Source organism: Streptomyces sp. NPDC085900, from assembly GCF_044540925.1.
GTDB classification, from domain to species: Bacteria; Actinomycetota; Actinomycetes; order Streptomycetales; family Streptomycetaceae; genus Streptomyces; species Streptomyces gilvifuscus.
In genome coordinates this window covers 280,984-336,807 of sequence record NZ_JBITSP010000011.1, presented here as the reverse complement: position 1 = coordinate 336,807, position 55,824 = coordinate 280,984, and the positions used below count along the sequence as shown (strand labels likewise).

Here is a 55,824-nt window from a genome sequence, read left to right as displayed (position 1 = left end):
GGCGCATCTTCCGCCGGGCCCGCTGCAGCCCCAACCGCATGACGGTCATCGCCGCAGCCGTCCTCACCCTGGAGAGGCAACGCTGAAAACGCTCAGTGGTCCGGCCTGCCGCCCCGAGGCGGCGGGCGGCGGTTCGTGAGTGACGGCTCCGGCCACGGTCTCCATCCCCCTTCGCTGCTTCTCTCGCGCGGCCCCTGTGGCCCCGCGATTCCCAAACGCGTGAAGAAACCGGCAACCGGCCTCCTTATGCACGGCCGGCAGAAACCGGCCGTAGCCGCCCGACAAAGCGGAACCGGTCATGAACTCGGTCCGAGCGGGACGCGCTGGAATCACGGTGCAGCGATGCGGGAAATCGTGTGGATCTTGGTCGATAACTGTGGACAACTCAGCGGTTGTGAATATCGCCATCCCCCATACCCGTGAGTCCCGTACCGACTCCCGCGCGATTTCCGCAGAGGAGCCCTGCGGCTACACAGGGTGACGGATCATGGACATGCAAAAGAGGCGGTCGCAACCGCCTCGACGCGGCGGTACAACCACCTCAATAAAGGAAAAACCCACCCGGACATGCGACGACCCCCGCCGGGGGGGAGAGCGGGGGTCGTCTCCACGGCCGACTCGGGGGGGGAGGAGCCGGACCGGGTTAGCACGGTCGCGAACGATCCGTGACTTCCATGGTGTACCCGAGAGCCCTCTCAGGCAAACCCACGCGCCCACCTTACGCCGAATGGGCTCCCCCTATGCTCAGGGTTGTGGAAAACCAGTCGTTGCCCCGCACAGCGGCCTTCTTTGACCTGGACAAGACGGTCATTGCGAAGTCGAGCACGCTCACGTTCGGCAAGTCCTTCTACCAAGGCGGCCTGATCAACCGCCGCGCCGCCCTGCGCACCGCATATGCCCAGTTCGTCTTCCTCCTGGGCGGCGCCGACCACGACCAGATGGAGCGCATGCGGGAGTACCTCTCCGCCATGTGCCGCGGCTGGAACGTCCAGCAGGTCAAGGAGATCGTCGCCGAGACCCTGCACGACCTGATCGACCCGATCATCTACGACGAGGCCGCCTCCCTCATCGAGGAGCACCACACCGCCGGCCGCGACGTCGTCATCGTGTCGACCTCGGGCGCCGAAGTCGTCGAGCCCATCGGCGAGTTGCTCGGCGCGGACCGCGTGGTCGCGACCCGCATGGTCGTGGGGGACGACGGTTGCTACACGGGCGAGGTGGAGTACTACGCGTACGGCCCCACCAAGGCGGAGGCGGTCAGGGAACTGGCCGTGTCCGACGGGTACGACCTGGAGCGCTGCTACGCCTACAGCGACTCCGCGACCGACCTGCCGATGCTGCAGTCGGTCGGCCACCCGCACGCCGTGAACCCGGACCGCGCGCTGCGCCGCGAGGCCCTCGCGCGCGGGTGGCCGATTCTCGACTTCCACCGCCCGGTGCGGCTGAAGCAGCGGATCCCCACGTTCTCCGTGCCGCCCCGTCCGGCCCTCGTCGCGGCCGCCGCGATAGGTGCGGCGGCCGCGACCGCCGGCCTCGTCTGGTACGCGAGCAGACGCCGAACGGCCGCCATGTGACCCATTTGGCCCTGTTTGAGGGTAAAAGTAAAGAAGCGTAGGCAGGGGTTTCGCTTCCTCCGGTCCTGGAGTACAAAGGGGTTAACGGCCCGCGAGACCAAGGACATCCGAGAGGATCACCTTAATAACGCATTTGGCCCCACGGACCGAGCATGAACACCGAGCACCCACGCGACGTCGACCCGTCGATTACGGGCCAGCCGCACCAGGGACGGGCAAAGTTCCCGACCTGATGGGCAACATATCGAGGACGCTTGGTAACCCGGTGGACATGCCAGCGGCGGTACGAATTACTCGTACCGCCGCAACCCTTTTCCGGATGTTCCGGCGCCTTTTCTACGCCGCCCCGCGCTGCAGCGCCTCGCACACGGCCGTCGACTCCCGGGCGCCCAGTCCGACCGCCTTGCCGCAGTGCGCGATCCAGGCGGCCATGCCGTCCGGGGTGCCGGAGACGTACCCGTCGAGTGCCGCCAGGTAGGCCGCACGGCCCAGTTCGGCGTGGCCGACCTCGGCGGGGCAGACGGACTTCGGGTCCAGACCGCTGCCCACCAGGACGATGCGCTCGGCCGTGCGCGCGACGAGGCCGTTGTGCGAGGCGAAGGGGCGCAGCGCGAGGAGTTCGCCATGGACGACGGCGGCCGTCACCAGGGCGGGGGCGGAACTGCCCGCGATGACGAGTTCGGCGAGGCCCTCCAGTCGGCCGTGCACCTCGTCCGCGCCCGGCAGCGGCAACTCGATCAGCGGCTCGTCGACGGGCTCGCCCGCCTGCCGCGGGCGTCCCACCTGGTCGCCGTCGGTCGCCGCGGCCACCATGTGCAGCCGGGCCAGCACCCGCAGGGGTGACTGCCGCCAGATGGACAGCAGCTGCCCCGCCTCGGCGGTGAGCCTGAGCGCCGCGCCCATCACGCGCGCGTCGTCGTCACCGCTGAAGTCGGTCCGCCGGCGCACCTCCTCCAGCGCCCAGTCGGCGCCGGACAGCGCCGCCGAGCCGCGGGCGCCGCGCAGGGCCGCCTCGGAGGTGATCTCGTTGCTGCGGCGCCGCATGACCCGGTGCCCGTAGACCCGGTCCACGGCTTTGCGCACGGACTCCACTGACTCGGCCACGCCGGGCAGCGAGCCCAGGGCGGCGAGCGGATCGGCGGTAGCGCCTGTCGTACTCATGAGTACGACACTAGCCATTCCGGGGGCGAACCCCACGAACGAGTGGTCTTCTTCACGCACGCATGCCACTTACAGCTATCAGCCGACTACTCTTCGTGAACATGAAAATTGCTTTCGTCGGGAAGGGCGGCAGCGGCAAGACGACGCTGTCCTCCCTGTTCATCCGCCACCTCGCGGCCGCCGGCGCGCCGGTCCTCGCGGTCGACGCCGACATCAACCAGCACCTGGGCGCCGCGCTCGGCCTCGACGAGGCGGAGGCCGCCGCACTGCCCTCGATGGGCGACCGGCTGCCGCTGATCAAGGAGTATCTGCGCGGCTCCAACCCGCGTATCGCCTCCGCCGAGACGATGATCAAGACCACCCCGCCCGGCGAGGGCTCACGGCTGCTGCGGGTCTGCGAGGACAACCCGGTCTACGACGCCTGCGCCCGGCCGGTGGAACTCGACGGCGGCGCCGTCCGTTTGATGGTCACCGGCCCCTTCACCGACGCCGACCTGGGGGTCGCCTGCTACCACTCCAAGACGGGAGCGGTGGAGCTGTGCCTGAACCACCTCGTGGACGGGCGCGGCGAGTACGTCGTGGTGGACATGACGGCGGGCTCGGACTCCTTCGCCTCCGGCATGTTCACCCGTTTCGACATCACGTTCCTCGTCGCCGAACCGACCCGGAAGGGAATCTCCGTCTATCGCCAGTACAAGGAGTACGCCCGGGACTACGGCGTCGTCCTGAAAGTCGTCGGCAACAAGGTGCAGGGCCAGGACGACCTCGACTTCCTGCGTGCCGAGGTGGGGGACGACCTGCTGGGGACCTTCGGACACTCCGACTGGGTGCGCGCCATGGAGAAGGGCCGCCCGCCCCGGTTCGAGCTCCTGGAGGACGTCAACCGCCGCGCCCTGCGCGTCCTGCGGGTCGCCGCGGACGCGACGTACGAGCTGCGCGACGGGGAGCGCTACACGCGCCAGATGGTGCACTTCCATCTGAAGAACGCCGACGCGTGGGGCAACGCCCGCACGGGGGCCGACCTGGCGGCGCAGGTCGACCCCGCCTTCGTGCTGGGCGAGGGCGTCGTCGCCCCCGCCTGACGGGGGCTACCGCTTGGCGGCCGGCGCCCCCGGCACGCCCTTCGGTGCCGGGGCGGGGTGGCCCGCCAGGAAGGACTCCCAGCCCTGCTTCGGGGCCTCGCCGACGTTCAGGGTGCGCAGCTTGGCCAGGACCTGGGGGTCCTGCGCGTCCAGCCAGTCGGCCAGTTGGTGGAAGGACACACAGCGCACCTCGGGCTTGTTGCACACCTGCTCGACGACCTCGTCGACGGCCCGCATGTAGGTGCCGCCGTTCCAGGACTCGAAGTGGTTGCCGATGACCAGGGGCGCGCGATTGCCGTCGTAGGCCCGGCGGAAGCCGGAGAGCAGGCCGTCGCGCATCTGGTCGCCCCAGTAGTCGAACTTGGCGGGGTCGCCCTGGGTCCGGGTGCCGGACTGGTTGACCATGAAGTTGTAGTCCATGGTGAGCTGCTCGTAGCGGTGCCCGGGGAACGGCACGAGCTGCATGGACAGGTCCCACAGGCCGTAGCGCTTCTTCGGCCAGATCTGCTCGTTCACCCCGCTGGTGTCGTAGCGGAAGCCGAGCTCGCTCGCGGCCTTCATGAAGTTCTGCTGGCCCTCGAGGCAGGGTGTGCGCGCCCCGATGAGTTCCTTGTCGTAGTCGAAGGGCAGCGAAGCCGCCTTCTTCATCCCCGAGTTGGTCTTCCAGGACTTCACGAACTGCTTCGCCTGGGCGATCTCGTCCTTCCACTCGTCGACCGACCACTCGCCGACGCCGCCGTTCTTGCCGCAGAAGTGGCCGTTGAAGTGGGTGCCGATCTCGTTGCCCTCCAGCCACGCCAGGCGCAGCTGCTTCACGGTGTCGGCGATGCCCTTCTCGTCGTTGAAGCCGATGTCGGAGCGGCCCGGCGAGTGCTGCGGCGGCCGGTAGAGGTCCCGCTTGTCCTCCGGCAGCATGTACACGCCGCTGAGGAAGTACGTCATCGTCGCGTGGTTGGCCTTGGACACCTTGCGGAAGTGGGAGAACAGTTTCTGGCTGTCCTCGCCCGCGCCGTCCCAGGAGAAGACGACGAACTGCGGCGGCTTCTGGCCCGGCTTGAGACGCTCGGGCCTGGGCAGGTGCGGCTGGGCGCCGGTGTAAGAGGTGGAGCCGTCGCCGATCAGGCGGAGGGCGTGCTTGGGGGCCTGGCCCGGCTTGGCCTTCAGCGGGCCGGCGGCACCTGTCTTGGAACCGTTGGAGCCGATCGCGCAACCGGCGAGTGAAGCGGCGCACGCCGCGGCGATCACGGCGCCCGCGGCGATCCTCTGGGTGGCGGCCATGTTCCGCCCACCTTCTTCCTTCTCTCAGGCCAACGCCGATAAGGGCGTTCTCTGGTGATGTGCCGGGCAGGCCCGACAGCGCCGCCAAGGTCGCACGGGCCCGAGAAGGAATTAGTACGACAAGCCGATGAAATAACCGCTTCACCCATTCAAGTGATTGAATGCTCCATTTGCCAGAAAAGTCTATGCCCGACCTTTACTCTGAATTACGATTCGTTTACCGAGCGTTGAATCATCCCGCCGCTGTACGCCGTGACCCACGGCCGCGACCCGAGCCCCGCCATCGACGGGGACCACCTGATCCGCGACCGCTGCCCCGGAGGAGACGGGAAACATGTCAGCCTGCGCACCCACCCGCGCCACCGACCCCACTCGGCCCGAGCGCACCAACCAGTCCCACAGCCCACCGACGCCCCCGCACCGCCGCTTCCACATCGACGGTGCCGATGTGTCCGCGTCCGTCGCGGTCTTTCTGATCGCTCTCCCCCTGTCCCTCGGCATCGCCCTCGCCACCGGCGCGCCGCTCCAGGCCGGCCTGGTCGCCGCCGCGGTCGGCGGACTCGTCGCCGGCCGGCTGGGCGGCTCCCCACTCCAGGTCAGCGGCCCCGCCGCCGGACTCACGGTGGTCACCGCCGACCTCATCCACCGCTACGGCTGGCGGACGACCTGTGCCATCACGGTCCTGGCGGGTCTCGCCCAACTGGGCCTCGGCTGCCTGCGCGTGGCCCGCGGCGCCCTCGCCGTCAGCCCGGCCATCGTGCACGGCATGCTCGCCGGCATCGGCGTCACCATCGCCGTCGCCCAGCTGCACATCGTCCTCGGCGGCACCCCGCAGAGCTCCGTCCTCGCCAACGTCCGCGCGCTGCCCGCCCAGCTGGCGAACGTGCACCCGGCCGCGGTGACGGTCAGCGTGCTCACCCTCGCCCTGCTGCTGCTCTGGCCCCGGATCCCCGGCCGGGCGGGACGGCATCTGCGCCGCGTCCCGGCCGCGCTGATCGCCGTCACCGGCGCCACCACGGCCGCCTCCCTCACCGACCTGCGCCTGCCCAGGGTCGATCTGCCGTCCTGGAGCAGCCATGCGCTGGCCGGACTCCCCCAGGGCCCGGCGCTCGGCCTGGCGACCGCCGTCCTCACCACCACCCTCGTCTGCAGCGTGCAGTCACTGCTCGGCGCCGTCGCCGTCGACAAACTCGCCGCCGCCCGGCCGGGACCCACGCCCCGGACCGGACGCTCCGACCTCGACCGCGAGCTGCTGGGGCAGGGTGCCGCCAACATCGTCTCCGGCGCGCTCGGCGGACTGCCGGTCGCCGGAGTGGCTGTGCGGAGTACGGCGAACGTGAACGCGGGCGCCGTGAGCCGGAACTCCACGATGCTGCACGGCGTTCTCGTAATGATCGCCGCGCTGCTGCTGGTCCCGCTCCTGCAGCTCATCCCGCTGGCCTCGCTCGCCGCCCTGGTGATGGCCGTCGGCATCCAGATGGTGTCCCTGCACCACATCCGCACGGTGACCCGCCACCGAGAGGTGCTGGTGTACGCCGTCACCACACTCGGCGTGGTGGTCTTCGGCGTCCTCCAGGGCGTGCTGCTCGGCATCGCCGTGGCCGTCGCCGTCTCCATGCAGCGCCTCGCCCATACCCGCATCACCCACGACGAGCAGGAGGGAGTCCACCACGTACGCGTGCGGGGCCAGTTGACGTTCCTCGCGGTGCCCCGGCTCAGCCGGGCCCTGCACCTCGTACCCCGAGGCGCCCACGCCGTCGTGGAGTTGGACGGGTCCTTCATGGACCACGCGGCGTACGAGTCCTTGCAGGACTGGCGGAACACCCACACGGGCCAGGGCGGCACGGTGGAACTGACCGGCCGCCGGGCAGGGCTGAGCACCGGCGGCCCCGACGCCGGGGCCGACCGCGCCGCCGAGCCAGGGACCACGCCGGGCGTCGGCGATGCGACCGCCTCCGTCGGCTGCCGCTGCCACCCCTGGACTCCCTGGCGCAACCACCAGTGCGAGCACCCCCGGCCCGCCCCGGCCGGCACTCACCCGGCCCCGGCGGCCGGCCGCAGCCGGCACCAACTGGCGCGCGGCATCAGCGCGTTCCAGCACAACACCGCACCCCTGGTGCGCGGCGAGCTGGCGAGGCTCGCCCGGGAGGGACAGCGCCCCTCCCAGCTCTTCCTCACCTGCGCGGACTCCCGGCTGGTCACGTCGATGATCACCTCCAGCGGTCCGGGTGACCTGTTCGTGGTGCGCAACGTCGGCAACCTCGTGCCGCCGCCGGGCGAGGAGAGCGGCGACGACTCGGTGGCGGCGGCCATCGAGTACGCGGTGGACGTACTGAAGGTGCGGTCCGTCACCGTATGCGGGCACTCCGGGTGCGGGGCGATGCAGGCGCTGCTCGACGCCGAGCCCGGGCGTGCGCGGACGCCGCTGGAGCGATGGCTGCGCAACGGACTGCCGAGCCTGGAGCGCATGGCCGACGCCGACCGGCCCTGGGCCCGGCTGGCGGGCCGGGCGCCCGCCGACGCGGTGGAGCAACTGTGCCTGACCAACGTGGTCCAGCAACTGGAGCACCTGAGCGCACACGAGTCGGTGGCGCGAGCCCTGCGGGAGGGGACGCTGGAGCTGCACGGGATGTACTTCCACGTGGGCGAGGCACAGGCCTATCTGCTGACGGGGGCGCGGGAGGAGCAGGTGTTCGGCCATGTGGGGGTGGCCGATGTGACCTCGTGACCGCCGCGACGGCGACGACCGGGCCGGTGTGAAGGGCGTTACACCGCTGAACCCCGCCCGGTCGGCCTCCGTGGGTACGAATGACCCCAGGCCACGGCAACCGAGCCGACCCGACCGGCACCCCATGACAGGTCTAAACCAATTATCGGACGACCCTTGTCATCGGCCCCTCGGGTCTGATGAGCTGTGGCCTGGGACACAACGGACACCCTGGGAAAGGCAGATGCCGTGAGCAACGAGAGCCTGGCCAACCTGCTCAAGGAAGAGCGCAGGTTCGAGCCCCCCGCCGACCTGGCAGCCAACGCCAATGTCACGGCGGAGGCGTACGAACAGGCCAAGGCTGACAGGCTCGGCTTCTGGGCCGAGCAGGCCCGCCGGCTGGCCTGGGCCAAGGAGCCGACCGAGACGCTGGACTGGTCGAACCCGCCGTTCGCCAAGTGGTTCAAGGACGGCGCGCTCAACGTCGCCTACAACTGCGTCGACCGCCATGTCGAGGCCGGCAACGGCGACCGGGTCGCCATCCACTTCGAGGGCGAGCCGGGCGACGGCCGCGCCGTCACCTACGCCGAGCTCAAGGACGAGGTGAGCAAGGCCGCCAACGCCCTGCTGGAGCTGGGAGTCCAGGCCGGCGACCGGGTCGCGATCTACATGCCGATGATCCCCGAGACGGCGGTCGCGATGCTGGCGTGCGCCCGGATCGGCGCCGCGCACTCGGTGGTCTTCGGCGGCTTCTCCGCCGACGCCCTCGCCACCCGCATCCAGGACGCCGACGCGCGCGTCGTCATCACCTCCGACGGCGGCTACCGGCGCGGCAAGCCGTCGGCGCTGAAGCCGGCCGTGGACGAGGCGGTCGGCAAGGCCGGCAACGTCGAGCACGTGCTCGTGGTCCGCCGTACCGGGCAGGAGGTCGCCTGGAGCGAGGGCCGGGACGTGTGGTGGCACGAGATCGTCGACCGCCAGTCGGCCGAGCACACGCCGGAGCCCTTCGACGCCGAGCACCCGCTGTTCATCCTGTACACGTCCGGTACGACGGGTAAGCCGAAGGGCATCCTGCACACCTCCGGCGGCTACCTGACCCAGACGGCCTACACCCACCACGCCGTCTTCGACCTCAAGCCGGAGACGGACGTGTACTGGTGCACGGCCGACGTCGGCTGGGTCACCGGGCACTCCTACATCGTCTACGGGCCGCTCGCCAACGGCGCCACGCAGGTCATGTACGAGGGCACCCCGGACACCCCGCACCAGGGCCGCTTCTGGGAGATCGTGCAGAAGTACGGCGTGACGATCCTGTACACGGCGCCGACCGCGATCCGCACGTTCATGAAGTGGGGCGACGACATCCCCGCGAAGTTCGACCTGTCCAGCCTGCGGGTCCTGGGGTCCGTCGGTGAGCCGATCAACCCAGAGGCCTGGATCTGGTACCGGAAGAACATCGGCGCCGACCGGACGCCGGTCGTGGACACCTGGTGGCAGACCGAGACCGGCGCGATGATGATCTCGCCGCTGCCGGGCGTCACGGCCGCCAAGCCCGGCTCCGCGCAGACCCCGCTGCCCGGCATCTCCGCCACCGTCGTCGACGACGAGGCGAACGAGGTGCCGAACGGCGGCGGTGGCTACCTGGTGCTGACCGAGCCGTGGCCGTCGATGCTGCGCACCATCTGGGGCGACGACCAGCGCTTCATCGACACCTACTGGTCCCGCTTCGAGGGCAAGTACTTCGCCGGCGACGGCGCGAAGAAGGACGACGACGGCGACATCTGGCTGCTGGGCCGGGTCGACGACGTGATGCTCGTGTCCGGGCACAACATCTCCACCACCGAGGTGGAGTCGGCGCTGGTGTCCCACCCGTCGGTCGCCGAGGCGGCCGTCGTCGGCGCGACGGACGAGACCACCGGACAGGCGATCGTGGCCTTCGTCATCCTGCGCGGCACCGCGGCCGAGACCGAGGACCTCATCGCCGAGCTGCGCAACCACGTCGGCTCCACGCTCGGCCCGATCGCCAAGCCCAAGCGGATCCTGCCGGTGGCCGAGCTGCCCAAGACCCGCTCCGGCAAGATCATGCGCCGCCTGCTGCGCGACGTCGCAGAGAACCGCCAGCTCGGTGACGTGACCACGCTGACGGACTCCACCGTCATGGACCTCATCCAGTCGAAGCTGCCGGCGGCGCCCAGCGAGGACTGAGGGCCTTCGTCCCGGTAGGGGCGTCCGGCACAGCGCGCCGGACGCCCCTATTAGGTAAACTAAACAAAGCAAACGTGATCCTCCAGGTGTGCCGGGAAGTCTGGTCGGCAAAGAGCACTGCCCTGCCATCCGACCGGAGGTCTCCCCGTGTCCGCCGCCCGCAGCAGCACCCCCCGCAAGGTCCTCGGACGCCTCTCCCTGCCCGAGCGGACCTACGTCGCGGACGCGCTGCGCACCGAGACCGTCGGTGGCGTACTGCTGCTCGCGGCCGCGGTCACGGCACTGATCTGGGCGAACATCCCCGCGCTGCACGACAGTTACGAGAGCGTCAGCCACTTCCACTTCGGCCCCGGCATCTTCGGGCTGCACCTCTCGGTCGCCCACTGGGCCGCCGACGGCCTCCTCGCGGTCTTCTTCTTCGTGGCCGGCATCGAGCTCAAACGCGAGCTCGTCGCCGGTGACCTGCGCGACCCCAAGGCCGCCGCCCTGCCGGTCGTCGCGGCCCTGTGCGGCATGGCCGTACCGGCGCTCGTCTACACCCTCACCAACATCACCGGCGGCGGCTCCCTCCAGGGCTGGGCCGTGCCGACCGCCACCGACATCGCCTTCGCGCTCGCGGTGCTCGCCGTCATCGGCACATCCCTGCCGAGCGCCCTGCGCGCCTTCCTGCTCACCCTCGCCGTCGTCGACGACCTCTTCGCGATCCTGATCATCGCCGTCTTCTTCACCAGCTCCATCGACTTCGCCGCGCTCGGCGGCGCCCTCGTGGGGCTCGCGGTCTTCTGGCTGCTGCTGAGGAAGGGCGTGCGCGGCTGGTACGTGTACGTCCCCCTGGCGCTCGTCATCTGGGGGCTGATGTACAACAGCGGGGTCCACGCCACCATCGCGGGCGTCGCCATGGGCCTGATGCTGCGCTGCCACCGCCACGAGGGCGAGGCGCAGTCCCCCGGCGAGCGGATCGAACACCTGGTGCGCCCCCTCTCGGCGGGCCTCGCCGTCCCCCTGTTCGCACTGTTCAGCGCGGGTGTCGTCGTCTCGGGCGGGGCGCTGGGCGATGTGTTCACCAAGCCGGAGACGCTGGGCGTGGTGCTCGGGCTCGTGGTCGGCAAGGCGGTCGGGATCTTCGGCGGCACCTGGCTGACGGCACGTTTCACCAGGGCCTCGCTGAGCGAGGATCTCGAATGGGCGGACGTGTTCGCGGTGGCCACGCTGGCCGGCATCGGCTTCACCGTGTCGCTGCTCATCGGGGAGCTGGCCTTCGACGGCAACGCCGTACTGACCGACGAGGTCAAAGCCGCCGTACTGGCCGGGTCCCTCATCGCGGCGACCCTGGCGACCGTGCTGCTGAAGATCCGCAACGCCAAGTACCGCAGGCTGTGCGAGGCCGAGGAGCGGGACGAGGACGCCGACGGCATCCCGGACATCTACGAGGAGGACGACCCGGCGTACCACCTGCGGATGGCGGCGATCTACGACAAGAAGGCCGCCGAGCACCGCCGGATCGCCGAGGAGAAGGCCGCCGAGCGACGCGCGGTTGCCCAAGTGCCGGGCGGGGCAGGCGATGAGGACGGCCGTCCGGCATGATCTGACGGGACGGTACAAAAGTTCCGTGGGAACAGAGACGGTACGCAGAAGAGGGAGATCGCGATGAGCGCACCCGACGGCAGCCCGGTCGGCGCCGAACGCAGCATCGGCCAGCTGTTCGCCTCGGCGACGACCGAATTGTCAGCGCTGGTGCACGACGAGATCGCGCTGGCCAAGGCGCAGCTCAAGCAGGACGTCAAGCGCGGCGCGACGAGCGGCGGCGCGTTCACCGGGGCCGGCGCGGTCCTGGTGTTCTCGCTGCCGATGCTGAACTTCGCGCTGGCATACGGGATCCGCACCTGGAGCGACTGGAATCTCGCCATCTGCTTCCTGCTGTCGTTCGCGGCGAACGTGCTGGTCGCAGCCGTGCTCGCGCTCATCGGCGTGACCTTCGCCAAGAAGGCGAAGAAGAGCCAGGGCCCGCAGAAGGTCGCCGCGTCCATGAAGGAGACCGCGGGCGTGCTGCAGAACGCCAAGCCGCACCCGCGGCCGGAGCACCCGGCGATCGAGGACCGCGCCCCCGCGGCCATCGAGGCTGTGGCACGCTCGTCCTCATGACGGATCCCGCCACACCATCGGCGCAACCCACCTCGGTCGTACGGCCGGACGCCCTCCCCGACGGGACGAAGGTGACGCATCGCGACGTCGCCGCGAACGGCGCCCGCTTCCACATCGCCGAGGCCGGGGACGGCCCGCTGGTGCTGCTGCTGCACGGCTTCCCGCAGTTCTGGTGGACCTGGCGGCACCAGCTGACCGCGCTGGCCGACGCGGGCTTCCGGGCCGTCGCCATGGACCTGCGGGGCGTCGGCGGCAGCGACCGCACCCCGCGCGGGTACGACCCGACGAACCTCGTCCTCGACATCACCGGCGTCGTCCGCTCCCTCGGCGAGCCGGACGCCGCGCTGGTCGGCCACGACCTGGGCGGATACCTGGCGTGGACGGCCGCGGTGATGCGCCCGAAGCTGGTACGGCGCCTCGCCGTCACGTCCATGCCGCATCCGCGGCGCTGGCGCTCGGCGATGCTCACCGACGTCAAGCAGACGCGCGCCGGTTCCTACATCTGGGGGTTCCAGCGCCCCTGGATCCCCGAGCGGCAGCTCACCGCCGACGACGGGGCTCAGGTGGCCGAGCTGATCCGGGAGTGGTCCGGCCCCAACCAGCCGGACGACGAGACCCTGGACACCTACCGGCGCGCCATGTGCATCCCGTCCACGGCCCACTGCTCGGTGGAGCCCTACCGATGGATGGTGCGCTCCCTGGCGCGGCCGGACGGCATCCAGTTCAACCGCCGGATGAAGCGGCCGCTGCGGGTGCCGACCCTGCATCTGCACGGCTCGCTGGACCCGGTGATGCGCACGCGCAGCGCGGCCGGCTCCGGCGAGTACGTCGAAGCGCCCTACCGCTGGCGGCTGTTCGACGGGCTCGGGCACTTCCCGCACGAGGAGGATCCCGGCGCCTTCTCGACCGAGCTGATCAACTGGCTCAAGGATCCCGAGCCCGATCGGTGACCGCTTCGTCGCGCCCGGTATCCGGACCTGAACACCTGTCCTACGAACAGCCAATTGCCCGGCGCATAGGCCAATTGGGGGCCGTGGGGGCGGTTATCGACCTTGGGGCAGGGGCAGACGTCGGGGTATGGGCTGGACGCACGACTACAGTGACGCCGCACGCAATCGCCGCTCGGCCACCGGCTTGAGCCCCCACCAGCGAGGAGGCACCCCGCAGATGCAGGGTACGGACCTCCGCGTGGGCATTCCGCGCATCCTGCGTCGCCGGGCCCGCTGGGTCTCGGTACGCCTGCGTCATCCGCGCGGCTGACGCCCCTTCCTTCACCGGGTTCCCGTACGGCGTCTACAGCGCGCAACTGTCGCTGTCGACCTGCTGGTTCGCGCTGCGCCCCTGGGCGATGTCCTTCTGGATCTCGTCCGCGGTGAGCGCGTAGCCGGTGTCGGCGTCGTCCAGGGACTTCGCGAACACCACGCCGTACACCTCTCCCTGAGGGGTGAGCAGCGGTCCGCCGGAGTTGCCCTGACGGACGGTCGCGTACAGCGAGTACACGTCCCGGCGCACGGTGCCGCGGTGGTAGATGTCCGGGCCGTTGGCCGGGATGCGGCCACGCACGCGTGCGGCGCGGACGTCGTACGAGCCGTTCTCGGGGAAGCCCGCGATGATCGCGCCGTCGCCGCTCCTGGCGTCGGTCGCCGAGAACTTCAGGGCGGGTGCCTTGAGGTCGGGCACGTCGAGTACGGCGATGTCGCGGTGCCAGTCGTAGAGGACGACCGTGGCGTCGTACTTCCTGCCCTCGCCGCCTATCTGGACGGTGGGCTCGTCGACGCCGCCGACCACGTGCGCGTTGGTCATGACGCGGCGGTCGCCGAAGACGAAGCCGGAGCCCTCCAGGACCTTGCCGCAGCTCGTGGCGGTGCCCATGACCTTGACGATGGAGTTCTTCGCGCGCGTGGCCACGGGACTGTTGGCGAGGGCCGGGTCCGGGGGCCGGACGTCGGTGATCGGCTCGTTCGAGAACGGGCTGAAGACCTGCGGGAAGCCGTTCTGCGCGAGGACCGAGGAGAAGTCGGCGAACCAGGTGTCGGCCTGGTTCGGCAGCGCCCGGGAGACCCCGAGGAGCACCTTGGAGCTGCGCACCTCCTTGCCGAGCGTCGGCAGGGTCGTGCCGGCGAGGGCGGAGCCGATCAGCCAGGCCACCAGGAGCATCGCGACGACGTTGACGAGGGCGCCGCCGGTGGCGTCCAGGGCGCGGGCCGGGGACCAGGTGATGTACCGGCGCAGCTTGTTGCCGAGGTGGGTGGTGAGGGCCTGCCCGACGGAGGCGCAGACGATCACGACGACGACCGCGACCACGGCGGCGGTGGTGCTCACCTCGGCGTTGTCGGTCAGCGCGTCCCAGATGACGGGCAGTGTGTAAACGGCGACGAGACCGCCGCCCAGGAAGCCGATCACCGACAGGATGCCGACGACGAAGCCCTGGCGATAGCCGACGATCGCGAACCACACGGCGGCGACCAGCAACAGGATGTCCAGCACATTCACGGTGGACACCCTGTCATGACCGCCAGTCGAGCGGGACCTGCTTCTCCCGGTCCCAGGGGCGCTCCCAGCCGGAGTAGTGCAGCAGACGGTCGATGATCCCGGCCGTGAAGCCCCATACGAGGGCCGATTCGACCAGGAATGCCGGACCTCGGTGCCCGCTGGGGTGGACCGTGGTGGCTCGGTTGGCCGGATCCGTGAGATCCGCCACGGGGACGGTGAAGACCCTCGCCGTCTCGTTCGGATCGACCGCGGCGACCGGGCTCGGCTCGCGCCACCACCCCATCACCGGTGTCACCACGAAGCCGCTGACCGGGATGTAGAGCTTGGGCAGCACGCCGAAGAGCTGCACGCCGGACGGGTCGAGTCCGGTCTCCTCCTCGGCCTCGCGCAGAGCGGCCCGCAGGGGCCCGTCGGTGTGCGGGTCGCCGTCCTCGGGGTCGAGGGCGCCGCCGGGGAAGGACGGCTGTCCGGCGTGCGACCTGAGGGAGCCCGCCCGCTCCATGAGCAGCAGCTCGGGCCCGCGCTCGCCCTCGCCGAACAGGACGAGCACCGCCGACTGCCGGCCGGCGCCGTCCTCGGGCGGCAGGAAGCGGCTGAGCTGCAGCGGCTGCACCGTCTCCACGGCCCGCACCACCGGGCCGAGCCAGTCGGGCAGGCCCTCCTTGCTGAGTGTCACCGGCCCGCCCTGCGTATCGCTCGCTCGTGTCATCGCCACCCCCGTCGTCCTGCCCGTTCCAACGCGCGGCAGGCCCTTGATCGTTCCTCGCGCCGGTGTGTCCGGTCCGTCATCCGGCACCCAGCGGCGGCGCCGCCCTGCCGCCGGCGTCCAGGTAGGCCTGCGGCGGGTTGAGGCGCTGGCCCGGGAAGCCGCCCTTCTCGTACTTCAGGAGCTTCCTGGCCTTCTCGGGGTCCGTCTCGCCCTCGCCGTAGGCCGGGCAGAGCGGGGCGATGGGGCAGGCGCCGCAGGCGGGCTTGCGGGCGTGGCAGATGCGGCGGCCGTGCCAGATGACGTGGTGCGAGAGGTCGGTCCACTCGCTCTTCGGGAAGAGCGCTCCCACGGCGGCCTCGATCTTGTCCGGATCGGTCTCCGCGGTCCACTGCCAGCGCCGCACGAGCCGCTGGAAGTGCGTGTCCACGGTGATGCCGGGGCGTCCGAAGGCGTTGCCGAGCACGACGAAGGCGGTCTTGCGGCCGACGCCGGGCAGCTTGACGAGGTCCTCCAGCCTGCCGGGGACCTCACCGCCGAACTGCTCCACCAACGCCTTCGAAAGCCCTGTCACCGACTTGGTCTTGGCCCGGAAGAAGCCGGTCGGGCGGAGGATCTCCTCGACCTCCTCGGGGTTGGCGGCGGCCAGGTCCTCGGGGGTGGGGTACTTGGCGAAGAGCGCCGGGGTCGTCTGATTGACCCTCAGGTCGGTTGTCTGGGCCGACAGAACGGTGGCGACGACGAGCTGGAAGGGGTTTTCGAAGTCCAACTCCGGGTGGGCGTACGGGTAGACCTCGGCGAGTTCGCGGTTGATGCGGCGGGCGCGGCGCACGAGCGCGGTCTGCGACTCGCCCTTGGGCGGCTTCGCGACGGCCTTGGCGGCGGGGGCGCCCCTGACGGCGGCGGAGGCCTTCTTCGGGGCGACGGTCGCCTTCTTGACGGCTGCGGTCTTCTTCACGGCCGTCTGGTTCCCCGTCGTCTTTTTCACAGCCGTCTTCTTCGCGGTCGCCTTCGCCGCGGTCGCCTTCGCCGCCGTCACCTTCTTCGCAGCCGTCTTCTTCGCGGTCACCTTCGCCGCGGTCGCCTTCTTCGCCACAGCCTTACCGCCCGCCACAGTCCCTGTCTCTTTTGCCGGTTTCCTTCCGCCGCCGGGGTCTTGTTCGCCCACAGCGGAATCACGACGTGCAGCCACCCGTCCAGCCCCCTTGGCCTGTGCTCTCACCGGCGATTTGGACACCCGGCCAGCCTAGAGCCCGCCACTGACATCCGCCCCGGACCCAAAAGATCGGCCCCCAATTGGACCCCTGCCGCTTACCTCGGGACACCAGTGCGGCATCCTTGTGACAGATCACACTGTTTGGACCGTCCGGCAAGATGGGGAACACGGTCCCCTGGTACCAAGGGGGAGCAAGATCCCCTGAGCAGGTCGACAAGGAGAGAACTCGTGGACGACGTTCTGCGGCGGAACCCGCTCTTCGCGGCGCTCGACGACGAGCAGGCCGCGGAGCTCCGCGCCTCCATGAGTGAGGTGACCCTCGCGCGCGGCGACTCGCTCTTCCACGAAGGCGACCCCGGTGACCGGCTCTACGTGGTCACCGAGGGCAAGGTCAAGCTGCACCGCACCTCCCCCGACGGCCGCGAGAACATGCTCGCCGTCGTCGGCCCCGGCGAACTGATCGGCGAGCTGTCGCTGTTCGACCCGGGCCCGCGCACCGCCACGGCCACCGCGCTGACCGAGGTCAAGCTGCTCGGTCTCGGCCACGGCGACCTCCAGCCCTGGCTGAACGTCCGCCCGGAGGTGGCCGGCGCCCTGCTGCGCGCCGTCGCGCGGCGTCTGCGCAAGACCAACGACCAGATGTCCGACCTGGTCTTCTCGGACGTCCCCGGCCGTGTCGCCCGCGCCCTGCTGGACCTCTCGCGGCGCTTCGGCGTGCAGTCCGAGGAGGGCATCCACGTCGTCCACGACCTCACCCAGGAGGAGCTGGCCCAGCTGGTCGGCGCGTCCCGGGAGACGGTCAACAAGGCGCTGGCCGACTTCGCGCAGCGGGGCTGGCTCCGCCTGGAGGCGCGTGCGGTGATCCTGCTGGACGTCGAGCGGCTGGCGAAGCGGTCCCGCTGACGTTCGGTCCCGGCCGGGCCGGCCGGGGGCTCCGCCCACGGACCCCCGTTCGGCCCGAGCGGCCTCGTCCTCGAACGCCTCACGGGCTGCTTCACTGCCTCCATGGCCGAAAAGGTGCTCTCCAAGGGGCTCGACCCGCAGGGCTGCATCGAGCGCGAAGGCTCCCTGGGCCGCGTTCCGCACGCCTTCCTCCCCGTGGTCGCCGCGGCCCGTGACCGGCTGCTGCACGTCCTCGGCGCCCGGCTGCACAGCGCGTACCTCTACGGGTCGATTCCGCGCGGCACCGCGCGCGTGGGGCGCAGCGACCTGGATCTGCTGTTCGCCCTGCGCGAGGAGCCGGCCGACGCGGACCGGGACGCCGTACGGGCTCTGGGTGAAGCGCTCGACGCGGAGTTCCCGCAGATCGACGGGGTGGGCACGCTCCTCTACGGCCGATCGCGCCTGCTGAGCGATGCCGAGACGTACGACCTCGGGTGGTTCGTGGCCTGTCTGTGCACCCCGCTGCTCGGGGACGACCTCGCCGAGTACCTGCCGCGCTACCGGCCCGACTCCCGGCTCGCCCGCGAGACCAACGGCGACCTCGCGCTGCTCCTTCCCCGCTGGCGCGAGCGGGTCGCGGCCGCCGACGGCACCGAGACGGCCCTGCGGCCCCTGGTGCGCTTCATGTCGCGCCATCTCGTGCGCACCGGGTTCACGCTGGTCATGCCCCGCTGGAACGGCTGGACGAGCGATCTGGCGGACATGGCCGAGATCTTCGGCGCGTACTACCCGCAGCGGGCCGGGCAGATGCGTGCGGCCGCCGTACGCGGCCGTGAACCGACCGGCGACCTCGCCGTGCTGCGCTCCTACGTCGACGACCTCGGACCGTGGCTCGCCGACGAGTACACGCGCGTGCACGGCGTGAAATCCCCCCGTACGGACTAGATCAGCCCGTGCTCCTCCAGGTAGTCCATCTGTGCCCGCACCGACAGTTCGGCGGCCGGCCACAGCGACCGGTCCACGTCCGCGTAGACGTGTGCGACGACCTGGGACGGGGTGCGGTAGCCGTCCTCGACGGCCGTCTCGACCTGGGCGAGGCGGTGGGCGCGGTGGGCCAGGTAGAACTCGACGGCGCCCTGGGCGTCCTCCAGGACGGGGCCGTGGCCCGGCAGGACGGTGTGGACCCCGTCGTCGACCGTCAGCGAGCGCAGCCGGCGCAGCGAGTCCAGGTAGTCGCCCAGCCGGCCGTCGGGGTGCGCCACGACCGTCGTACCGCGCCCCAGGACGGTGTCGCCGGTCAGGACGGCCCGGTCGGCCGGCAGATGGAAGCACAGGGAGTCCGAGGTGTGGCCCGGGGTGGGTACGACCCTGAGCTCCAGTCCGCCGACGGCGACCACGTCACCGGCCGCAAGGCCCTCGTCGCCCAGCCGCAGCGCCGGGTCCAGGGCACGCACGCGCGTGGCGGTCAGCTCGGCGAAGCGGGCGGCGCCCTCCGCGTGGTCGGGGTGGCCGTGGGTGAGGAGGGTGAGGCCGATGCGCTTGCCTGCCCCCGCGGCCGTGTCGACGACCGCGCGCAGGTGGCCCTCGTCCAGCGGGCCGGGGTCGACGACGACCGCCAGGTCGGAGTCCGGTTCGGCGAGGATCCAGGTGTTGGTGCCGTCGAGGGTCATCGCCGAGGCGTTGGGGGCCAGGACGTTGACGGCCCGGGGCGTGGCGGGACCGGTCAGGACCCCGCCCCTGGGCCGGCCGGGGAGGGTGCTTGCGTCGGTCATGCGGAGGCTCCACCGGTCGGAAGGTCGGTCGGGATGCGCTTGGTGAACTCGTCGTGTCCGGGCCAGGTCAGCACGATCCGGCCGTCCTCCAGACGGGCCTGTGCCAGTACGGCGGTCATGTCCTGGCCGGGGGCGGCTGCGAGCGCGTCGGCGGCCGAGCCGAACGGGGCGAGACGGCGCAGCGTGGCGATGGTGGGCGGCATCATCAGCAGCTCGCCCTTGTCGTAGCCGTCGGCCGCGTCCTGGGGCCGGATCCACACCGTGCGGTCGGCCTCCGTGGAGGCGTTGCGGGTGCGCTGGCCGTGCGGGAGGGCCGCGACGAAGAAGAAGGTGTCGTAGCGGCGGGACTCGAACTCCGGGGTGATCCAGCGCGCCCAGGCGCCGAGCAGGTCCGAGCGCAGCACCAGGCCGCGGCGGTCGAGGAACTCGGCGAAGGAGAAGTCGCGCGCGACCAGCGCCGCTCGATCCGCCTCCCAGTCCTCGCCCGTGGTGTCGCCGACCACGGAGTCGGCCGTCGGCCCGGCGAGCAGGACGCCCGCCTCCTCGTACGTCTCCCGGACGGCCGCACACACGATGGCCTGGGCCGTCCGCTCGTCGACGCCGAGCCGCTCGGCCCACCACGCGCGCGTGGGGCCCGCCCAGCGGACGTGGTGCTCGTCGTCGCGCGGGTCGACGCCACCGCCCGGATACGCGTACGCGCCTCCGGCGAAGGCCATGGAGGCGCGTCTGCGCAGCATGTGGACGACGGGACCGCCGTCGGTGTCCTTCAGGAGCATGACGGTGGCCGCGCGCTTGGGCACCACCGGAGTGAGCGTGCCCTCCGCGAGCGCGCGGATGCGGTCCGGCCAGTCCTGCGGAAACCACTGCCCATTCGCCATGGCCGGAGGCTATCCCGTGGTGCGCGAATGTTCGAGAGGTCCCCGAGGTCAGAGCGGTGGCTACGGCACCAGCTCGACCTGGACCTCGACCTCCACGGGCGCGTCCAGCGGCAGCACCGCCACGCCGACGGCGCTGCGGGCGTGCACGCCCTTGTCGCCGAGGACCGCGCCGAGCAGCTCGCTGGCCCCGTTGATCACGCCGGGCTGGCCGGTGAAGTCGGCCGCCGAGGCGACGAAGCCGACGACCTTCACCACGCGCGCGATGCGGTCCAGGTCGCCGGCGACCGACTTGACGGCGGCCAGGGCGTTCAGGGCGCAGGTGCGGGCCAGGTCCTTGGCCTCCTCGGCCGTGACCTCGGCACCGACCTTGCCGGTGACCGGAAGCTTGCCCTCGACCATCGGGAGCTGGCCGGAGGTGTAGACGTACACGCCCGACTGAACGGCCGGCTGGTAGGCGGCGAGCGGCGGGACGACCTCCGGCAGCGTGAGGCCGAGTTCGGCCAGCCTGGCCTCGACGGCGCCCATTACGGCTTCTCCCGCTTCAGGTAGGCCACCAGCTGCTCGGGGTTGTTCGGCCCGGGCACGACCTGGACGAGCTCCCAGCCGTCCTCGCCCCAGGTGTCCAGGATCTGCTTCGTGGCATGGACGAGCAGAGGCACGGTTGCGTATTCCCACTTGGTCATGTGGCCGACTCTAGCCGTTGCCCGGCCACCATCCGTCGCCGAGTTGTCCACAGGCTGTCGCGTGATCCGCACGGCGACTGGTTAGGCTCGAATACGTGAGCAGGCTCCAGGTCGTCAGCGGCAAGGGCGGGACCGGAAAGACCACGGTCGCCGCCGCTCTCGCGTTGGCCCTCGCGACCGAGGGGAAGCGGACGCTTCTCGTCGAGGTCGAGGGGCGCCAGGGCATCGCGCAGCTCTTCGAGACCGAAGCGCTGCCCTACGAGGAGCGGAAGATCGCCGTCGCTCCAGGGGGCGGGGAGGTGTATGCCCTCGCCATCGATCCAGAACTGGCCCTTCTGGACTACCTCCAGATGTTCTACAAACTAGGAGGCGCCGGAAGAGCGTTGAAGAAACTCGGCGCGATCGACTTCGCCACCACCATCGCGCCGGGCCTCAGGGACGTGCTCCTGACCGGCAAGGCCTGCGAGGCGGTGCGCAGGCGGGACAAGAGCGGCCGGTTCGCCTACGACTACATCGTCATGGACGCACCGCCCACGGGCCGCATCACCCGTTTCCTGAACGTCAACGACGAGGTGGCGGGCCTGGCGAAGATAGGGCCGATACACAATCAGGCGCAGGCCGTGATGCGGGTGCTGAAGTCGGCGGAGACGGCCGTGCACCTGGTGGCGCTGCTGGAGGAGATGCCCGTCCAGGAGACCGTGGACGGGATCGCCGAACTGCGCGCCGCCAAGCTCCCGGTGGGCCGGATCATCGTCAACATGGTGCGGCCCGAGGTGTTGGACGGGACGGACCTGGAACTCGTACGGAGCGTGCCGCGTTCCTCTGTCGCCAAGGCACTGTCGGCGGCGGGGCTGGGCGGCGCGCGACGGGGCGGGAACGCCGAGAAGCTGGTGGACCCGCTGCTGCGGCAGGCCGATGAGTACGCCGAGCGGTACGCGCTGGAGCACGAGCAGCGCTCGGTGCTCGCCGAGACGGGCCTGCCGCTGCACGAACTGCCGCTGCTCGCCGAGGGCATGGACCTCGCGGGGCTGTACGAGCTGGCCGCCGAGCTGCGCGGGCAGGGCCTGTCATGAGCCGGAGCACGACGCGCAAGCGCAACAGCCGGAGCACGATGCGGAAGCAGGGGATGTCATGAGTCCGGACCCGGCAGGCGCCCAGGAGAGCCCGCGCCAGCACCGCCTCTCCGCCGCGCGCGTCCTCGACGTCGACCCGTTGCTCGACGACCCGAGGACGCGGATCGTGGTGTGCTGCGGCTCGGGCGGTGTGGGCAAGACCACGACGGCCGCCGCGCTGGGCCTCAGGGCCGCCGAACGCGGCCGGAAGGTGGTCGTCCTGACCATCGACCCGGCCCGCCGGCTCGCCCAGTCCATGGGCATCGACTCGCTGGACAACACCCCGCGCCGGGTGAAGGGCGTCGAGGGCGACGGCGAACTGCACGCCATGATGCTGGACATGAAGCGCACCTTCGACGAGATCGTCGAGGCGCACGCGGACGGGGAGCGGGCGGCCGCGATCCTGTCGAACCCCTTCTACCAGTCGCTCTCCGCGGGCTTCGCCGGCACGCAGGAGTACATGGCGATGGAGAAGCTGGGGCAGTTGCGGGCACGCGACGAGTGGGACCTGATCGTCGTCGACACCCCGCCCTCCCGCTCGGCGCTGGACTTCCTGGACGCTCCGAAGCGGCTCGGGTCCTTCCTGGACGGCAAGCTGATCCGCGTCCTGCTCGCGCCGGCCAAGGTCGGCGGCCGGGCGGGGATGAAGTTCCTGAACGTCGGGATGTCGATGATGACCGGCGCGCTGGGCAAGGTGCTCGGCGGTCAGCTGCTGAAGGACGTGCAGACGTTCGTGGCGGCCATGGACTCGATGTTCGGCGGCTTCCGTACGCGCGCGGACGCCACGTACAAGCTGCTGCAGGCGCCGGGCACGGCGTTCCTGGTGGTGGCGGCCCCGGAGCGGGACGCACTGCGCGAGGCCGCTTACTTCGTGGAACGGCTGGCGGCCGAGGACATGCCGCTCGCCGGTCTGGTGCTCAACCGGGTCCATGGCAGCGGCGCCGACCGGTTGTCGGCCGAGCGCGCCCTCGCCGCCGCGGAAAATCTTGTGGAGTCCCGCATTGTCGATCAGGACGGCGGGAAAGCTGGACTTCGTAACTCTCCCGACACGTACGGCAGTTCAGAATCTCCCGCATCCGAGCCCGCCGAGTCCGCGGCGTCCGGGGCCAACTCCCCCGGTCCGGACGACGAGGACCAGGGTGTCGACCGTCTCGCCGCGGGCCTGCTGAAGCTGCACGCGGAACGTATGCAACTGCTCTCCCGCGAGCAGCGCACGCGTGACCGCTTCACGGCGCTCCACCCCGAGGTCGCGGTGGCCGAAGTGGCCGCGCTGCCCGGCGATGTGCACGACCTCGTGGGACTGCGGGACATCGGCGACCGGCTCGCGGCCAACCGGCCGGAGCTGCCCGACTCCGTCGTCGACTGAGCTGAGGGGTGCCCTCAGCTCACCGCCGCGTAGTTCTCGTAGACCTCGTCGTCGTCGAGCGGCAGGATGCCCACCCCCCGCTCGTACTCCACACGCGCCGTCTCCAGGAGCCGGCGCCAGGAGGTCACGGTGGGTCGCCTGCGCAGCAGTGCGCGGCGCTCCCGCTCCGTCATGCCTCCCCACACGCCGAACTCGACGCGATTGTCCAGCGCATCGGCCAGGCATTCAGTGCGTACCGGACATCCGGTGCACACCGCCTTGGCCCTGTTCTGCGCTGCTCCCTGAACGAACAGTTCATCCGGATCGGTAGTGCGGCAGGCGGCCTGCGCACTCCAGTCGGTTACCCAGCCCATACCGGCGCCGTCCTCTCCCGAATCGAGGCTCCCCCACGGCGGCAGCGGCATATTCACCGCCGCCAGTTGAGGACGTTACGGAAGGTGGGCACAGCGCAACACCCCCTTCGGGCCCAATCTTGAATGGCCCGAACGGACTATGCGTAAGCGGCAGATCACCCGGGGGAGTGAGCTGGTAACATGCGTGACCTTCCCGGCAAAGCGGGACAGTTCCACTGAGTCACAACGGACGCCAGGTGACACAGAAGGCGGATTCGGACACGCCCCCAACAGAAACTCGGGGAACTTCCGGAACGATTCGGGGTCGCCGGACGTATTGATACGTGGCCCTGCTGCTGTGACAGTTGAGAGCAGCTTAGGCCAAGGCATATACGCGTGTCCGGCGATTGAGAACGTAGGCTGCCCTCATGCCAAAGAAGCGCTCGGGCGGTGGCCTGTCCCCCACGCAGCAGGCCGCCAAGTTCCTCGGTGTCAGTGTGCTGGCCGGTGCCGTCATGGCCGGTATCGCACTGCCCGCCGTAGGCGCGCTCGGACTCGCGGCCAAGGGATCGGTGGAGAGCTTCGACGAGCTCCCGGCCAACCTCAAGACCCCGCCGCTGAGCCAGCGCACCACGATCCTCGACGCCGACGGCGGCCAGATCGCCACGGTGTACTCGCGCGACCGTACGGTGGTCGCCCTCAAGGACATCTCGCCGTACATGCAGAAGGCGATCGTCGCGATCGAGGACTCGCGCTACTACCAGCACGGCGCGGTCGACCTGAAGGGCATCCTGCGCGCGCTGAACAAGAACGCGCAGAGCGGCGGCGTATCCGAGGGCGCCTCCACGCTCACCCAGCAGTACGTGAAGAACGTGTTCATCGAGGAGGCCGGCGACGACCCGACGAAGGTCGCCGAGGCCACCCAGCAGACTCTGGGCCGCAAGATCAAGGAGCTGAAGTACGCGATCCAGGTCGAGGAGGAGCTCGGCAAGAAGAAGATCCTCGAGAACTACCTGAACATCACGTTCTTCGGTGAGCAGGCCTATGGCGTCGAGGCCGCCTCCCAGCGCTACTTCTCCCGGCACGCCAAGGACCTCAGCCTCCAGCAGGCGGCGCTGCTCGCGGGCATCGTGCAGTCCCCGAGCCGCTACGACCCGGTCAACGACGAGGCGGAGGCCACCAAGCGCCGCAACACCGTGCTGCAGCGCATGGCCGAGCTCGGGGACATCTCGCAGGCGGAGGCCGACAAGGCCAAGAAGTCCTCGCTGGGCCTCGACCCCAGCCAGCCGAAGAACGGCTGCATCACCGCCGTGAAGGGCGCGGGCTTCTTCTGCGACTACGTCCGCGAGGTCTTCCTCAACGACCCGATCTTCGGCCGGACCAAGGAGGCCCGGGCCAAGGTCTGGAACCAGGGCGGTCTGACGATCCGCACCACCCTCGACCCGCAGGCCCAGGAGTCGGTGCAGTCCTCGATCAAGGACCACGTCTACAAGAGCGACGACGTGGCGACCGCCGCCACCCTCGTGGAGCCCGGCACCGGCAAGATCCTGGCGATGGGCCAGTCGCGGCCGTACGGCTTCGGCAAGCACGAGACGCAGATCAACCTGTCGGTGAACCAGTCGATGGGCGGCGGCGCGGGCTACCAGCCCGGCTCGACGTTCAAGCCGATCGTGGCCGCGGCCGCCATAGAGGGCGGCACGCCGGCGACGCAGTCGTACTCCTCGCCGTACGAGATGTACTACCCGAGCCCGGTGTCGATCTGCAACGGCGGGCAGTGGCGGGACGACCCCAACAACCCGACCAAGCTGAGCAACGAGAACGAGTCGGAGCACGGCCCGTACAGCATGAAGCAGGCCACCGCGAAGTCGGTCAACACCTACTACGTGCAGCTGATCAGCGACATCGGCATCTGCCCGGTCGTCGACATGGCCAAGAAGATGGGCGTGCAGCGCGCGGACGGCGCCAAGATGCGGCAGGCCCCCTCGATCGCGCTCGGCACGCAGGAGATGTCGCCGCTGACGATGGCGAACGCGTACGCCACCTTCGCCTCGCGCGGCATGTACTGCACGCCGATCGCCATCGAGTCCATCAGCCAGCGGATCGGCGACAAGACGAAGTCGCTGCAGGTGCCCAAGTCGACCTGCTCGCGGGCGATGTCGGAGAAGACCGCCGACACCGTGACGACGCTGCTGAAGGGCGTGGTCGAGGACGGTACGGGCCAGCAGGCGGGCCTCAGCGACCGCCCGAGCGCCGGTAAGACCGGTACGACGGACAACCGCTACGCGGCCTGGTTCGTCGGCTTCACCCCGAACATGGCGGGCGCGGTCTGGGTCGGCGACCCGACCCACAAGCGCCAGATGAAGCAGATCACCATCGGCGGCATCTACCACAGCCTCGTCTACGGCGCCGACACGCCCGGCCCGATCTGGAAGGACGCCATGACCGGCGCCCTGGAGGGCAAGCCCGTCGAGTCCTTCAACCTCGTCGACATCCCCGACGGCAACAAGGACAAGGGGAACGGCGACGGGAAGAACGGCGGCAACGGCAACGGCGGCAACAACAACGGCGGGAACTCCAACGGCGGCACGGACGGCGGCGGCACCACCTTCCCCACGCCCACCTTCTCCATCCCGGAGAACCTGTTCCAGGGCACGAGCAACGGGAACGGCAATGGGGGCCGGCGCGGCTGACGCGGAAGCCGGAACGACGTAGGGCGGCCCTTGCCCCACCTGTGAGGTGGGGCAAGGGCCGCCCTACGTGCTGTCTCTACGAGATCCTCAGCGTCCTCAGCCGGCCAGCAGCTTCTTCACCACCGCGGCGACGCGGCCGCCCTCGGCCTGGCCGGCGACCTTCGGGTTGACGATCTTCATGACGGCGCCCATGGCACGCGGCCCCTCGGCACCCGCGGCCTTCGCCTCCGCGACGGCCGCGGCGACGATCTCGTGCAGCTCCTCGTCGCCGAGCTGCTTGGGCAGGTACGCGGCGAGCACCTCGCCCTCCGCCTTCTCCCGCTCGGCCGACTCGGCACGACCACCCTGCGCGAAGGCGTCGGCCGCCTCGCGACGCTTCTTCGCCTCCTTGGTGATCACCTTGAGGACCTCGTCGTCGGAGAGCTCGCGCTTCTCCTTGCCCGCGACCTCCTCCTTGGTGATCGCGGTGAGCGTCAGCCGGAGCGTCGAGGAGCGGAGCTCGTCGCGCTCCTTGATCGCGGCGTTGAGGTCTTCCTGCAGCTTCGACTTGAGCGTGGTGGTCATGGGTTTGATTGTCGCAGGTACGGAACGGACGACGCCCGTCGATTTAAGGGGGAGGCAGCAACAGGGCGGCTCAAGTCGCCCCGCGCGTCTGACACGATGGAGGTATGCGCGCTCGATACGGAGTACCTCTGGGGATCGCGGCGGTCGGCGCCGCCGGTGTGGCCTACGCGGCGGGCTTCGAAGCCCGCTCCTTCCGTCTGCGGAGGGTGACCGTCCCCGTCCTGCCCGCCGGGATGCGCCCCCTGCGGCTGCTGCAGGTCTCCGACATCCACATGGTCGGCGGCCAGCGCAAGAAGCAGCGCTGGCTGCGCTCGCTGGCCGGCCTGCGCCCCGACTTCGTGATCAACACGGGCGACAACCTGTCGGACCCCGAGGGCGTGCCGGAGGTCCTGGACGCGCTGGGCCCGCTGATGGAGTTCCCCGGCGCGTACGTCTTCGGCTCGAACGACTACTACGGCCCCAAGCCGCGCAACCCCGCCCGCTACCTGCTGGAGAAGGTCCAGGGCCGGCACGGCCTGAACGGCAACCCGCCGGTCGTCGGCGCGATCCACAACCCGTGGGAGGACCTGCGGGACGCCTTCGACGCGGCGGGCTGGCTGAACCTGACCAACACCCGCGGCACCCTGAAGATCGACGGCATGGCGCTGGAGCTGACGGGCCTGGACGACCCGCACATCAAGCGCGACCGGTACGCCCAGGTGGCGGGCGGCCCGTCGGACGCGGCGGACTTCTCCATGGGCGTGGTGCACGCGCCGTACCTGCGCGTGCTGGACGCCTTCACCGCCGACGCGTACCCCTTGATCCTGGCGGGCCACACGCACGGCGGCCAGCTCTGCATCCCCTTCTACGGCGCCCTCGTCACCAACTGCGACCTGGACACCGACCGGGTCAAGGGCCTGTCGCGGCATGTGTCGGAGGGGCGTACATCCTATCTGCACGTGTCGGCGGGCTGCGGGACGAACCGCTACACACCGGTACGGTTCGCCTGCCCGCCGGAGGCCACGCTGCTGACGTTGGTGGAGCGGGCGTAGAGACCCCCGCGAGGGCGAGCGCGACGAACGATTAACCCACACGGCCCGCCCATATCGCCGCATATGCCCCCTTTATCTAACTTGAGGGCATGACCGCCCCGATACCCAGGGACATCCCGGACCTCCCCGCGGTCCCGGGCGTACCCGCGCTGCTGCCCTCCCCGGTCCCCGCCACAGCGGTGATGACCCCCGTACGCCACCCCCTGACCGCGCTCTACCGCCTCCTGGTCGCCCTCGCGGCGGCCGGGGCGGTGACGATCGAACTGCTCCTCGGCAGGCCGGTCCGGATCCTGAGCTACTTCACGATCCAGAGCAACATCCTGGTGGCCGTGGTCCTGACCCTGGCGGCCCACCGAGCGTGGACGGCTCGCCGCCCACTCCCCTCGGCGCTGACGGGAGCGGCGCTCCTCTACATCACGATCACGGGCCTGGTGTACCACCTGCTGCTGGCCAGGGCGTCGAGCCCGTTCGCGATGACCGGCGAGACGGCCCCGCCGACCGGCTGGCACTGGGTCACCGACCAGATCCTCCATACGGCGACCCCGGTCGCGGCGGTCCTGGACTGGCTGCTGCTGACCGCCCCCGGCCGGCTGCACCTCCGCCAGGCGGCGACCTGGCTCCTCTACCCCCTCGCCTATCTGACGCTCTCCCTCATCAGGGGCGAGCTCATCCTCCCCGGCACGCCGGGCCGCTATCTCTACCCCTTCCTCGACGTCGACCAGCACGGCTACAAGAGCGTCCTCGGCAACGCCCTCCTCCTCGGCCTCGCCTTCTACGCCCTCGCCGTCCTCCTGATCGCCCTCGACCACGCCCGCCCGAACCCCGTCCGCCGCCGCGCGAAAACCGGATTTCGTCTACAGCCACCGGTGGGCTAAAGTAAACGTCGTCGCCGCGACAAGCAGGACAGCAGCGACATCGGGGTGTAGCGCAGCTTGGCAGCGCGCTTCGTTCGGGACGAAGAGGTCGTGGGTTCAAATCCCGCCACCCCGACAGCCAAATAGCAGTTCAGAGGGCCCTCACCGAATCGGTGAGGGCCCTCTGGCGTTGCTGCGTGTCTATCTGCGTGACTATCGCTTTCTGAGTGCCTACGACTTCCGCGGATCGGCTCCGAATCCGAAGATCCCGTCCATGACGACGGCTCCAGTCTGGATCACGGGCCGGATCTGCTTCCGGTAGACCTCCTCGGTCACGGCCGTACCCGAGTGCCCGACGAGCCGGGAGATCTCCTCCAGAGGCACGCCCCGGTCGGAGAGCAGCGACACGAAGCTGTGCCGGAGCTCCCGGGGCGTCCACTCATCGGCGTTGATCCCGTCGATGCCCTTGAGCGCCTGGCGGAAGGCACGGCGGACGTTGGCAGCATCAAGCGGCTTGCCGACGGCGGAGGAGAAGACGAGCCCGTGTTCCTCCCAGTCGTCACCGGCGGCGAGCCGATCCCATCCCTGGTCTTCGAACTGCTGCCAGAGAGCATCGACGCAGCGCGCTGGCAGGGCGAGGGTGCGCCGGGACTTCCGGGTCTTGGTGTCGCCGCCCCGACGGACTGAGCGCCATACCGCGATGTGCGGAGGCTGCGGTGGGTCCGCGTCCGGCTTGCCCTTGAGGAAGACGTGGTCCCAGGTGAGAGCGCGCAATTCTTCTGTACGTGCCCCAGTCAACAGCGCGACGACGATGTACGCGTACATCGAGGTTCCCTCGGCCCCTTTGAGGACGGCCTCGGCCTGGGCGAAGGTGAGCGCCTTGGACGGGCGGCCGGCCTGCCCCTGGGGTACCGAGCAGAGTTCGACGACGTTGCGCTTCACCTTGTCCCGCGCCATGGCCCGCTTGACCGAGCGGTTCAGGCAGGAGTGAAGGGCCTGGAGGGTGCGTGTACTGAGCGTCTTCGCCTTGGTGGCCAGCCAGCGGTCTACGTCCTCCGCGCTGAGGTCGCGGAGCTTGCGAGCGCCGAGCGACGGAATGACGTGCTTCTCGCTCAGGAGCGTTGTGGTCTCGACGGTCCTGGGGTCGAGGCCGGCCAGCCCGTAGGTGAGCCAGTCCGTCACCGCGTCTTTGACGGTGTAGTTGGTGGGTGCGATCGCGAGGCCGTCTTCGTGGTCCCGCAACACCTCCTTGAGCTTGTTCTTCGCTTCCGTCTTGGTCTTGCCACTCCCCCGCTTCACGATCCGCTTGCCGCTCGGGTCGAATCCAAGGTTCGCCGTGGCGATCCAACGCTGTCTCTTCTCGTCCCAGTGGAGGCCGCCGTCACCGCGGCTACGACGCTTCGTCATCAGGCCGCCTCTTCCATCTGGCCCCGGATGAAGGCACGTACGGCGTCATCAGGGATGCGGCGGCAGCCGTCGACCTTGATGGAGACCAGGCGCCGGGTGCGGATGAGGTCGTACACCTTCGTGCGGCCGACCTTGAGTCGCGTCATGACCTCGGTAACGGTGAGCAGTTCGGGCGCGGCCGTGGTCATTTGGTGGGCTCTCCTTCGGTTCCGGGGGCGGGTTCGAGGGATGCGGCGAGCCAGGCTTCGGCGGAGGACAGGCCCGTGCCGGCGAAGACCCAGTGCGCGAGGACGTACGTGGTGTCGGTGCCGTGTTCGGGCTGTGCGGCGGCGACTTGGGCTCGGCGCCATTCGGCGCGGGCGTCGCGGAGGGCGCCGAGGGTGGTGGAGTAGCGGCGGGACTTGGTGGAGAAGTGGCCGCGGAAGCCGAGCATGTGGGCCCAGGCGCGCAGGCGAAGGTGTTCGAGGCTCTTGCGTGCGCCAAGGTCCCAGGCGGTACGGACCAGGCGGCGGGCGTGGTCACTGATGTCGAGCTGGCCGAGTTCGGCGGCGAACTTCAGGGGGCGGTCGAGAGCTCCCGTCGCGGTCTCGGCGCCCTTGGTGGCGTACTTGGCGATGTAAGCGGCGACGGCTCGCTCGGTCACCTCTTGGCCGTCGTTGAAGTCGGCGGATCGGATCGTGCGGACGTCGAGTTGGCGGCCGAAGGTGAAGGTGTGGGTGCGGCCGTCGAGGACCGGGCCGTCCACGCGCACCTTGGCGGTGGCGGCGCGGATGGCGTCGGTGAGGAGTTCGGCGGTGGCCCAGGGCGGGGGCGGGGTGTCTCCGCCGGCGGGGCCGTCGAGGCGTATGACGGCGTGGAAGTGGACGGCGCCGCGCTTCTGGTACTCGGCGACCTTGGCGAAGGACACGCGGGCATGGTCGCGGAGTCGGCGTTGGGAGAGGCCCGCCCGCTTGGCGACCTCTCGGCGGAGGTAGGTGGAGAAACGCCGCCAGAGGGCGCCTGCATGGGCGTTCCAGAGCACGGCCGCTTCGTAGTCGTAGGTGTCCGGGGCGAGCGGGGTGCCAAGCTTGTCGTCGTCCTGGGCGTGGTGGATGCCGCAGCGGCAGGTGCGGCCGTTGGAGGGGCGGTTGTGGACCGGGCCGAAGCTCGGTGCGGTGAAGGTGGCGAACACGCGGGGGTGGGCGGCGACGTGTTCCGGGGTGCCCTTGCCGCCGCGTAGTCCTGCGGTGATCAGGTGGAAGGTGTCGCGGCGGTAGACCTCGGCGCAGGCCGGGCAGCGGGTGGTGCGGCGGTTGTTGCAGCGGACGAGGAGTTGGCCGGCCGGGAGGCTGGTGGAGTCGAGGTGGTGGAGGACGTTGCCGATCTCGCCGGTGGTGGTGTCGACGTCGTACTCGGTGCGGTGGCCGTCGAGGCGGATCGGGTGGGTGCAGCCTCCGAGGCCGGAGAGCTGGCGGAGGATGCCCGGGAGCGTGCCCTGTGCGGCCAGGTTCGCGACTTCCGGGAGGGGGGCCGGAGTGGTGCGGGTGAAGATGGCTATCTCCTTTGACTGGCTCGGTCGGGAGGAACTGGCCCCCGGGGCGGCGAGATGCTCGGTTGTGTGCCGCCGCCCGAGCAGCCGAGGCGGGGGTTCAGCGCCGGTTGTGGTCGCGGAGCATCGAGCGCAGGACGACGGCGGCCACGGCGACGGAGATGGCCGTCACGGCGACGGCGGCCAGGAGCGCGGTGAGGACGACTCCGCCGACGAGCACGACGGCGACCGTGTTCTTGTCGATCGCGACTGACGGCAGTGAGCGCCGTATGGGCGCCGGGTCGGTCGGGGCGTGAGTGTGCGCCGGCGGCGGGGTCGGGCTGTCGGGGTATTTGGGCAGGAACACGGTCGGAGACTCCTTATCTACTCGTCTAGTCATGTGAGCCGTTTATGACGTCCACGCCGGAGCGCGTTCCGGACTCGATGGCGGGGGCCATGAAGGTGTGGGAGAGCCAGAAGCCGAAGAGGGCGATCAGGACGACGATCCAGGTGCGGACGCCGAGGAACTTGACCGCTCCCCAGGCGAAGAAGCCGAGGACGAACACGAGCGGGAGGCTGACGGTCACGGTCTTCGGGGTCCTTTCAGCGGACGGGGCAGCGGTGGGTGCGGGCGGCCAGTTCGGCGGCGGCGCGACTGTCGTAGTCGGCGGAGAAGCCGCAGCGCGGAGCAGTGCAGGCGGCGGTGTGCTTCTCGCGGCCCCGGCCGTCGTATGAGGTGCCGACCTGGACGGGGCCGATGCGGGTGACGCTGCGGAAGCGGCGGTTGGCGGTCACGTGGGTCTCCTTTCAGAGCTGGGCGGCGATGGCTTCGGCCATGGGGGCCGGGACGCCGAGGCGGGCCCGGAGGGTGGGAGTGTCGATTGGTGTGCCGGTGCGGGTGTGGTGGTCGGCGGCGACTTTGCGGGCGTGGTCGACCAGGGCGGCCGGGACCGACACGGCGGGGCGTTCGGGCGGTGCTTCGAGGGCCGGTTGGGCGGGTGGCTCGGGGGTGGGTTCGGGCGTCGCCTCCTGGTCCTCGATGACGTCGAGGTTGTTGTCCGGTGGGGTGGGGGTGGTGTGGGCGAGGAGGGTTCCGCCGAGGAAGGCGACGGCGGGCCAGCCCGCGACGAGGATGCGCAGCCAGGACGGCACGTGGCTCAGGTCGAGCAGTCCAGCGGTGGCGACGTTGGCACCGAGGGATGCGGTCAGGGCGATGACGAACCAGCACCAGCCGGATGCCTTGGCGTCACCGGAGCGCAGTCGGCGCCAGGCGGCGACGAGCAGCAGGTCGACGCTGATCGGGTAGGCCCACGCTTTCCATCCGTCCTGTCCGGCCGCCGAGGCGACGTCGTGCAGGTGGGCGAAGGACAGGGAGGCGGCGATGAGTGCCTGGACGAGCACCGCGTCGACGCGGGCCAGTTGGGCGCGCATGCTGCGGCTCCTTTTCGGGTTCAGGCATGGGAGGGGTAGGGACGTGGCGTGAGGCGGTCACGCCGACCGGGATGGGGTGGGTCAGTCGGTCACCGGGCGCGGCTTCACGAGCGAGGCCGGGGCCTCGACGGGGCGAGCGGACACGTCCGGTCGGAACGGCTTGAGCGCGGGCAGATCAGGGACCAGGTGGGCGGTGTCGCGGCAGGTCTCGGCGGCGTCGCCGAGGGAGAGGTACGGGGTGCGGATGCGGGACCAGCCGCCGGAGGTGTCACCGGCCACGGCCAGGCCGGGCCGTTCGGGAGCGATGGCGCAGGCGGCCATGACCGCTTCCGGAGCGATGTCGCCGAGTGCCATCTTGGCGGAGGCTTCGTCGTTGACGCGGTGGCAGACGCGGCCGGTGAGCTGAGCGCGGAGCATGGTCGCACCCTTGCCGAGTTCCGCGCCGAAGCGCTGCCCGCACACCTCCAGGTAGATGCCGGCGGCGCGGCCCAGTTGGGCGAGCCGGATGAGCTGGGTGACCATCTCGTCCCGCCGTTCCTCGTCCTTCTTGGTGGCGACGAGGAAGAGTTCGGCCACCTCGTCGACGAACAGCACTAGTGGCGTAGGGCGTTGGTGCTCGGGCAGGCCCCAGATATCGGAGGTGATCTCCTCGTCGGGGTGTCGGGGGTGATGCCCTGCCGGGCCTTGATCAGGTCGTATCGGTCCTCCATTTCCTTGACGAGCACGGGCAGCAGCTCGGCCGCCTGCTCCGGGTCGGTGGCGAGTGCCGAGAGACGGGGCGCGAACGGCGCCAGCTCCACCCCGCGCTTGCAGTCGATGCCGACCAGGGCGACCGGCTGCCGGGCCAGGCCGGTGATGAGGTGGCGCAAATACATGGACTTGCCGGACAGGGTCGCGCCGAGAGTGAGTTGGTGCGGGATGGTCCGGTAGTCGCGTACGAAGGGCATGGCGTCCTCTCGCAGCGCGACCGGCACCTGGAGGAAACCGTCCGCAACCTTGCGCGGCATACGCACCTTGCGCAGGACGTCGTAGCCGACGAGCCGCAGTTCGACGACACCGGGCTTGACCGTGGTGACGTACACGGCGTGAACGCCCCAGGCGTGCCGCAGCCGTTCGGCGGAGGCGGCGACGTCGGCGGGTTCCTGCCCCGGGGCGAGCCGGAGCCGGATGCGCAGCCCGGTAGAGGTGGGCCGGATGATGCCCCGCCGGGGCGGGACGGGCCGGACCTCTCGTTTGGTGGTGGCCTTGACAGCGAGGACCCGCAGCCGGGAGGGGGCCACGGTCAGCCCGCAGGCTTCCATGACCGAGCCGTACGAGCCGAGCAGCCGGGTCGTGGATATCGGCAGGCCGATGGTGGACCAGTACACGCCCGGGTGCTTGGCCCGGGTGTAGGCGGCCCCACCGCCGAGCGCGGCGAGGGGACCACCCACCTCCAGAAGCGTCGTCAGGTCGGCCATCAGGCAGCAGCCCCCGCAGCGGCCGGGAAGGTGGCCGGAGTGACGGCGGCGGCGCGGAACGCGATGCCGTGCCGCTTCTGCCCGTTGAACACGGACTCCCACGGCCGGGCGACCAGCCCCGGCAGCGAGACCGGCGCGCCCAGCGCCAGCCCCTCGGAGACACCGCTCTCCGGAACGGTGACCTTGATCAGCGACGACTCGCCGTCCTCAATGTGGACGACGCCGATCGTCATGAGCGCTTCCCCGCTCACGGCGTCCTTGGCGATCTCGCCCGTCTGACGGTCACGAACCTTGGGCTCGGGGGCCTCGGTCAGCAGGATCGTCGCGGCCGAGGTCTCAACGCGGATGGTACGCAAGGGACTTCTCCTATCTACTCGTCTATACATGTAGCGTCCTGCGAACCCGATGCCGGGAACGCGCGGACCACTATGCATCACAACTTGCCCACTCGTCTATACGAGTAAGCGTGTTGGGGTGTACGAGCCCGGGAATCGCCCCCGCGCACCACCGCAAACCATGACGATCAGGTCGCAGGAAGCTGGTACGACAGCACGTATGCGTCAGCAGCCATGACCGTGTCGCAGACCTCGACGGCGCGCCCCTCGGTGTCGAAGGCGGTCCGGATGAGGTGGATGACCGGGACGCCAGAGGCCAACCGGAGCGTCTTCACCTCGGCCGGCGAGGGCATCCGCGCCCGAATCTCCTCCTCGAAGTGGTCGAGGCGGTGGCCCAGTTCTTCGAGGCGGGCGTAGATGCCGCCAGGCCCGGGGTTGGGTTCGGCGATCTGCGTGCCGCGTGCGATGTCGAGCGGCAGGAAGGAGGTGGCGAACTCGACCGGACGGCCGTCCAACAGATACCGCCGCCGACGGGCCAGCACACGCCGAACAGAGCCGAGTCGCGCGGAGACGTCGGGACTGGCCTTCTCTTCCTTGACCTCCAGGCTGTCGACCTGGGGGTGACTGCCGGCGGCGTCGGCCTCGACGATGAAGGCGGACTTGCCTTGCTCCCGGTGCCGTCGCGCGAAGCGGTCGGAGGCGAGACGTCGTACGGGGGGCCGTGGTCGGACGAAGACGCCCTTGCCGTGCTCGGCGTGCACGAGCCCTTCCCCCTGGAGGATGGAGAAGGAGTTGCGGACCGTCATTCGGGATACCCCGTAATGCTCGACAAGGTCGGCTTCCGAGGGCAGCTTGTCGCCCTCGTGGAATCGCCCGCGGTCGATGGCCTCGCGCAACTGGTCGGCGATCTGGCGGAAGACCGCACGATCACTCGTGGGGTCGAGGTCGCCGAGGAGGCCGGAAGGAAGAGGGCTCACGCGTACTCCTTTAGGTATCTAGACGTGTGGGCGAGTCTTGTTGCTACGGTGGAGAGCCTAGCCAGCCGAGAGGGCCGAGGAACGTGAGCATGGACCGTCCGCACTCCGTGAGCGTCGCCGGAGTGATCGTTGACGCCCAGAACCGGGCCCTCTTGATCCAGCGCCGAGACAACGGCAAGTGGGAGCCCCCGGGCGGCGTCCTCGAACGCGAGGAAACCATCCCCGAGGCCCTGCAGCGCGAAGTCCTCGAAGAGACCGGCATCAAGATCGCGCTTCCCGCGACCCTGACCGGCGTCTACAAGAACATGACGGGCCTGATCGTCTCACTGGTCTTCCGCTGCGAGGCCGCCGACGGCGTGCCCACCACCGGCGACGAGACCCGCGCCCTGCGCTGGGCCACCCGCGAAGAAGTGTCCGACCTTGCCGACGAGGCGTACGCGATCCGCGTCCTGGACGCACTCGACGCGGCGTCCCCGCCGGCCATCCGCGCTCACGATGGCGTGAAACTCGTCTAGCCCGAACCCGCTGCACATGGCGGCCTACCAGCATGAAGGAACTTGTATGCACGAGTATACGAGTACAGCCCGGGTCTGGGGACTCACTTGCCCAGGTTTTCCCGAAGAGGTCAGCCGGGCCCGCCGCTGGACCCGCGACATCCTGCGCGGCTCGCCCCTAGCAGAGGACGCCGAACTGATCGTGAGCGAACTGAGCGCGAACGCGATCCTTCACACCGCCAGCGGACGGGACTCGGGCAGCTTCCATCTGGTCCTGGCAGTCTCCGCACAGGTCGCCCTCTCAGTGACGGACGGCGGAGGCGCCGGCACCGCACCCAAGGCCGAGCACCAGGACCAGAACGCCGAGCACGGCCGCGGCCTGGGCATGGTCAGCGCCATCGCCCACCGGGTGGTGGTCCACGAAAGCGACAGCGGCCACACGGTCACGGCGGAGCTCTTCACCGGCACGCACGCAGGACGTCACCCGTGCTGAACACCGAGACGCGCCGCGGCTACTGGTGCGAGTGCTGGACCCAGGAGCTCCCCGAACAGGAGCGGCCCGCACTCCGAGCCTCCTTCGACGCCTACTCAGCCCCACAGGCAGACCGATGGGTCGCAGTCGCACTCCGCACGATCTCACCGGCACTGGACCCCGCGGCCTCCGACGAAGCGTGGGTCTGGCTGTACCAGGGCCGCATCGCAACCCGGCAGGCACTCTTACGAGGTCAACCCTGCGACGTCTCAGTGACCCACGGCAGCACCACCATCACGTGGACTATCCGACCGGTGATCTTCCTACCGCTCGCACACCGACAATGCGTCGAACTCCCCGCCTGCGTAGACGACTACAAGCCCCACCGAACCGACTGAGTTACAACTTTCTCTACTGGTTCAAGGCGGCTCGCTCCGCTCCCCGCGCGCGGCCCGGCCCCGGCCGGGCCTGCGCTCCTGTCTCCGCCCCGCTCCAGCCCGGCCGACGCCCGTGCCGCGCTCAAAGCATGCAGCCGCCCGATGCCAGAGAAGGGGTACGTCGTGGCTGAGGGCTGCGCGGCTTTAGCCACCTCCCCGATTCAGGGTCCCGCATCGAGCAAGACCAGGGGGCCACTCGTGCTAATTGCGGTCAGGCCCAAAGCCTGCCCGAGTTGCCAACCAGCGTACGGCCCCCTGATCATGCTCGACCCCAGACCGGGCAGGCCACCGGCCAAACCCGCTCCGCTCGCGCCGTGGGCCTGAGAAGTGCATGGGGGAACCCCCGTTGGCGGCTGTTTTGCTGCTCGACACACACGCACCTTGCCGGATCGGAAGACGACTGACGGGACCGTGAGGCAGACTGAGACAACCTGCCACTTTCAGCAGAAGGGGTTACGACCTTGGGAAATCAATCCCGCATCACGGTTGCCGTGCTCGAATCAGACAACAATAAGCGAGGAGACCTGTTCGGGCGTGCAATGCAAGACCTCTTCCATTCTCTCGGATATGGAGAGTTTGCCTTGAATGTACACAGGGCGGGACGGGAAATCGATATCAAGGGCAAGCATCGAACCGAGAATCGCACTCTAATCGCTGAATGTAAGGCCACAAAGGCCGCGGTGGGCGGAGCCGACACTAATAAGTTTGCCGGGGCCGTACAGGCCGAGAGAATCAAAAATTCACAGGCAACTGCATACTTTGTATCCCTTGGAGGGTTTACCGCTCCGGCACGAGAACAGGAAGAGGAGGCGGGTCACAGGATGACCCTCCTAGACGGGGCACGGATCGCAGATGAACTCGTGCGGGGTCGTGTAGTTGTTGAGAGGAGCGTTGCCGCTGCAGTTGCAGGAACCTGTCCGGACCTGCCCAGCAATGCCAAACTAGGAGACAGAGCTGCGCTACTCGTCCATGAAATTGGCTGGATTTGGGCATTCTTCTTTAAAGTAAGCGGAAAATATTCCTACTTCACTCTCGTGCACGCAGATGGATACGGACTGCATCAAGATCTGGCCGACGAGGTGATTGATTCTGATTCAACGTCATCTCACCTTTTCAGCGAACTACAGTACGTCAAGCCATCAGACGTAGGTGAGGCAGTCACCAAAAAGCAAGAAGCCATTCAGGTCTATTTCTCGTACCTAGAGCGCGAATTCGGCGGAATTACCTTGGAAGGACTTCCTGCCGACCAGGAAGTTGGCTCTAAAGCGATCCGTCTCGAATCTCTTTATGTACCCCTACACCTTAATCCTATCCCACGCCAGGACGAAGTGACCGAAGTCGATCCGGAGGAAGATGAAGCGCCCGTCCGATCAACTCCTGACATCCCGAAAAAAGCCGTGAGTGAAGTTCTGCAGTCCACGAAGCACGTTGCTATCCTTGCCGCCCCCGGCGGAGGGAAGACAACACTGCTGAAAAGGTTGGCTGTAGCCTATGCCGCCAACGACCGCAGGGGGGAGGTAGCCGACGAGCTTCCCGCAGAAGATTGGTTTCCCATTTTTATCCGCTGCAGGCAGCTAGGTGCTAGCGTTCGAAGTCCGATCACTGAGATCATTCATAATACACCACGTCAGGCCGAACGGGCAGATCTACTTGACCCATTCCAAGAGGTAACCGCAGAAGCACTGAAGGCCGGTAAGGTCCTTCTGCTGGTGGATGGATTGGATGAGATCAGTGACGGTGGGAATAGGGCCGCTTTTGCGGCACAACTTCGCACGTTCATTGGTACGTACCCAGCAACGCGAGTGATCGTCACTTCTCGCGAAGCTGGATTCCGTGTTGTCTCCGGCGCCATGTCCGCCGTTTGCTCTCTCTACCGGATTGCAGACCTTTCCAACCCGGATATTTACACCCTATGCCGGGCATGGCAGCATGAAGTGGTAGGTGGACCTACCGAAACCGCCAATAAGCTAGCTCACGCCATCGTAAGCAAGCCGCGGGTGCGCGACCTTGCGATAAATCCACTGCTCCTCACGACCTTGCTGCTCGTGCAAAGGTGGCTTGGCGAACTCCCTCAAAAGCGAAGCGTGCTTTACGACAAAGCTATTGAAGTTCTGCTCATGACATGGAACAGGGAGGGGCACGATCCAATTGATCGCGAAGAAGCGATGCCACAACTTGCTTACGCCGCATTTTCCATGATGAGGGATAAGCGTCAATCTATTAGCGCTAAAGGGTTGAAGGATCTGTTCGACGAGGCACGCGCCACGATGCCTGAGGTTCTGGCATACGCGCGCATGTCGTCCACTGACCTAATCGAGAGAGTGGAAGAAAGGAGTAGTCTCCTCGTGCAGAGCGGCCACATTCTCGAGTCCGGGCAGTTGCGACCTCTGTACGAGTTCAAGCATCTAACCTTTCAGGAATATCTTGCCGCACAGGCATGTGTCGAATCTTGGAATCCTTTGCGTGAAGAAGTAGATGACTACTCTGCGGTTTTGGATCCATATTTGGACGACGAGTCGTGGGCCGAGGTGGTCCCACTTGCTGCTGTCTTGGCAGGCAGTCGAGGGGCGCGGAAGATTGTCAAACGCTTGCTGGAAAGACTGCAAGAGACAAAGAATGAGCTAAGGCCTCCTCGGCGTCAAACTCTCGGGCTACTAAGCTCACCAGCATATGCAAATCTCATGCAGTGCATTGTAGATGAAGTCCAGATCACCCCGCAGCTTGTACGCGAAGTCATCGATAAACTCATTGTTTATGCCGGAATCGCCGAAGATCAGATGATCCTTGAGATTTGCCAATCAAAGTTCGCTGAAGAAATCTCCACTGTAGCCTGGGATGGTTACAAGTTGTGCGACGAAAGCATGATGCGATACGGCAGTGCACTCGCATCCTACTCCCTCTGGGAATTCACTAGAGATTCATCCCTACGTGAGTCGATCAATTCTCATCTATCCTCCGCCGAGTTGAGAGAGGCATGCATCGGTGCTTCGGTAGTCATGACACTTTCGTTTATGCACCGGACTTCTTCCGAATCGCAAAGAAGCCGCCGACTATCGACACTCGACCTGAGCGAGGAAGCACTTCCGTCGGAAGGAGATTTTTCCACTTTCAAATCATCCCTCCTGCAAGCAATGCAACAGCATGAGCAATCGGCCCATTTTTGCACAATGGCCGCCTGGGCTATTGCGTGGATGGGCAGTCTCGGAAATTGGCAAGACGAAGAAATCAAGCGGGCACTGGAAATTCTTATTCGGTATTGGCGCGAGGGTGACCACGTTGACACTAGAAGGATGGCTGCCTGGGGTATTTGGTCGCTCCCGCTGGCCAGCCCTGGATTCGACGTCTCTATCCCGAATACCCCAGAGCTCAAAAAGCTGGTAACCAAGGAGTCCCGGAGGCAAGCGCGCACTCCTGCGCGTGATAACCAGCGCGCTGCGGCAGTAGTAGCCTACTATGCTGGGTGGGTATTCGACTACACCGAAAAAGAGCAACCCGGTACCCACAATGACGTGCTCTCAAAAGAGTGGTATGAAAAACTTGCCACGATTGAGGCGACGCATTGAAGCAACGCGGTTTCGTGGAGTTCCTAAAGCCCTGTGCGTAGCCCTGGTCCTCAATCCCGGCCTAAGCGATCCCCTTCGGCAACCATGCCGTTTCATTCGGGTGCCCGATCGGACAAGAGCCGCCGCCTGGAACCTGCTGAGTGTCTAACTGCGTGACAACGCCGACGGACAAGGGCGGACGAGCGAGAACGTCTGCGGACCATTAGCACAGGGGAGAGCCACAGTAGCCCAAGGCAGCGCCCCCACCCAAGTTGCTTCGGGACGAAGAGGTCGTGGGTTCAAATCCCGCCACCCCGACGCTGGTCAGAGGCCACATACCAATCTTGGTATGTGGCCTCTGTCGTGCTCGGGGGGCCAAACGGATTTGATCAGCCCATCGCGCTGCATTCAGGAGCGAAGCGCCCAGGCAGCAGAGTCCGGTCTGGGCGACGACTCCTTCGCTGAGCTACTCCTATAGGCGGTCGGCACCATGCTGCCAGTTGCGATCACCACGCCTGCGTGTTCTGTTCGCGCGGTGCGGGTCTCACCCACCCAGCGGGCGCGCCCCAGCTAAATCGGACAGGTCGGATCAAGGGAACAGCGGCTCGCCAGGAGCCGGGGGTCCTCTACCCGGTGAGGCCGATGCGGGCGCAGGCCGTCCGGAGGCCGCGGCAGATCTGGTCGATCGTGTGCACGTGGTCCTTGACCAGGGTCTGCTCGATGTTGTCCTTCGTCACCGCGCGCGGGGTGAGCAGGACCGAGGGAATGTTCCGGGTGGTGGGACTGTCCGTGGTCGTCGGGGCGACGGTGCGCAGATCGTGGCCGCGGCCCAGCGCGACGGCCAGCTCGGCGGCCGCGGCCGCCTCCGTGCGGAACGGCTTGTAGACCGTCATGTACTGCTCGCCCTTGACGATACGGCGTACGGCGTCGAGGTCGGCGTCCTGGCCGGTGACCGGCGGGAGAGCCGTGACGCCGGCGCTCTTGAGTGCGGCGATGGCGCCCGCGGCCATGGCGTCGTTGGCCGACAGGACGCCGTCGATCCCGTTCGGGCCGAGCGCGGTGATGGCGGCGGACATATGGGCGTGGGCGTTCTCCGTGCTCCATCCCTGGGTGTCGTAGACCCTGCCGATGCGCACCTTGCCCGCGAGGACGGAGAGCGCGCCCTGGCGGTACCAGGCCGCGTTGGGGCTGGTCGGGTCTCCGTTGAGCATCACGATCTGCCGGGCCTTGGCAGTGCCCATGGCGTGGAGGAGCGCCTCGCCCTGGAGCCTGCCGACCTCACCGCCGTCGAAGCTGACGAAGCCGGAGATCGGGCCTTCCGCGAGCCGGTCGTAGGCGACGACCGGTACGCCCGCGGCGCGGGCCTCGCGGATCGAGGAACGCACGGCCTTGGTGTCCGCGGCATCGAGGATCAGGACCTTGACCCCCTTGGTGATCATGGAGTCCATCTGTGCTCGCTGCCGGGCCACGTCGTCGTCGGCGTTGGCGTACTCCAGGGTGCAGTGCGGGCACAGCTCCTTCACCCGCTGCTCGATCAGTGGCTTGTCGGAGTGCTCCCAGCGGGGCAGCGACCGGCTCGGCAGCAGCAGGCCCACGGCGAAGCCGTTCGCGCCCGCCTTGCCGTCGCCCTCGTCCCCGCAGGCTGCCTGGGACAGCGTCAGGAGTACGGCGAGGAGCGCCGCGAGGAGGTGCACTCTGCGGAAGGTCACGGCCGGCCCCCTCAAAGCGTTCCGGTCCCGGAGACCCCGGGATCCGGCTCGTGCGGTACGACGATCTCGCTCCACACCTGCTTGCCGCCCGCCACCGGCGTCGTGCCGAAGGACTCCGACATCGCCTCGACCAGCATCAGGCCCCGGCCGCCGGTGGACTCCCAGTCCACGATCACCGGCTTGGCGGGCGCCCGCGGCGAGGAGTCGCTGACGGCGACCCGGAGCCGGTCCCCGCGCAGGACCACATCGAGGCGGACCGGGCCCTGGGTGTACACCAGAGCGTTGGTGACCAGTTCGGACACGACCAGCAGCACCGCGTCGGCCACCTCCTCGGCCTGCCAGCTGCGAAGGGTGCGCGCCGTGAAGCGGCGGGCGTGCATGACGGCGTCGGGCAGCCGCCACACCACCCAGCCGGCCCGGGTGGGGCGGGTCCCCATGCCGTCGTAGCGCAGCAGCAGCAGCGCCACGTCGTCCTCGCGGCGGCCGACGTCGCCGAGCAGCTCGTCGGCCATGCGGCCGAGGTCCGCCGGATCGGCCGCGGCGAGTGCGCCCCGGGTGAGGTCCATGCCCTCGTCCACGGGCAGGCCGACGGCCTCGACCAAGCCGTCGGTGACCAGGGCCAGCACGGTGCCGGGCGACAGCGCGACCGCGGTCATGGGGAACTCCGCGTCCTCGAGGATGCCGAGCGGGAGTCCGCCCTCGACCTCGATCTCCTCGGTGCTGCCGTCGGGGAGCCGCACCAGCGGTGCGAGGTGCCCGGCCCGTACGAACAGGGTGTTGCCCTCCTCCATGTCCAGTTCGGCATAGCAGCAGGTGGCGAAGAGATCGGTCTCCATGCCGACGAGGAGGCGGTTGGCGTGGCTGACGACCACGTCGGGCGGGTGCCCCTCCACCGCGTAGGCCCGGACCGCCGTACGCATCTGCCCCATGATCGTCGCGGCTCCGGCGCTGTGTCCCTGTACGTCCCCGATGACCAGCGCCACCCGGTCCTCGGACAGGGCGATGACGTCGTACCAGTCGCCGCCCACCTGCAGGCCCCGCCGGGCGGGCAGATAACGGGCCACGGCCAGTCCGCCGGGCAGTTCGGGCAGGCGGCGGGGCAGCAGGCTGCGCTGGAGCATGGTGGCGAGCTGCTGCTCGGCGTCGTGCTCGTGGGCCCGCTTGAGGGCCTGCCCGGCCAGGGCCGCGGTGGCGGTCAGCAGGGACCGCTCGTCGGGCTCGAACTCGTGCGGCTCGTCCCAGCCGACCAGGCACACCCCGGCCACCTGTCCCCTGGCCGGCAGGGGCAGTACGGCCAGGCCTCCGGTACCGATGCCCTCGAGGCCGGGTTCGAAGGCGGTGCCGGCGGGCCACAGGTCCATCCGCCCGTCCTGCAGGGCCAGTTGCAGGGTGGGCAGGGCGCCCACGGGCGCGTCGGGCCACTCCGTGCGCCACTCGTCGCGCCAGGCCTTGGGCCAGGCGTCGGGTTGCGGCGGGTCCAGCACGGTGACCATGAGCCGCTCGCCCTGCAGTTCGGCCAGCGCCACCCGGTCGGCGCCCAGCGGCTCGCGCAGCGCGGCGACCACGACGCGGCTGACGTCGCGGACCGTGTCGGCGTCGTCCAGGGCGGCCGTGAGCCACTGGATCCTGGAGACCTCGTCCGCGCTGCGGCGCAGCACCGAGGTGGCCGTCACCACGCCCAGCACCAGCTCAGGCCGGTCCTCGGTGGCCTCCACCACCCGGCAGCTCAGGCTCAGCCAGCGCATCTCACCGGTGGGACCACGGACGCGGAACTCCAGCTCACGCCGGCCGAACGTCTGGGTGGCCGGCTCCAGGACCGACACCAGGGCGTGCATGTCCTCCGGAAGGGCGTGCGCGAGCAGGGTGTCCGCCTTGCCGTCGAAGTCGTCCGGGGTGATGCCGACGAGGTCGAGGAGGGTCCGGTCCGCCTCGATCCGGCCGGTGTCCGGCAGCAACACGAAGGAGCCGACGCGCAGACTGCGCAGGGCGGTGTCCAGCAGCGCCCACGGCTCGGGCCGGCCGACAGCGGAGGGCAGCAGGTGGGCGACCGCGTCGGCGTACCGCTCGAGGAAGTGCCGTTGTTCGGCGGAGAAGCCGTCCGGGTCGGTCCCCACCACGACGAGGCAGCCGAGCCGCTCGCCCTCGCTCCTGAGGGGCAGCGCGCCGAGCGACGCGTCCGCTCGCGGCGTGGGGCCGCCCTCGGGGTAGGCGGCCAGTGCGGCCGGAGCCACCCACAGCGGCCGGTCGGCGCGCATGGCGTGCTCCGCCGGTGAGCCTCCGGGCAGGTGCAGATGCTCGGGCAGCCGGTAGTCGGAGGCGGCCCACCGGGCCGTCTCGGCCAGCCGTAGCTCCCGCTTGTCGGCGCCGCCGGGCACGTACACCGCGGCCAGGGCCACCCCGGCGAAGGCCAGGGCCCGCTCGCCCGCCGCCCGCGGAACCGGAGGCGGCGCACGGGTGTCCGCAGTGTCGGCCCCGGATACACCCGGTCCGGACACTGCGGCCCGGATGGCGCCGTCATGAGGCATGTCCGCAACCTACTTCCCGTCCGTACCACAGACGCGACTGAGATCGGGCCCCCACACCAGAATTGCATATACGGGCAAACCCACAGAGTCGCCGATCGCCCCGCCCGGTGCCACACTGGCGACATGGTCGTCTCGCCGCGTCCACGCGGCACGTTCCTGGCGGACCTCTAGCGTCGGCGCCCGGCCGTACCCGTGGAATGTGAGGAGGCCGGGTATCGCCATGCTCGACGACATCGCCGCCGGTGCCGGGCCGGCCGGGCGCAGGCACCGCATCGCCTGGGCGGCCGTCCGTGCCGACATGGCCGCCCGGCCCATACGGGCTCGTACCGTCGCAGGGCATCGGTCGTCGTGCGTACGGGTCGACCGGACCACGCACGAATGCGGGTCGCCGCGCTGCACGCGCGCCTTCGCCCCACGCGCACGACGCCGGCGAAGGAGGTCTTTCGGATGAGGGCCGGCATACGGCACGTGGTGCTGACGTTGGGCGTGATCCCGATGGCCGTGGCTCTCGCCGCCTGCGGGTCGGGGGGCGGCGACCCCGACGGCCAGAGCGCGCCGCGGATCGGTCTGCTGCTGCCGGACGCCACCACGGCCCGCTGGGAGGCACAGGACAGGCCTCTGCTGGAGAAGAAGATCAGACAGCTGTGCGCCGAGTGCATGGTCGAGCACGCCAACGCCAAGAACGATGTGGCGATCCAGCAGGAGCAGATGGACTCGATGATCACCAAGGGGGTCGACGCCATCGTGCTCGTGGCCGTGGACGCCCGATCGCTGGCCAACGAGGTCAGGGACGCGGCCCAGGCGGACATCCCGGTCATCGCCTACGACCGCCTCGCTGAGGGCCCGATCTCCGGCTTCGTCTCCTTCGACGGCCAGGAGGTCGGCAGACTCCAGGGCCGGGCCCTGCTGAGGGCGATGCGTGACGACAGCGCGGGCAAGCGGCAGATCGTCATGATGAACGGCGATCCCAGCGACCCCAACGCGGCACAGTTCAAAAAGGGCGCCCTGTCCGTGCTCGCGGGCCGGGTGAAGATCGGCAAGGCCTACGACACGCTGCAGTGGCGGCCGGAGACCGCGAACATGAACATGTCCGGCGCGCTCTCCGCCCTCGGGGTCGCCAACATCCACGGGGTGTACGCCGCCAACGACGGGCTGGCCGCCGGGAGCATCTCCGCGCTCAAGGCGAACAAGGTCGACCCGCTGCCCCCGGTCACCGGGCAGGACGCCGAGCTCGGGGCTGTGCAGCGCATCGTCGGCGGCGAGCAGTACATGACCGTGTACAAGCCCTTCGGTCCCGAGGCCTCGGCCGGGGCCACCATGGCCGTGACCGCGGCCCGTGGGGCCGCCCTCGACCGGGTCGCCAAGGACACCGTGCGACCGACCGGCGGCGAACAGGTTCCGGCCGTCATGCTCACACCCGTCTCGGTGACCGTCGGCAACATCAAGGACACGCTGGTGAAGGACGGCGTCTACACCGTCGGGCAGATCTGTGTGCCCCGGCTGGCGAGCGCCTGCAGCAAGGCCGGACTGACCTGACAAGCCCCGGGAAGGAGATGATGTCCGTGTCGGCTCCCCCCTTGCTGGCGCTGCGCGGGGTGTGCAAGCGCTTCGGTGTCGTCGAGGTCCTGCGGGACGTCGAGCTGGAGATCAAGGCCGGGCAGGTGGTCGCCCTGCTCGGCGACAACGGGGCCGGCAAGTCCACCCTCGTCAAGGTGATCTCCGGCGTGGCCCCCGCGGACCGGGGCGTCATCGAGTGGGAAGGCCGACCGGTCCACATCAGACGCCCGCACGACGCCCGCGACCTCGGCATCGCCACCGTCTACCAGGACCTCGCGCTGTGCGGGAACCTCGATGTCGTCGGCAATCTGTTCCTCGGCCGGGAGATCCGCAGGTTCGGGTTCCTCAACGAGATGGAGATGGAGAGCCGTACCCTCGAACTGCTCAAACGCCTGACCAGGACCGTCCCCAATCTGCGCGCCCCGGTGGTGTCGCTCTCCAGCGGCCAGCGGCAGACGGTCGCCATCGCCCGCTCGCTGCTCGGCGAGCCCCGGATGCTGCTGCTGGACGAACCGACCGCGGCGCTGGGATTCGAGCAGACCACCGAGGTCCTGGACCTCGTCGACGCGCTGCGCGACCGCGGTATGGGCGTGCTGCTGATCAGCCACAACATGGGTGACGTGAAGGCGCTGGCGGACCGGGCCGCGGTGCTGCGGCTCGGCCGCAACAACGGCTTCTTCAACGTCAACACCGCCTCCCAGGAACAGATCATCTCGTCCATCACGGGCGCCACGGAGAACGTGCCGCGCCGGCCGCCCGCGCACGAGGCGGGATGGTGAGGGGGATGCGCCGTACGGAGGACAACCAGCCGGCGGAGTCCGCCGCACCCGCCGCCACGACGCGCCGGCCCCGGCTGCGCCATGCCGTCGCCCACGCCGCGAAGGGCGGCGCGGCCTCCTTCCGGAGCAGGCTGCGGGCCGGGGAGACGGGCTCGCTCCCCGTGGTCCTCGTGCTAGCCACGGTGTGGATCATCTTCCAGTCCCTCAACACGAACTTCCTCTCGCCGCGGAACCTGTCCAACCTCAGCGTGGACATCGTGGGCACGGGGCTGATCGCGGTCGGCATCGTCTTCGTGCTGCTGATCGGTGAACTCGACCTGTCGGTCGGCTCGATCAGCGGCCTCGCGGCGGCCGTCTTCGCGGTGCTGAACGTGAACAACGGTGTGCCCGAATGGCTGGCCCTGATCCTCGCGGTGCTCACCGGCACGGCGGCGGGAGCCGTGCAGGGCTTCTCCTGCGCCAAGACCCGGGTGCCGGCGTTCGTCGTCTCGCTCGCGGGGCTGCTCACCTGGAACGGGCTGATGCTCTACATCCTCGGCACCAGCGGCACGATCAACCTCGCCGAGAACGGCTTCCTCGCCGATCTGACCAGCTACTACTTCACCAACGACGCCGTCGCCTACAGCTTGGCGGCGCTCGCGGCGGGCTCGGTCTTCCTGGTGTCGTACCTGGACCTGCGCCGCCGCACGGCGGCGAACATGCCGCACCGCTCGCTGAGCGAGATCGCCGTACGCACGGGGGCGCTCGCGGTGGTCGCGTTCGCCTCGGCGTATCTGCTCAACCGGTTCCAGGGGCTGCCGCTGGCCCTGCTGATCTTCCTCGTGGTGGTGGCGGGGCTCGACATCCTGCTGCGCCGCACACACTACGGACGGCAGGTGTACGCCCTCGGCGGCGGCGTCGAGGCGGCCCGGCGCGCCAGCCTCAACGTGACCGGGGTCCAGACGGCGGTGCTCGCGATGTCGGGCACCATGGCCGCGGTCGGCGGCCTGTTCCTGGCCTCGCGTATCACTTCGGTGAGCCAGAGCTCGGGCTCCGGCGTGCTGCTCCTCAACGCCATCGCGGCGGCCGTCATCGGCGGCACGAGCCTCTTCGGCGGGCGCGGTACGACCTGGTCCGCGGTGCTCGGGATGCTGGTCATCCAGTCCATCGCCTCGGGCATGGCGATCACGGACACCCCCACCGCGATCCAGTTCGTCATCACGGGCGGCGTCCTGTTCGCCGCCGTACTCATCGACGCCCTGGCACGACGCTCACAGGAGGCACACGGACGCGCCTGACGGCCGCATCAGCACGGCCGTTCCGAGGAGTGGCCGGCGCGCGCCATCGTGTCCTTGAGCGTGGCACTCGGCTGTATCGCATCCCTGTATCCCAAGACCCGGCGCATCATCGGATGCGCCGGGTCTTGGAGGGCGGGCGGCCTCAGCTTGTGAAGGTGAAGTACTTCCAGGAGCCGTGGGTGGTCGAGTTCACGGTGTCGCCCGAGGAGTTGTTGATGTAGGACGACCGCACGCGCATCGAGTAACCGGTCTGGTGCGTGCCGCCCAGTTCCACCAGCGACTTGCCCGTGGAGTCGAGCTTGAAGTACTGGGACCCCGCCGACCGCCAGGCGCCGTCGGAGTAGATCTGGAACTGCAGCCTCTGCGAGCGGCCGGGGTAGGCCGTCATCGTGGTCGTGAGGAGCGGATTGGTCGTCTTCCGGAAGTAGTACTTGGTGTGCCCGCTGACCGTGGCCGTCTTGTAGTAGCGGCCAAGGCTCAGCGACACCTTGACCTTCGCGCCCACCCAGCTCGTGGCCGTCTTCGGGGCGGTTCGCGCGTCGCCGGAGAAGGACGCGCTCACCGTGGTGTCGCGCTTCAGGGTCAAGGTGACCGACAGGTTGCCCTCGCTGTTGACCGTGCCGGTCTTGATCAGGTACTCGCCCTTTCCGTCGCCCGCAGTGTCCGCGTAGAGCGAGAGCGTCCGGTTCTTGTACGTCGTGCCGAGGTGGGCGGTGAACGTCACGCTGCTGGCGTAGTCGTAGACGTTGCCGTTCTTGTTCACTGTCAGGGTCGCGGCGTTCCGGGAGACCTCGACCGTGTCGGAGGCGGAGGCAGTCGTGCGATCGGCGTCGCCGGCATACGAGATCTTGTACGTGACCTTGCCGCCCGCGGGCGGGGTGTCGGTGAAGGAGAAGGTCCCGTCCGCCTTCACCGTCGCGGCCGGGAGCGCCTTGCCGTTCGGGGACTCCAGGTCCGTCCGGGTGACCGCGACGGTGGTGCCCGCGGGCAGCCCGAGCGTGTTCGTGACCTTGCCGGAGACGGTCAGCGACTTGGCACGGTCGGCCGTCGCCGGGGCGTTCGCCGTGATGGTGGTGACGGCCTTGCCGGGGTCGGTGACGACGCGCAGGCGGTACTTGTTGCTGAGGTCGTGTGTGACCGCGAAGAGCCGGCTGCTGTCGGGCGCGAAAGCGAGGTCGCCGTGGTCGAGCAGGGTCTCTTGGGCGACTCCGTTCTGGTAGTCGGTGAAGTTGACGGTCCGCCTCGGCGTCGTGCTGCCCGGCTTGTAGATGGACACATGGGGGCGGTCGAAGGAGGCGTAGGTGTCGGTGCCCCCCGCGACGAGGCCGTCCGGCGCGACATCCACCGACCGCTGTTCCCAGTAGCTGCTCGGATACCTGATGGTCTCTGACAGGTCTGAGGTCCGGAAGACCTGCTGGAAGTCGCCGGCTGTGGTGGCCACTACGAGCTCTGTGCCGTCCGGGGTGAGCGCCAGGTCCTCCGCGGTGTTGCCGATGGCCGCGTCCTGCCCGCCGAGGAACGCGGTCCGGCCGGCCGTGCCGGACGACACGTCATAGATGCCGAGCGTGAAGTAGTACTGGCGCGAGCCGGCCGCCAGGGTGTCGGGAGCGCCGGGTGTCGAATCCAGCAGGGGAGCGTCCTTCCACGTCCCGTCGGCCTCCTGGGCGAGCGAAACCTGCGTCTGCCCGCCGGACAGGTCGAGCGAGCCGATGTTGCCGTGACCGTCGCTGCCATAGCCGAACCAAAGCTTGCCGCCCGCGAGCGCCAGGTGCTGCGGATCTGTGCCGTCACCCGTCGCGTACCGCCCAGTCTCGGTGACCGTCGCCGTGTCGATGGCCACGATCTGATCAGTTCCCGGTACGGCGACGTAGACCGTTGCCGAGTCGGCGGAAAGCTCCAGGCCGTCAGCCTGCGGCAGCGAGGTGACCGTCCCGATGACGGTGCCGTTGTAATCGGTGGCAACGACCTTGCCTCCCGACGGGTCACTGATGAAGACCCGCTGGTGAACGCCGTCCACGATGATGTCGCCGCTGGACGTGATGGGCAGTACGGCGCTGCTGTCCGCGACAGCAGCGCCCGCGGCCGAACCGATCAGGGCTACCGAACTGAGAGCGACCGCGAGCGCCGTCACGGCCGAAATGCTGCGCACACGCACAGTGATGCAACCCCCACTAGGACAACAGGACTGCCCACAAGACTCCTCGAACCCCTTCAGGGTTGTACGGCCCGACCGCGCAGGTTCCGCAGTTGCCATTGGTTGCCTGAGGTGACCGGTGGGCTGGTCGTATACGGCTCGGGTGGGGGTAAGCGGTGGACTCCTCTCACGGCGTTCATGACGAGTTCGGGTGAGCTCTCGGTGAGCCGGCTGTCCAAGGAGTGTGCCGTCAGGAAGGTGCGGCGGTGGGTGCGGTGTTGGTGGCTTGTTCGTGGTGCTTCAGGGTCGTCCAGCGGGATGATTGTTGCGGGGTCAGGGTGCCTTGGAGTTCCGCGAGCTTCAGGAGGTTGGCCTCTGTGCCTGTGGTGAGGGTTTGGGCCTCGGCTCGGTAGTGGTCGTCCACAACGGCAGTCAGTTCTGTGGCGTTCATCGTCGGGTGGATGCGCTGAGCGATCTTGTTGAGGTTGCGGTAGGAGCCCTGAAGTCGGAAGGGGGGCTCCGTGCGGGTCGAGGGGGACTGGGCGGCGGAACGCATGTACGCCTCGTTCACGGCCAGGACCGTGTCGCGGGCTGCGACCAGGTGGCGTAGGACCGCGAGGAGTTGGTCCAGTTCGGCCGGGGCGCAGGGGTGGGTGAGGTGGTCCGGGTGGGCCGTCGGGTCGTGTGCCGCCAGGCGGAGCAGGAGGTCCAGGTCCGTGCGGGGGCGCGTCGCCAGGGGGGCCAGGGTGGGGTTGGAGGTCAGGGCGTTCTCTATGAAGCTCAGTGCGAAGACCGCCTCCTTGCCGGTCACCACGTCGCCGAGGTTCCATACGTCGGCGCGGTTGGCCAGCATGTCGGGGACGTGGAAGCGGGTGCCCGACTCGGTGTAGGGGTTGCCGGCCAGGCAGACGGCGAAGCGCTTGCCGCGCAGGTCGTAGGTGCGGGGTTCGCCGTCCCACACTCCTTCGACGCGGCGCGTGCTGTCGCACAACGGCACGAACTTCTGGAGGAGTTCGGGGGACATGTGCTGGATGTCGTCCACGTGGAGGAGGGTGTTGTTGCCGGCCGCGAGGGCGAAGTTGATCTTCTCGACCTCCTGGCGGGCCGTGGCGTTCGGTGCCTCGGCCGGGTCGAGGGAGGTGACGCGGTGGCCGAGTGCCGGGCCGTCGACCTTCACCAGGACCAGGCCCAGGCGGTCCGCCACGTACTCGATCAGCGTCGTCTTGCCGTAGCCCGGCGGGGAGACCAGCAGCAGGAGGCCGCCCGTGCCGGGTCCGGCCGTCGTGCCCAGTTGTCTGGCCAGGCTGTCGCCTAGGAGGGGGAGGTAGACCTCGTCGATGAGGCGGTTGCGGACGAAGGTCGTCATCACGCGCGGGCGGTGGTCGTCGACGCGGATGCGGGCGCGTTCGGCGGCCACCAGTGCGGTGCGCCGGCTCAGGCAGGCGCGGTGTGCCGGGACCTCTCTCGCCCTGAACTGCGTTGTGCGCGACAGGAATTCGTCGATGCGGAGGGTCAGGGTTCCGGTCGCGTCGATGCGGGGGTGGGTGCCCAGCAGGCCGTCCACCGTCGTCGTCAGCGGGGCGTCCGACTCGTAGCGCGGCAGGGCGGGGCAGAGTTCCGCCGCGATCGCCTCGGCCAGGTCGTCGGGGGAAAGGTCGGCGTACCCGCTGGTCGTGGCGTACGCCGACAGCCACGCCTCGACCAGCTGGCGGCGGGCCGGCAGGTCGTCGAGGGCGGTCAGGTCCTCGTCGTAGGCCGAAGCGCCGACCGTGCGGCGGAACTTGTCGAGGAACTCGCGGGCGCCGGCGCTCATCACGAATCCGTCGGGGCCGCTGGTGAGTTCCTCGAAGAGGTATGCCGCCGCATCCGCGTCACCCATCGCCGCACCCAGCTCCGAGCTGAAGTCGGCGATCGCCGGGGTCGGTCCGAACGTCTGCCTCGCTCGGGCGAGTGAGCGTGCGCGTCTGGTCCATGTGTCACGGGACTCGGGGGTGGTGTGGTGCGTCCAGAACAGGTGGGCGGCCGCTCGGGCGGTGGGTCGGTGGCGCAACAGGCCCGCACGCGAATGCAGTTGGAGGAGAGCGGTGAGGATCGCCGTGGCGTCGTGGTCGTGGACGCCGCGTTCGTGGCCCTCGTCGTACGACTCCTGTGCCGTGCGGCGGACCAGGGCGGCCAGGTCGGTCTCGGCGAGGGTGGCCGGGCCGTGTTCGGCGAGCAGGCGGGCGGCCAGGTGCTCGGCGCGGTAGACCTCGGGGGATTCCGAGGGCAGGGGGCGGTTCCAGTAGGGGCGGGTGGCGGCGAAGCCGGGGTCGGTCACCGGGGAGCGGTAGTCCGTGCCGGTGAGGGCGAAGGCCAGGCCGTCGGGGCCGTGCGGGACGAGGGTGAGGTCGAGAGGCTCGGTGTTGACGGCGAACCGGTGGCGGCCGAGGCGCAGGGTGCGGCCGTCGTCGGCGTACAGATCGGTGCGGTCGCGCAGGGCGCGGCCTGCCTCCTGGCGGGCGGCGGTCAGGCGGCCGGCCAGTTCGTCCGCGCGCGCCTGGTCGCCGAGGGCGCGCAGGTCGTCGGCGGTGCGGCGGACCTTGGCGACCATCGGGTCGGAGGCGAAGTACGCCCCGATCGCCTCGGCGTCGGGGAGAGCGGTCGCCCGGCGGGTCACCGTCTCCAGCAGGCGCTGGGCGGAGGCGGCGAGCTGTTCCGCGCGGCGGGCCCGGTTGTCGGCGAGGGTCTGTTTGCGGGCGGCGAACGTCTCGTGGATCTCGGTGCGTTTGTCCGCGAGTTCGGTGAGGAAGTCGTCGTGGTCGGTGAAGCGGGCTTCCAGGTTCTCCAACCGGACCAGGAGCAGCGACAGTTGGGTGTCGCAGGCCTGTGGGTCCGCTGCGGCGGCCAGGGCGCCGGTGATCGACTGGGCGAGCAGGGCCAGTTCGGCGGCGAACTGGGCGCGGCCCTCCCGGTCCCGTAGTTCGCGGCGGCGGGCCTCCAGGACGGCGCGGGCCCGGTTGGTCCCGCCCAGCACCTCGGCCACCCGCTCCAGTACGGACGTACGGACCGTGGCGTCGGCGATGTCGAGGCCGGACACCACCTCGGTGACCGTCCGCAGCCGCTCGGCCAGCTCGTCCAGCCGGGCGGTCAGCGGTACCGCCTCGGCGGCCGTGGCGAGCGCGCCGGCCTCGGCCACCAGGTTCTCGATGTCCTGGTGGTGGCCGGCGAAGGCGTCCTCGTGGGCCAGCGCCGCCACCGCACGCTGCCCGAACGACGCCAGGTCCGCCTCGACCTCCGCCGCGAGGTCGTCGACGCGGGCGGTGTCCGCGTACCGGAGTTCCTTCAGCGTGAGCAACCGGCCCTGGGCGCGGCGCAGTTCGGTCAGGCCGTCGATCCAGGAGGCGGCGTCGCGCGGTGGCTCGCCGCGCAGACGTCGTACGAGAGCGGTGGTGCGGTCGGACGCCTGCGTGAGGGCGTCGGCGGCCTGGCGGGTGAGGGTCCGGACGGTCTCGAACTCGGTCAGCACCCGCTCGGCGGTCTCGCGGACATCGTTCAACGGGGTGCGCAGGTCGCCGAGTTCGGGGTCGCCGAGCCAGTGGTGGGTGTCGGTGATCCGGACGCAGGCGGCGGCCAGGGCCTCGTAGACCTCGGTCGTCGGCGTCGTACCGGCCGCGGTCGCGGTGACGGAGAGGCAGTCGGAGATGCCCCGGACGAGGTCGGCGTTGCCGACGCGGGCGAGCGGGCCGGCGCCGGCGGGGCGGGTGGCCGCGTGGGTGTCGGAGACGTAGGGCGAGGTCCACCGCTGCACGGGGTGGACGCGGGCGGGTTCGCCGGTGTGCGGGCGCAGCACGGTGAGCGCGCCGTCCTCGAACAGTGCCCAGCCGTCGCAGGTCAGCGGGGTGGCGACCTGCTTGCGGACCAGGTTGTACGGCAGCAGGAGGCTGCGGCCGGTGGCGCGTGCGTGGTAGGCGAACAGGATGTCCTCGCCGTTCGGTGAGCGGACCGTCCGCTCGAGTTCGAGGCCGTCGGTGTCGACGCCGTCGAAGGTCTTGTACGCCCCCGTGGCCAGGCAGTAGCCGCCCGGGAAGACGACGCCCTGGTCCTCGGGGAGGCGGCGGCAGGACCGGCCGATGCCGTCGAGCCGGACGACGGTCCTGGTGAGGGTGTTGAAGACCAGGTGGCGGTGGGTGTCCTCCTTGTAGGGCAGGACGTCCAGGAGGATCAGCGTGCCCACGCGCGCGTACGCGATCTCCGCGTCGGCGAGGGACTGCAGCGGTTCGGCGACCGGTTCGCTGTGGATGCCGTCGGCGGTCTCGGTGTCGTCGTCGGTCTTGACGGTGAGGGCGCCGCCGACCGTGGTGACGAACACCTCGCCGTCGACGGAGACATGGGGGTGGCGGCCGAGGACGTGGTCGTCGCGGGTGGTCCGGGTCCAGGTGAAGTCGTGGGCCGGCGGCAGGACGTGGTCGCGTTCGCCGCGCGCGTCGAGGAAGGAGATCCGTCCGTCGGTCGCGACGCTCCAGCGCAGCACGCGGATGTCGTCGGGCAGCTCGCCGGTCTGGAAGACGGCCAGCAACCGGCCGTCCAGCAGGCGGAGTCGGAGGAGCCGGGCGTCTCGGTAGTAGCGGTGGAGCTCGGCGAACTCGCGGACGAAGGCCGGATCGTCGAGGAGACCGGGGACCGCGTCCTCGGGCAGGGGGTTCAGGTCGCGGTCGTGGAGGGTGAGGACGTCGGCGACCGTGGGCGGGCGTCCCGGGCCCGGGGCCGCGGTGCTGCCGAGGAGCAGCGCGTCGCCGACGGCGACCAGGTCGCGGGGGACGCGGTTGTGCTCGGTGCGCAGGCTTCCGCTGCCGGTGAGCTCCAGCCCGGTGGAGCCGAACTCCTCGACGCGGCGGGCGTTGAGGAGTTCGGCGCGGCGGGCGAGTTCGGCGGCCTGGGCGGTGAGGCGGTCGCGCAGCACCTCGTACGAACCGGTGTCCGGGCCGGTGGTCATGGTTGCCTCTCCACGAAGCTCAGCAGATCGGTGAGTCAAGGTTCCGGAGCCGCCGTCCCCTCGTGCGGCGGCTCCGGAACGGTT

General features: G+C 69.3%; 46 protein-coding genes, 1 tRNA gene and 2 pseudogenes. 24 read left to right on the top strand and 25 right to left on the bottom strand.

Annotated features, from left to right (window positions below; genetic code table 11):
• Together ACIGDI_RS33370 and ACIGDI_RS33365 are read left to right on the top strand one after the other, a co-directional pair.
• Nucleotides 1–86 (top strand): annotated as a pseudogene (locus ACIGDI_RS33370) (IS5/IS1182 family transposase); the annotation flags it as partial.
• 654 nt (nt 87–740) lie between these two features.
• Nucleotides 741–1,574, top strand: a complete 834-nt coding sequence (locus ACIGDI_RS33365) for an HAD family phosphatase (RefSeq protein ID WP_200701418.1) — start codon at nt 741–743, stop codon at nt 1,572–1,574.
• A gap of 336 nt (nt 1,575–1,910) precedes the next feature.
• Here ACIGDI_RS33365 and ACIGDI_RS33360 read toward each other — a convergent pair whose 3' ends face one another.
• Nucleotides 1,911–2,735, bottom strand: a complete 825-nt coding sequence (locus ACIGDI_RS33360) for an oxidoreductase (RefSeq protein ID WP_399904540.1) — start codon at nt 2,733–2,735, stop codon at nt 1,911–1,913.
• Between the two features lie 101 nt (nt 2,736–2,836).
• On the opposite strand from ACIGDI_RS33360, the gene ACIGDI_RS33355 reads away from it, so the two are divergent.
• Entirely contained in the window at nt 2,837–3,817 is a 981-nt protein-coding gene (locus ACIGDI_RS33355) for an ATP-binding protein (protein ID WP_399904537.1), read from the top strand.
• A gap of 6 nt (nt 3,818–3,823) precedes the next feature.
• On the opposite strand, the gene ACIGDI_RS33350 is transcribed toward ACIGDI_RS33355, so the two are convergent.
• Nucleotides 3,824–5,095, bottom strand: coding sequence for a hypothetical protein (locus tag ACIGDI_RS33350; RefSeq protein WP_399904534.1), 1,272 nt, complete (start codon nt 5,093–5,095; stop codon nt 3,824–3,826).
• A gap of 334 nt (nt 5,096–5,429) precedes the next feature.
• Between ACIGDI_RS33350 and ACIGDI_RS33345 the strand changes: the two genes are divergently transcribed.
• The 6 genes from ACIGDI_RS33345 (at nt 5,430) to ACIGDI_RS33320 (ending at nt 13,409) form a co-directional block, all read left to right on the top strand.
• The gene (locus ACIGDI_RS33345) at nt 5,430–7,823 is read left to right on the top strand and encodes a bifunctional SulP family inorganic anion transporter/carbonic anhydrase (RefSeq protein WP_399904532.1); all 2,394 of its coding nucleotides are present in this window, start codon (nt 5,430–5,432) and stop codon (nt 7,821–7,823) included.
• A gap of 228 nt (nt 7,824–8,051) precedes the next feature.
• A complete protein-coding gene (acs, locus tag ACIGDI_RS33340) occupies nt 8,052–10,007 on the top strand; it encodes an acetate--CoA ligase (RefSeq protein ID WP_399904530.1) in 1,956 nt (651 codons plus the stop codon).
• A 147-nt stretch (nt 10,008–10,154) separates the two neighbouring features.
• On the top strand, nt 10,155–11,591 hold the full coding sequence (gene nhaA, locus ACIGDI_RS33335; protein WP_399904528.1) for a Na+/H+ antiporter NhaA: 1,437 nt from the start codon (nt 10,155–10,157) through the stop codon (nt 11,589–11,591).
• Nucleotides 11,592–11,654: 63 nt separating this feature from the next.
• Nucleotides 11,655–12,149, top strand: a complete 495-nt coding sequence (locus ACIGDI_RS33330) for a phage holin family protein (RefSeq protein WP_399904525.1) — start codon at nt 11,655–11,657, stop codon at nt 12,147–12,149.
• Complete coding sequence (locus tag ACIGDI_RS33325; protein WP_399904522.1) at nt 12,146–13,099, top strand: alpha/beta fold hydrolase; 954 nt, start codon at nt 12,146–12,148, stop codon at nt 13,097–13,099. Before ACIGDI_RS33330 ends, ACIGDI_RS33325 begins: the two co-directional genes overlap by 4 nt.
• Before the next feature lie 127 nt (nt 13,100–13,226).
• The gene (locus ACIGDI_RS33320) at nt 13,227–13,409 is read left to right on the top strand and encodes a hypothetical protein (protein WP_234491007.1); all 183 of its coding nucleotides are present in this window, start codon (nt 13,227–13,229) and stop codon (nt 13,407–13,409) included.
• A gap of 33 nt (nt 13,410–13,442) precedes the next feature.
• On the opposite strand, the gene ACIGDI_RS33315 is transcribed toward ACIGDI_RS33320, so the two are convergent.
• From ACIGDI_RS33315 to nth, 3 genes are all read right to left on the bottom strand, one after another.
• On the bottom strand, nt 13,443–14,642 hold the full coding sequence (locus ACIGDI_RS33315; protein WP_390629923.1) for a MarP family serine protease: 1,200 nt from the start codon (nt 14,640–14,642) through the stop codon (nt 13,443–13,445).
• A gap of 13 nt (nt 14,643–14,655) precedes the next feature.
• Nucleotides 14,656–15,351, bottom strand: coding sequence for a CoA pyrophosphatase (locus ACIGDI_RS33310; protein WP_142154097.1), 696 nt, complete (start codon nt 15,349–15,351; stop codon nt 14,656–14,658).
• 76 nt (nt 15,352–15,427) lie between these two features.
• Nucleotides 15,428–16,417 (bottom strand): endonuclease III, encoded by a 990-nt coding sequence (gene nth, locus ACIGDI_RS33305; RefSeq protein WP_399904580.1) that lies wholly within the window; start codon nt 16,415–16,417, stop codon nt 15,428–15,430.
• A 375-nt stretch (nt 16,418–16,792) separates the two neighbouring features.
• Between nth and ACIGDI_RS33300 the strand changes: the two genes are divergently transcribed.
• Complete coding sequence (locus tag ACIGDI_RS33300) at nt 16,793–17,467, top strand: Crp/Fnr family transcriptional regulator (RefSeq protein WP_058924095.1); 675 nt, start codon at nt 16,793–16,795, stop codon at nt 17,465–17,467.
• Between the two features lie 102 nt (nt 17,468–17,569).
• Nucleotides 17,570–18,391, top strand: coding sequence for a nucleotidyltransferase (locus ACIGDI_RS33295; RefSeq protein WP_399904518.1), 822 nt, complete (start codon nt 17,570–17,572; stop codon nt 18,389–18,391).
• On the opposite strand, the gene ACIGDI_RS33290 is transcribed toward ACIGDI_RS33295, so the two are convergent.
• Genes ACIGDI_RS33290 through ACIGDI_RS33275 form a run of 4 tightly spaced genes read right to left on the bottom strand, consistent with a single transcriptional unit; the run spans nt 18,388 to nt 20,779 of the window.
• On the bottom strand, nt 18,388–19,218 hold the full coding sequence (locus ACIGDI_RS33290; RefSeq protein WP_399904515.1) for an MBL fold metallo-hydrolase: 831 nt from the start codon (nt 19,216–19,218) through the stop codon (nt 18,388–18,390). The genes ACIGDI_RS33295 and ACIGDI_RS33290 overlap by 4 nt on opposite strands.
• The gene (locus tag ACIGDI_RS33285) at nt 19,215–20,096 is read right to left on the bottom strand and encodes an NUDIX hydrolase (RefSeq protein ID WP_399904512.1); all 882 of its coding nucleotides are present in this window, start codon (nt 20,094–20,096) and stop codon (nt 19,215–19,217) included. Before ACIGDI_RS33285 ends, ACIGDI_RS33290 begins: the two co-directional genes overlap by 4 nt.
• 60 nt (nt 20,097–20,156) lie before the next feature.
• Nucleotides 20,157–20,621, bottom strand: coding sequence for a RidA family protein (locus tag ACIGDI_RS33280; protein WP_142154086.1), 465 nt, complete (start codon nt 20,619–20,621; stop codon nt 20,157–20,159).
• Complete coding sequence (locus tag ACIGDI_RS33275; protein WP_019992579.1) at nt 20,621–20,779, bottom strand: DUF4177 domain-containing protein; 159 nt, start codon at nt 20,777–20,779, stop codon at nt 20,621–20,623. Before ACIGDI_RS33275 ends, ACIGDI_RS33280 begins: the two co-directional genes overlap by 1 nt.
• 95 nt (nt 20,780–20,874) lie before the next feature.
• Here ACIGDI_RS33275 and ACIGDI_RS33270 point away from each other — a divergent pair, with 95 nt between their 5' ends.
• Nucleotides 20,875–21,852: an ArsA family ATPase gene (locus tag ACIGDI_RS33270; protein WP_399904507.1), complete on the top strand. Its 978-nt coding sequence runs from the start codon at nt 20,875–20,877 to the stop codon at nt 21,850–21,852.
• A 58-nt stretch (nt 21,853–21,910) separates the two neighbouring features.
• Complete coding sequence (locus ACIGDI_RS33265; RefSeq protein WP_399904505.1) at nt 21,911–23,257, top strand: ArsA family ATPase; 1,347 nt, start codon at nt 21,911–21,913, stop codon at nt 23,255–23,257.
• Nucleotides 23,258–23,271: 14 nt separating this feature from the next.
• Here the strand turns inward: ACIGDI_RS33265 and wblA are convergent, their stop codons facing one another.
• The gene (gene wblA / locus ACIGDI_RS33260; RefSeq protein ID WP_058924101.1) at nt 23,272–23,610 is read right to left on the bottom strand and encodes a transcriptional regulator WblA; all 339 of its coding nucleotides are present in this window, start codon (nt 23,608–23,610) and stop codon (nt 23,272–23,274) included.
• 407 nt (nt 23,611–24,017) lie between these two features.
• Here wblA and ACIGDI_RS33255 point away from each other — a divergent pair, with 407 nt between their 5' ends.
• Nucleotides 24,018–26,279 carry a transglycosylase domain-containing protein gene (locus tag ACIGDI_RS33255; protein WP_399904503.1) on the top strand — a complete coding sequence of 754 codons (2,262 nt, stop codon included), beginning with the start codon at nt 24,018–24,020 and terminating at the stop codon, nt 26,277–26,279.
• Nucleotides 26,280–26,375: 96 nt separating this feature from the next.
• Here the strand turns inward: ACIGDI_RS33255 and ACIGDI_RS33250 are convergent, their stop codons facing one another.
• Complete coding sequence (locus tag ACIGDI_RS33250) at nt 26,376–26,843, bottom strand: GatB/YqeY domain-containing protein (protein ID WP_200701401.1); 468 nt, start codon at nt 26,841–26,843, stop codon at nt 26,376–26,378.
• A 104-nt stretch (nt 26,844–26,947) separates the two neighbouring features.
• Between ACIGDI_RS33250 and ACIGDI_RS33245 the strand changes: the two genes are divergently transcribed.
• The 3 genes from ACIGDI_RS33245 to ACIGDI_RS33235 all read left to right on the top strand — a co-directional run bounded on the left by ACIGDI_RS33245 (nt 26,948) and on the right by ACIGDI_RS33235 (nt 28,864).
• Nucleotides 26,948–27,874 (top strand): metallophosphoesterase, encoded by a 927-nt coding sequence (locus ACIGDI_RS33245; RefSeq protein WP_399904499.1) that lies wholly within the window; start codon nt 26,948–26,950, stop codon nt 27,872–27,874.
• Between the two features lie 89 nt (nt 27,875–27,963).
• Nucleotides 27,964–28,749, top strand: a complete 786-nt coding sequence (locus tag ACIGDI_RS33240; RefSeq protein WP_399904496.1) for a Pr6Pr family membrane protein — start codon at nt 27,964–27,966, stop codon at nt 28,747–28,749.
• Between the two features lie 41 nt (nt 28,750–28,790).
• Nucleotides 28,791–28,864 (top strand) — tRNA-Pro (locus tag ACIGDI_RS33235).
• A 95-nt stretch (nt 28,865–28,959) separates the two neighbouring features.
• On the opposite strand, the gene xerC is transcribed toward ACIGDI_RS33235, so the two are convergent.
• The 10 genes and pseudogenes from xerC to ACIGDI_RS33185 form a co-directional block, all read right to left on the bottom strand.
• Nucleotides 28,960–30,135 carry a tyrosine recombinase XerC gene (gene xerC / locus ACIGDI_RS33230; RefSeq protein ID WP_399904493.1) on the bottom strand — a complete coding sequence of 392 codons (1,176 nt, stop codon included), beginning with the start codon at nt 30,133–30,135 and terminating at the stop codon, nt 28,960–28,962.
• Nucleotides 30,135–30,323 (bottom strand): helix-turn-helix domain-containing protein, encoded by a 189-nt coding sequence (locus ACIGDI_RS33225; protein ID WP_389294892.1) that lies wholly within the window; start codon nt 30,321–30,323, stop codon nt 30,135–30,137. The genes xerC and ACIGDI_RS33225 overlap by 1 nt, the downstream gene beginning before the upstream one ends.
• Complete coding sequence (locus tag ACIGDI_RS33220) at nt 30,320–31,621, bottom strand: replication initiator (RefSeq protein ID WP_399904576.1); 1,302 nt, start codon at nt 31,619–31,621, stop codon at nt 30,320–30,322. The genes ACIGDI_RS33225 and ACIGDI_RS33220 overlap by 4 nt, the downstream gene beginning before the upstream one ends.
• A 142-nt stretch (nt 31,622–31,763) precedes the next feature.
• Entirely contained in the window at nt 31,764–32,009 is a 246-nt protein-coding gene (locus tag ACIGDI_RS33215; RefSeq protein WP_399904490.1) for a SpdD protein, read from the bottom strand.
• 25 nt (nt 32,010–32,034) lie between these two features.
• Complete coding sequence (locus ACIGDI_RS33210) at nt 32,035–32,229, bottom strand: hypothetical protein (RefSeq protein ID WP_030944592.1); 195 nt, start codon at nt 32,227–32,229, stop codon at nt 32,035–32,037.
• 16 nt (nt 32,230–32,245) lie between these two features.
• A complete protein-coding gene (locus tag ACIGDI_RS33205) occupies nt 32,246–32,437 on the bottom strand; it encodes a mobile element transfer protein (protein ID WP_030673588.1) in 192 nt (63 codons plus the stop codon).
• A 12-nt stretch (nt 32,438–32,449) separates the two neighbouring features.
• Nucleotides 32,450–33,073 (bottom strand): DUF2637 domain-containing protein, encoded by a 624-nt coding sequence (locus ACIGDI_RS33200; protein ID WP_399904486.1) that lies wholly within the window; start codon nt 33,071–33,073, stop codon nt 32,450–32,452.
• Nucleotides 33,074–33,154: 81 nt separating this feature from the next.
• A pseudogene (locus tag ACIGDI_RS33195) lies at nt 33,155–34,530 on the bottom strand (FtsK/SpoIIIE domain-containing protein).
• On the bottom strand, nt 34,530–34,886 hold the full coding sequence (locus tag ACIGDI_RS33190) for a hypothetical protein (RefSeq protein ID WP_389294902.1): 357 nt from the start codon (nt 34,884–34,886) through the stop codon (nt 34,530–34,532). Before ACIGDI_RS33190 ends, ACIGDI_RS33195 begins: the two are co-directional and overlap by 1 nt.
• 167 nt (nt 34,887–35,053) lie before the next feature.
• A complete protein-coding gene (locus ACIGDI_RS33185; RefSeq protein WP_249841566.1) occupies nt 35,054–35,842 on the bottom strand; it encodes a GntR family transcriptional regulator in 789 nt (262 codons plus the stop codon).
• A 107-nt stretch (nt 35,843–35,949) separates the two neighbouring features.
• Between ACIGDI_RS33185 and ACIGDI_RS33180 the strand changes: the two genes are divergently transcribed.
• The 4 genes from ACIGDI_RS33180 to ACIGDI_RS33165 all read left to right on the top strand — a co-directional run bounded on the left by ACIGDI_RS33180 (nt 35,950) and on the right by ACIGDI_RS33165 (nt 40,808).
• Nucleotides 35,950–36,357, top strand: a complete 408-nt coding sequence (locus ACIGDI_RS33180) for an NUDIX hydrolase (RefSeq protein ID WP_272177588.1) — start codon at nt 35,950–35,952, stop codon at nt 36,355–36,357.
• Nucleotides 36,358–36,403: 46 nt separating this feature from the next.
• Nucleotides 36,404–36,829 carry an ATP-binding protein gene (locus ACIGDI_RS33175; RefSeq protein ID WP_399904481.1) on the top strand — a complete coding sequence of 142 codons (426 nt, stop codon included), beginning with the start codon at nt 36,404–36,406 and terminating at the stop codon, nt 36,827–36,829.
• Nucleotides 36,826–37,206, top strand: coding sequence for a hypothetical protein (locus ACIGDI_RS33170; protein ID WP_399904573.1), 381 nt, complete (start codon nt 36,826–36,828; stop codon nt 37,204–37,206). Before ACIGDI_RS33175 ends, ACIGDI_RS33170 begins: the two co-directional genes overlap by 4 nt.
• Before the next feature lie 500 nt (nt 37,207–37,706).
• On the top strand, nt 37,707–40,808 hold the full coding sequence (locus tag ACIGDI_RS33165) for a restriction endonuclease (RefSeq protein WP_399904478.1): 3,102 nt from the start codon (nt 37,707–37,709) through the stop codon (nt 40,806–40,808).
• 605 nt (nt 40,809–41,413) lie between these two features.
• Here the strand turns inward: ACIGDI_RS33165 and ACIGDI_RS33160 are convergent.
• Together ACIGDI_RS33160 and ACIGDI_RS33155 are read right to left on the bottom strand one after the other, a co-directional pair.
• Entirely contained in the window at nt 41,414–42,496 is a 1,083-nt protein-coding gene (locus tag ACIGDI_RS33160; protein ID WP_399904475.1) for a sugar ABC transporter substrate-binding protein, read from the bottom strand.
• Nucleotides 42,497–42,507: 11 nt separating this feature from the next.
• On the bottom strand, nt 42,508–45,021 hold the full coding sequence (locus ACIGDI_RS33155) for a SpoIIE family protein phosphatase (RefSeq protein ID WP_399904472.1): 2,514 nt from the start codon (nt 45,019–45,021) through the stop codon (nt 42,508–42,510).
• A 447-nt stretch (nt 45,022–45,468) separates the two neighbouring features.
• On the opposite strand from ACIGDI_RS33155, the gene ACIGDI_RS33150 reads away from it, so the two are divergent.
• Genes ACIGDI_RS33150 through ACIGDI_RS33140 form a run of 3 tightly spaced genes read left to right on the top strand, consistent with a single transcriptional unit; the run spans nt 45,469 to nt 48,634 of the window.
• The gene (locus ACIGDI_RS33150; protein ID WP_399904469.1) at nt 45,469–46,557 is read left to right on the top strand and encodes a sugar ABC transporter substrate-binding protein; all 1,089 of its coding nucleotides are present in this window, start codon (nt 45,469–45,471) and stop codon (nt 46,555–46,557) included.
• A 17-nt stretch (nt 46,558–46,574) separates the two neighbouring features.
• Entirely contained in the window at nt 46,575–47,357 is a 783-nt protein-coding gene (locus ACIGDI_RS33145; protein WP_399904466.1) for an ATP-binding cassette domain-containing protein, read from the top strand.
• 5 nt (nt 47,358–47,362) lie between these two features.
• On the top strand, nt 47,363–48,634 hold the full coding sequence (locus ACIGDI_RS33140; RefSeq protein WP_399904464.1) for a sugar ABC transporter permease: 1,272 nt from the start codon (nt 47,363–47,365) through the stop codon (nt 48,632–48,634).
• Between the two features lie 142 nt (nt 48,635–48,776).
• Here ACIGDI_RS33140 and ACIGDI_RS33135 read toward each other — a convergent pair whose 3' ends face one another.
• Together ACIGDI_RS33135 and ACIGDI_RS33130 are read right to left on the bottom strand one after the other, a co-directional pair.
• Nucleotides 48,777–50,783, bottom strand: a complete 2,007-nt coding sequence (locus ACIGDI_RS33135) for an Ig-like domain repeat protein (RefSeq protein WP_399904461.1) — start codon at nt 50,781–50,783, stop codon at nt 48,777–48,779.
• 235 nt (nt 50,784–51,018) lie between these two features.
• Entirely contained in the window at nt 51,019–55,740 is a 4,722-nt protein-coding gene (locus ACIGDI_RS33130) for a DNA repair ATPase (protein WP_399904458.1), read from the bottom strand.
• Nucleotides 55,741–55,824 lie beyond the last annotated feature (84 nt).

Coding starts and splice junctions, on each gene's coding strand:
- ACIGDI_RS33365 (WP_200701418.1), top strand. CDS start 741: ATGCTCAGGGTTGTGGAAAACCAGTCGTTGCCCCGCACAGCGGCCTTC.
- ACIGDI_RS33360 (WP_399904540.1), bottom strand. CDS start 2,735: ATGAGTACGACAGGCGCTACCGCCGATCCGCTCGCCGCCCTGGGCTCG.
- ACIGDI_RS33355 (WP_399904537.1), top strand. CDS start 2,837: ATGAAAATTGCTTTCGTCGGGAAGGGCGGCAGCGGCAAGACGACGCTG.
- ACIGDI_RS33350 (WP_399904534.1), bottom strand. CDS start 5,095: ATGGCCGCCACCCAGAGGATCGCCGCGGGCGCCGTGATCGCCGCGGCG.
- ACIGDI_RS33345 (WP_399904532.1), top strand. CDS start 5,430: ATGTCAGCCTGCGCACCCACCCGCGCCACCGACCCCACTCGGCCCGAG.
- ACIGDI_RS33330 (WP_399904525.1), top strand. CDS start 11,655: ATGAGCGCACCCGACGGCAGCCCGGTCGGCGCCGAACGCAGCATCGGC.
- ACIGDI_RS33325 (WP_399904522.1), top strand. CDS start 12,146: ATGACGGATCCCGCCACACCATCGGCGCAACCCACCTCGGTCGTACGG.
- ACIGDI_RS33320 (WP_234491007.1), top strand. CDS start 13,227: ATGGGCTGGACGCACGACTACAGTGACGCCGCACGCAATCGCCGCTCG.
- ACIGDI_RS33310 (WP_142154097.1), bottom strand. CDS start 15,351: ATGACACGAGCGAGCGATACGCAGGGCGGGCCGGTGACACTCAGCAAG.
- ACIGDI_RS33295 (WP_399904518.1), top strand. CDS start 17,570: ATGGCCGAAAAGGTGCTCTCCAAGGGGCTCGACCCGCAGGGCTGCATC.
- ACIGDI_RS33290 (WP_399904515.1), bottom strand. CDS start 19,218: ATGACCGACGCAAGCACCCTCCCCGGCCGGCCCAGGGGCGGGGTCCTG.
- ACIGDI_RS33285 (WP_399904512.1), bottom strand. CDS start 20,096: ATGGCGAATGGGCAGTGGTTTCCGCAGGACTGGCCGGACCGCATCCGC.
- ACIGDI_RS33280 (WP_142154086.1), bottom strand. CDS start 20,621: ATGGGCGCCGTCGAGGCCAGGCTGGCCGAACTCGGCCTCACGCTGCCG.
- ACIGDI_RS33275 (WP_019992579.1), bottom strand. CDS start 20,779: ATGACCAAGTGGGAATACGCAACCGTGCCTCTGCTCGTCCATGCCACG.
- ACIGDI_RS33265 (WP_399904505.1), top strand. CDS start 21,911: ATGAGTCCGGACCCGGCAGGCGCCCAGGAGAGCCCGCGCCAGCACCGC.
- wblA (WP_058924101.1), bottom strand. CDS start 23,610: ATGGGCTGGGTAACCGACTGGAGTGCGCAGGCCGCCTGCCGCACTACC.
- ACIGDI_RS33255 (WP_399904503.1), top strand. CDS start 24,018: ATGCCAAAGAAGCGCTCGGGCGGTGGCCTGTCCCCCACGCAGCAGGCC.
- ACIGDI_RS33250 (WP_200701401.1), bottom strand. CDS start 26,843: ATGACCACCACGCTCAAGTCGAAGCTGCAGGAAGACCTCAACGCCGCG.
- ACIGDI_RS33245 (WP_399904499.1), top strand. CDS start 26,948: ATGCGCGCTCGATACGGAGTACCTCTGGGGATCGCGGCGGTCGGCGCC.
- ACIGDI_RS33240 (WP_399904496.1), top strand. CDS start 27,964: ATGACCGCCCCGATACCCAGGGACATCCCGGACCTCCCCGCGGTCCCG.
- xerC (WP_399904493.1), bottom strand. CDS start 30,135: ATGACGAAGCGTCGTAGCCGCGGTGACGGCGGCCTCCACTGGGACGAG.
- ACIGDI_RS33225 (WP_389294892.1), bottom strand. CDS start 30,323: ATGACCACGGCCGCGCCCGAACTGCTCACCGTTACCGAGGTCATGACG.
- ACIGDI_RS33200 (WP_399904486.1), bottom strand. CDS start 33,073: ATGCGCGCCCAACTGGCCCGCGTCGACGCGGTGCTCGTCCAGGCACTC.
- ACIGDI_RS33175 (WP_399904481.1), top strand. CDS start 36,404: ATGCACGAGTATACGAGTACAGCCCGGGTCTGGGGACTCACTTGCCCA.
- ACIGDI_RS33155 (WP_399904472.1), bottom strand. CDS start 45,021: ATGCCTCATGACGGCGCCATCCGGGCCGCAGTGTCCGGACCGGGTGTA.
- ACIGDI_RS33150 (WP_399904469.1), top strand. CDS start 45,469: ATGAGGGCCGGCATACGGCACGTGGTGCTGACGTTGGGCGTGATCCCG.
- ACIGDI_RS33145 (WP_399904466.1), top strand. CDS start 46,575: ATGATGTCCGTGTCGGCTCCCCCCTTGCTGGCGCTGCGCGGGGTGTGC.
- ACIGDI_RS33140 (WP_399904464.1), top strand. CDS start 47,363: ATGCGCCGTACGGAGGACAACCAGCCGGCGGAGTCCGCCGCACCCGCC.
- ACIGDI_RS33130 (WP_399904458.1), bottom strand. CDS start 55,740: ATGACCACCGGCCCGGACACCGGTTCGTACGAGGTGCTGCGCGACCGC.